Annotated in this window: 50 protein-coding genes, 1 tRNA gene and 2 pseudogenes (1 of these 53 only partly in view); 41 read left to right on the forward strand and 12 right to left on the reverse strand. The window is 68.3% G+C overall.

What is annotated here, in order from left to right; genetic code table 11:
* Positions 1-619: 619 nt before the first annotated feature.
* Positions 620-1,132, reverse strand: coding sequence for a peroxiredoxin (locus tag KM176_RS20260; protein WP_202398029.1), 513 nt, complete (start codon positions 1,130-1,132; stop codon positions 620-622).
* Positions 1,133-1,531: 399 nt separating this feature from the next.
* On the opposite strand from KM176_RS20260, the pseudogene KM176_RS25375 reads away from it, so the two are divergent.
* The 3 genes and pseudogenes from KM176_RS25375 to KM176_RS20270 form a co-directional block, all read left to right on the forward strand.
* Positions 1,532-1,588, forward strand: a pseudogene (locus KM176_RS25375) (SEC-C metal-binding domain-containing protein); the annotation flags it as partial.
* A gap of 207 nt (positions 1,589-1,795) precedes the next feature.
* Positions 1,796-2,632 (forward strand): hypothetical protein, encoded by an 837-nt coding sequence (locus KM176_RS20265; protein ID WP_236045400.1) that lies wholly within the window; start codon positions 1,796-1,798, stop codon positions 2,630-2,632.
* Positions 2,633-2,854: 222 nt separating this feature from the next.
* Positions 2,855-3,055, forward strand: a pseudogene (locus tag KM176_RS20270) (GNAT family N-acetyltransferase); the annotation flags it as partial.
* A gap of 170 nt (positions 3,056-3,225) precedes the next feature.
* Here KM176_RS20270 and KM176_RS20275 read toward each other — a convergent pair.
* Entirely contained in the window at positions 3,226-4,113 is an 888-nt protein-coding gene (locus tag KM176_RS20275; protein ID WP_160896394.1) for an SDR family oxidoreductase, read from the reverse strand.
* A gap of 97 nt (positions 4,114-4,210) precedes the next feature.
* On the opposite strand from KM176_RS20275, the gene KM176_RS20280 reads away from it, so the two are divergent.
* Complete coding sequence (locus tag KM176_RS20280; protein ID WP_160896395.1) at positions 4,211-5,032, forward strand: helix-turn-helix transcriptional regulator; 822 nt, start codon at positions 4,211-4,213, stop codon at positions 5,030-5,032.
* Between the two features lie 189 nt (positions 5,033-5,221).
* Positions 5,222-6,850: a Na/Pi cotransporter family protein gene (locus KM176_RS20285; RefSeq protein ID WP_160896396.1), complete on the forward strand. Its 1,629-nt coding sequence runs from the start codon at positions 5,222-5,224 to the stop codon at positions 6,848-6,850.
* An 81-nt stretch (positions 6,851-6,931) separates the two neighbouring features.
* Here KM176_RS20285 and KM176_RS20290 read toward each other — a convergent pair whose 3' ends face one another.
* Complete coding sequence (locus KM176_RS20290) at positions 6,932-7,504, reverse strand: DoxX family protein (RefSeq protein WP_160896397.1); 573 nt, start codon at positions 7,502-7,504, stop codon at positions 6,932-6,934.
* A gap of 355 nt (positions 7,505-7,859) precedes the next feature.
* Here KM176_RS20290 and KM176_RS20295 point away from each other — a divergent pair, with 355 nt between their 5' ends.
* Positions 7,860-9,245, forward strand: coding sequence for a GntP family permease (locus tag KM176_RS20295; protein WP_160896398.1), 1,386 nt, complete (start codon positions 7,860-7,862; stop codon positions 9,243-9,245).
* Positions 9,246-9,407: 162 nt separating this feature from the next.
* Positions 9,408-10,916 carry a patatin-like phospholipase domain-containing protein gene (locus tag KM176_RS20300; RefSeq protein ID WP_160896399.1) on the forward strand — a complete coding sequence of 503 codons (1,509 nt, stop codon included), beginning with the start codon at positions 9,408-9,410 and terminating at the stop codon, positions 10,914-10,916.
* A gap of 178 nt (positions 10,917-11,094) precedes the next feature.
* On the opposite strand, the gene KM176_RS20305 is transcribed toward KM176_RS20300, so the two are convergent.
* On the reverse strand, positions 11,095-12,048 hold the full coding sequence (locus KM176_RS20305) for a LysR family transcriptional regulator (protein ID WP_160896400.1): 954 nt from the start codon (positions 12,046-12,048) through the stop codon (positions 11,095-11,097).
* 83 nt (positions 12,049-12,131) lie between these two features.
* Between KM176_RS20305 and KM176_RS20310 the strand changes: the two genes are divergently transcribed.
* From KM176_RS20310 to KM176_RS20445, 28 genes are all read left to right on the forward strand, one after another.
* Positions 12,132-12,563, forward strand: coding sequence for a DMT family transporter (locus KM176_RS20310; protein ID WP_160896401.1), 432 nt, complete (start codon positions 12,132-12,134; stop codon positions 12,561-12,563).
* A 12-nt stretch (positions 12,564-12,575) separates the two neighbouring features.
* Entirely contained in the window at positions 12,576-13,034 is a 459-nt protein-coding gene (locus KM176_RS20315; RefSeq protein WP_202398031.1) for a DMT family transporter, read from the forward strand.
* Positions 13,035-13,153: 119 nt separating this feature from the next.
* Positions 13,154-14,419, forward strand: a complete 1,266-nt coding sequence (locus tag KM176_RS20320; protein WP_160896403.1) for an MFS transporter — start codon at positions 13,154-13,156, stop codon at positions 14,417-14,419.
* Positions 14,420-15,491: 1,072 nt separating this feature from the next.
* Positions 15,492-16,451, forward strand: coding sequence for a 3-oxoacyl-[acyl-carrier-protein] synthase III C-terminal domain-containing protein (locus KM176_RS20325; protein WP_160896404.1), 960 nt, complete (start codon positions 15,492-15,494; stop codon positions 16,449-16,451).
* Complete coding sequence (locus KM176_RS20330; RefSeq protein WP_160896405.1) at positions 16,448-16,720, forward strand: acyl carrier protein; 273 nt, start codon at positions 16,448-16,450, stop codon at positions 16,718-16,720. The genes KM176_RS20325 and KM176_RS20330 overlap by 4 nt, the downstream gene beginning before the upstream one ends.
* The gene (locus KM176_RS20335; protein ID WP_160896406.1) at positions 16,713-17,357 is read left to right on the forward strand and encodes a hypothetical protein; all 645 of its coding nucleotides are present in this window, start codon (positions 16,713-16,715) and stop codon (positions 17,355-17,357) included. Before KM176_RS20330 ends, KM176_RS20335 begins: the two co-directional genes overlap by 8 nt.
* Positions 17,354-17,944: a hypothetical protein gene (locus KM176_RS20340; RefSeq protein WP_160896407.1), complete on the forward strand. Its 591-nt coding sequence runs from the start codon at positions 17,354-17,356 to the stop codon at positions 17,942-17,944. Before KM176_RS20335 ends, KM176_RS20340 begins: the two co-directional genes overlap by 4 nt.
* On the forward strand, positions 17,944-19,308 hold the full coding sequence (locus KM176_RS20345; protein WP_160896408.1) for a hypothetical protein: 1,365 nt from the start codon (positions 17,944-17,946) through the stop codon (positions 19,306-19,308). Before KM176_RS20340 ends, KM176_RS20345 begins: the two co-directional genes overlap by 1 nt.
* Before the next feature lie 42 nt (positions 19,309-19,350).
* On the forward strand, positions 19,351-20,292 hold the full coding sequence (locus tag KM176_RS20350; RefSeq protein WP_160896409.1) for a 3-oxoacyl-[acyl-carrier-protein] synthase III C-terminal domain-containing protein: 942 nt from the start codon (positions 19,351-19,353) through the stop codon (positions 20,290-20,292).
* A gap of 35 nt (positions 20,293-20,327) precedes the next feature.
* Positions 20,328-20,609 (forward strand): hypothetical protein, encoded by a 282-nt coding sequence (locus KM176_RS20355; RefSeq protein ID WP_160896410.1) that lies wholly within the window; start codon positions 20,328-20,330, stop codon positions 20,607-20,609.
* Between the two features lie 2 nt (positions 20,610-20,611).
* Entirely contained in the window at positions 20,612-23,056 is a 2,445-nt protein-coding gene (locus KM176_RS20360) for an alanine racemase (protein ID WP_236045401.1), read from the forward strand.
* The gene (locus tag KM176_RS20365; RefSeq protein ID WP_160896411.1) at positions 23,053-23,910 is read left to right on the forward strand and encodes a hypothetical protein; all 858 of its coding nucleotides are present in this window, start codon (positions 23,053-23,055) and stop codon (positions 23,908-23,910) included. Before KM176_RS20360 ends, KM176_RS20365 begins: the two co-directional genes overlap by 4 nt.
* Complete coding sequence (locus KM176_RS20370) at positions 23,907-24,923, forward strand: beta-ketoacyl-[acyl-carrier-protein] synthase family protein (protein ID WP_160896412.1); 1,017 nt, start codon at positions 23,907-23,909, stop codon at positions 24,921-24,923. Before KM176_RS20365 ends, KM176_RS20370 begins: the two co-directional genes overlap by 4 nt.
* The gene (locus KM176_RS20375; RefSeq protein WP_160896413.1) at positions 24,899-26,410 is read left to right on the forward strand and encodes a class I adenylate-forming enzyme family protein; all 1,512 of its coding nucleotides are present in this window, start codon (positions 24,899-24,901) and stop codon (positions 26,408-26,410) included. Before KM176_RS20370 ends, KM176_RS20375 begins: the two co-directional genes overlap by 25 nt.
* A gap of 28 nt (positions 26,411-26,438) precedes the next feature.
* On the forward strand, positions 26,439-26,753 hold the full coding sequence (locus KM176_RS20380) for an acyl carrier protein (RefSeq protein ID WP_160896414.1): 315 nt from the start codon (positions 26,439-26,441) through the stop codon (positions 26,751-26,753).
* Complete coding sequence (locus KM176_RS20385; protein WP_160896415.1) at positions 26,750-28,285, forward strand: AMP-binding protein; 1,536 nt, start codon at positions 26,750-26,752, stop codon at positions 28,283-28,285. Before KM176_RS20380 ends, KM176_RS20385 begins: the two co-directional genes overlap by 4 nt.
* 44 nt (positions 28,286-28,329) lie before the next feature.
* On the forward strand, positions 28,330-29,679 hold the full coding sequence (locus tag KM176_RS20390; protein ID WP_160896416.1) for a cytochrome P450: 1,350 nt from the start codon (positions 28,330-28,332) through the stop codon (positions 29,677-29,679).
* Complete coding sequence (locus KM176_RS20395) at positions 29,676-31,211, forward strand: AMP-binding protein (protein WP_160896417.1); 1,536 nt, start codon at positions 29,676-29,678, stop codon at positions 31,209-31,211. Before KM176_RS20390 ends, KM176_RS20395 begins: the two co-directional genes overlap by 4 nt.
* Before the next feature lie 205 nt (positions 31,212-31,416).
* Complete coding sequence (locus tag KM176_RS20400) at positions 31,417-32,535, forward strand: efflux RND transporter periplasmic adaptor subunit (protein WP_160896418.1); 1,119 nt, start codon at positions 31,417-31,419, stop codon at positions 32,533-32,535.
* A gap of 4 nt (positions 32,536-32,539) precedes the next feature.
* Positions 32,540-33,247, forward strand: coding sequence for an ABC transporter ATP-binding protein (locus KM176_RS20405; RefSeq protein WP_160896419.1), 708 nt, complete (start codon positions 32,540-32,542; stop codon positions 33,245-33,247).
* The gene (locus KM176_RS20410; RefSeq protein WP_160896420.1) at positions 33,238-34,398 is read left to right on the forward strand and encodes an ABC transporter permease; all 1,161 of its coding nucleotides are present in this window, start codon (positions 33,238-33,240) and stop codon (positions 34,396-34,398) included. Before KM176_RS20405 ends, KM176_RS20410 begins: the two co-directional genes overlap by 10 nt.
* A 4-nt stretch (positions 34,399-34,402) precedes the next feature.
* Complete coding sequence (locus KM176_RS20415; RefSeq protein WP_160896421.1) at positions 34,403-35,608, forward strand: ABC transporter permease; 1,206 nt, start codon at positions 34,403-34,405, stop codon at positions 35,606-35,608.
* A 3-nt stretch (positions 35,609-35,611) separates the two neighbouring features.
* On the forward strand, positions 35,612-36,958 hold the full coding sequence (locus KM176_RS25215; protein ID WP_160896422.1) for an FAD-dependent oxidoreductase: 1,347 nt from the start codon (positions 35,612-35,614) through the stop codon (positions 36,956-36,958).
* 15 nt (positions 36,959-36,973) lie between these two features.
* Positions 36,974-37,996 (forward strand): LLM class flavin-dependent oxidoreductase, encoded by a 1,023-nt coding sequence (locus KM176_RS20425; protein WP_160896423.1) that lies wholly within the window; start codon positions 36,974-36,976, stop codon positions 37,994-37,996.
* Between the two features lie 10 nt (positions 37,997-38,006).
* Entirely contained in the window at positions 38,007-39,143 is a 1,137-nt protein-coding gene (locus KM176_RS20430; protein ID WP_160896424.1) for an acyl-CoA dehydrogenase family protein, read from the forward strand.
* A complete protein-coding gene (locus KM176_RS25320) occupies positions 39,140-39,928 on the forward strand; it encodes a 4'-phosphopantetheinyl transferase family protein (RefSeq protein ID WP_160896425.1) in 789 nt (262 codons plus the stop codon). Before KM176_RS20430 ends, KM176_RS25320 begins: the two co-directional genes overlap by 4 nt.
* Positions 39,929-40,043: 115 nt before the next feature.
* A complete protein-coding gene (locus KM176_RS25325; protein WP_160896426.1) occupies positions 40,044-41,210 on the forward strand; it encodes a helix-turn-helix domain-containing protein in 1,167 nt (388 codons plus the stop codon).
* Positions 41,211-41,346: 136 nt separating this feature from the next.
* Complete coding sequence (locus tag KM176_RS20445; RefSeq protein WP_160896427.1) at positions 41,347-41,913, forward strand: hypothetical protein; 567 nt, start codon at positions 41,347-41,349, stop codon at positions 41,911-41,913.
* A gap of 52 nt (positions 41,914-41,965) precedes the next feature.
* Here KM176_RS20445 and KM176_RS20450 read toward each other — a convergent pair whose 3' ends face one another.
* Together KM176_RS20450 and KM176_RS20455 are read right to left on the reverse strand one after the other, a co-directional pair.
* Positions 41,966-42,448: a DUF3237 family protein gene (locus KM176_RS20450; protein WP_160896428.1), complete on the reverse strand. Its 483-nt coding sequence runs from the start codon at positions 42,446-42,448 to the stop codon at positions 41,966-41,968.
* Positions 42,445-43,395: a LysR family transcriptional regulator gene (locus tag KM176_RS20455; RefSeq protein WP_160896429.1), complete on the reverse strand. Its 951-nt coding sequence runs from the start codon at positions 43,393-43,395 to the stop codon at positions 42,445-42,447. Before KM176_RS20455 ends, KM176_RS20450 begins: the two co-directional genes overlap by 4 nt.
* A gap of 114 nt (positions 43,396-43,509) precedes the next feature.
* Here KM176_RS20455 and KM176_RS20460 point away from each other — a divergent pair, with 114 nt between their 5' ends.
* The 5 genes from KM176_RS20460 (at position 43,510) to KM176_RS20480 (ending at position 48,499) form a co-directional block, all read left to right on the forward strand.
* Positions 43,510-44,505, forward strand: coding sequence for a Bug family tripartite tricarboxylate transporter substrate binding protein (locus tag KM176_RS20460; RefSeq protein WP_160896430.1), 996 nt, complete (start codon positions 43,510-43,512; stop codon positions 44,503-44,505).
* 62 nt (positions 44,506-44,567) lie between these two features.
* On the forward strand, positions 44,568-45,482 hold the full coding sequence (locus tag KM176_RS20465) for an alpha/beta hydrolase (protein WP_160896431.1): 915 nt from the start codon (positions 44,568-44,570) through the stop codon (positions 45,480-45,482).
* A gap of 36 nt (positions 45,483-45,518) precedes the next feature.
* Positions 45,519-46,475 carry a tripartite tricarboxylate transporter substrate binding protein gene (locus KM176_RS20470; protein WP_160896432.1) on the forward strand — a complete coding sequence of 319 codons (957 nt, stop codon included), beginning with the start codon at positions 45,519-45,521 and terminating at the stop codon, positions 46,473-46,475.
* 76 nt (positions 46,476-46,551) lie between these two features.
* The gene (locus tag KM176_RS20475) at positions 46,552-47,007 is read left to right on the forward strand and encodes a tripartite tricarboxylate transporter TctB family protein (protein WP_160896433.1); all 456 of its coding nucleotides are present in this window, start codon (positions 46,552-46,554) and stop codon (positions 47,005-47,007) included.
* A gap of 7 nt (positions 47,008-47,014) precedes the next feature.
* Positions 47,015-48,499 (forward strand): tripartite tricarboxylate transporter permease, encoded by a 1,485-nt coding sequence (locus KM176_RS20480; RefSeq protein WP_160896434.1) that lies wholly within the window; start codon positions 47,015-47,017, stop codon positions 48,497-48,499.
* Positions 48,500-48,545: 46 nt separating this feature from the next.
* Here KM176_RS20480 and KM176_RS20485 read toward each other — a convergent pair whose 3' ends face one another.
* Positions 48,546-48,977: a glyoxalase superfamily protein gene (locus KM176_RS20485; RefSeq protein WP_160896435.1), complete on the reverse strand. Its 432-nt coding sequence runs from the start codon at positions 48,975-48,977 to the stop codon at positions 48,546-48,548.
* Between the two features lie 330 nt (positions 48,978-49,307).
* Positions 49,308-49,395, reverse strand: a tRNA-Ser gene (locus KM176_RS20490).
* A gap of 232 nt (positions 49,396-49,627) precedes the next feature.
* On the opposite strand from KM176_RS20490, the gene KM176_RS20495 reads away from it, so the two are divergent.
* Positions 49,628-51,106, forward strand: coding sequence for an FAD-dependent oxidoreductase (locus tag KM176_RS20495; protein ID WP_160896436.1), 1,479 nt, complete (start codon positions 49,628-49,630; stop codon positions 51,104-51,106).
* Between the two features lie 68 nt (positions 51,107-51,174).
* Here KM176_RS20495 and KM176_RS20500 read toward each other — a convergent pair whose 3' ends face one another.
* The 4 genes in view from KM176_RS20500 to KM176_RS20515 are tightly spaced (each overlapping or abutting the next) and all read right to left on the reverse strand, a layout consistent with a single transcriptional unit that may run on beyond the window.
* The gene (locus tag KM176_RS20500) at positions 51,175-52,911 is read right to left on the reverse strand and encodes a nickel-dependent hydrogenase large subunit (RefSeq protein WP_160896437.1); all 1,737 of its coding nucleotides are present in this window, start codon (positions 52,909-52,911) and stop codon (positions 51,175-51,177) included.
* A complete protein-coding gene (locus KM176_RS20505) occupies positions 52,908-54,272 on the reverse strand; it encodes a (Fe-S)-binding protein (protein ID WP_160896438.1) in 1,365 nt (454 codons plus the stop codon). The genes KM176_RS20500 and KM176_RS20505 overlap by 4 nt, the downstream gene beginning before the upstream one ends.
* A complete protein-coding gene (locus KM176_RS20510; protein WP_160896439.1) occupies positions 54,269-54,928 on the reverse strand; it encodes a nitrate reductase in 660 nt (219 codons plus the stop codon). The genes KM176_RS20505 and KM176_RS20510 overlap by 4 nt, the downstream gene beginning before the upstream one ends.
* Positions 54,925-55,884, reverse strand: the 3' portion of a protein-coding gene (locus KM176_RS20515) for a hydrogenase small subunit (protein ID WP_160896440.1). The gene runs 132 nt beyond the window's last position; the window shows 960 of its 1,092 coding nt (coding positions 133-1,092); the start codon falls outside the window, past its right edge — the gene reads right to left on this strand; its stop codon occupies positions 54,925-54,927. The genes KM176_RS20510 and KM176_RS20515 overlap by 4 nt, the downstream gene beginning before the upstream one ends.

Below are 55,884 nucleotides of genomic sequence, written 5' to 3' on the forward strand. Positions count from 1 at the left end.
TCCTCCAGACGATCAGGGAAAAGCGTGACCTGGTCCCGGTCGATACCATTGATGAAACCCGCCATCCCTGTCTCCTGCCGCCTTGCGAAAGCTTACCACGGAACAGCGTTTCCACACAGCCTCGGCCCGAAGCCGACTTTCGTGGGCAGAAGAACTGCTACGGCGCGGCCCGACGTTGCCGCCGTTCGTTCATGGTGCAGCATTCCAAGTGTGCTAGCCTCCACTGCGGCACAAGCTAACCTCGAATCAAAGAGCATCCGAATGGCCACCTATCAGAGAATCCAAGAACAGACGAAAGCTCGCTTTGGCTTCACTCCCAAGACTTGCTGGATCGCCGACATAAAGGCAGAGTTCGGTCTGACGCGTGGATCCGCTCCCAATAGGCTTGACCAGGGCTCCCGTAAGCATCCGTGCCCTTCGCATCGCAGAGACGAGTTGACCACGATCATGACTGAACTCGGGGTACTCCCTGGGCGCACTAATCCCTCATAGAACGGCCCTCTCCCGACCTTCGCGAGGTTCGGCCTCGCTGCGGCGCAGCTTCCCCAAACCGGCCATCGGTCGCATCGTGCAGCATGTTCTGGCACGCCAAGGTCAGCTGAGCGGACGGAGCGGACCTTCAGTTCCCGCCAGGTGCCTGCGTTTTAAGATAAGCAAGAACATCTTCAGCGTTCTTTGCAGGTTCAGAAACCGGTGACATGACATGAACGATCACGCCGTCCTTCAAGATCATGGTCATTCGTTGCAGCAATGTCATGCCTCCCGCTTCAAACGTAGACGCGCCGATGGCCTTCGCGAGCTGTAGATGCGCATCTGACAAGAGCGGGAACGGGAGGTGAAGGCGCGCAGCCGCCTCGGCCTGATAAGCTGTGTCCTGAGTGGACAGTCCAAAGAGGAAGGTTCCTCCAGCTTGTTTCAATTCGGCATAGTGATCGCGGAACGCGCACGATTGAGGGGTGCAGCCCCGAGCGCCTGGTATGAGATCCCAGCCCTCGATGGGGGCCGCATCTGGCGGGCTTGTCCTGGGATAGGCGTAGACCACCCCGATACCCGCGAGATTCGACAGATCAACATCTGTCCCATCAGTAGCGGGGAGTAGGATGGAAGGAAGGCGAGTGCCGGGAGAGATCATGACGTATCCTTTTAAACGTAAGGATAACACCCCGCTAAGCATTCGAGTGCAAAGCACCGCAGGTTCCTCGCCCAAGCGAGCCGGGTCCGAGGAGCGTGGACGGCCCGTATCGAACATTTCTGAGGCGTGGAGTGGGCGCTGGCGGCCGGAGCTTGACGACCGATGGATTGGCTGCCTTACTCTACTACGTTCTATCGTCCAACCTTCAGCTTCAATCCCTTGCATCTTCCCCCGTAGGATCTGCATGGTTGAAGGTTTACTCAATTCCCGCGGATTCGATAGAAAAATAGTGATGCCTCGGGCCTACATAGAATAATCGGCGGAAATACAATGAACCACGCATCGCTCGTCGCGCCACGGCTTTCTCTCTTCCACCGCAGACTATCTCCTCTGGAGAAGATGGGGAGGAATGAGCGATGCTGGTGCCGATCCGGCAAAAAGTTCAAGCACTGTCACCTTGTTCGCGAGGCACTTGAACCAATAAATGTATTTGAACAGGAGCAGCGGATGTTTGCAGAGCTTCGAAACGGCTATTGCTCACTTCCTGCAGCTGACCCTTGCAGTTCGGAAATTATAAAGGCCCATACGATCCAAAGGAGGGGCGGGCTCGCTGCGATCTCTGATAGTAATCATGTTCTAACCGTAAAGCCACGAATGAGAGACATGATACAGTCGAGCGGGAAGCCGCAACCCCGGAAAATTGGGCTCAAAGATGCATCAGTTTTTCCCGGATTCTGCAGCAAACACGACTCCGAAACTTTTAAACCTATAGAGGGTAAGACGCTCAATTTCGAATTGAGCTCAGCGTTTCTCTTCTCGTATCGCGCTATATCCTACGAACGTTACTCTAAGGAGGCAGAGGGGCGCTTCAACGCGATGATGCGAGAAGTCGCTGATCGCGGACAGCCATTTAGGAAACAGGCTGCGATGCAGTCTTTTCTATACGATGTATCGGTTGGTATAGAAATGGGAAAAAGAGATATGGAGCGAGCGAAAGGCAACTTCGACAATTTGTTTTTGACTGGCGGCTACGATGGCTTCCATTATTGCGGTGTTCGCTTCGACCGCGTCCTTCCAATTGTTGCATGTTGCGCCTTCCACCCTGAATTTGATCTTTCTGGAACTCGCTTGCAGCAGTTAGGTCAAAATAAGGTTGAGCTGGATACCGTGACACTGACTGTTACAGCCTTTGAGGGCAATACAGTTGCGATTTTTGGCTGGATTGGGCCGGATGATGGGCCGGCTCGGTCCCTATCGGACTCCCTACTGGCCATCGCAAGCGATCGCCAAGCCGATGCCCTGATACGCCTTCTATTCATACACACGGACAACCTATTTCTGAACCCGACTTGGTGGGACGGCCTTCCTAATAAACACAAAGTTGCGCTCAATAATATGACACGCAGTGGAACAACGATGCGCGAAAGGACGGCGGCTGAGTATAGCAACGCCACCTTGGATCTTTTCCCAGCGGAGGCCATGGAAAAAGTAGCGGAATAGGACCGTTTAATCTACCGAGTCGCTCTTAACCTTGTCGAATAAGGCGGTCGATCGTGTGCATTGTCTCAAGCAATTGCGGACATTCATGCATTGAGCAGCTACAGTCTGTTGTCCGCCGTCCTGGTCTTTTTTTTGGCAGCGCTCCTCCGGAATGAGCGGATGACGGCTTTGGCTTAATGCTGCAGCTGTCACGCGGCAGCGCCGCAAGTCTGCTATCCGCCCAACCTGAGCCTCATGTTGCAGGACAGGCGCGCCGGGATCTTCCTGGCCGAGGTGGAGGGGCAGATTGCGGGCCTGGCCTCTGGAAGCCTGACCTGCGATGTCGAATTTGGCTGGGCTTGCGAACTGGAGGACCTCTATGTCCGCCCCGCTTTCCGGGGACGCGGCCTGGCACGCCGGCTGGCCGAAACCGTTCTGGCCTGAGCCGCAGCGCAGGGCGCGCAAGAGGTCTGCCTTGTGATCACACCCGAGGCCGAAGCCGGCCAGGGCCTGACCGCCTTCTATCGCAAGCTGGGGTTTGCCGACAGTCGCCGGATCACGATGTATCGAAGCGCCCACCGTGATCCGGGCCGAGGCCCCGCGCAGGACCGGACTCAGGCGTAGGCCTGCGCCTTCAGATCCTCCAGCAGCGACGGGCCCCGGGGCACCCAGCCCAGCTCGGCCCGCGTCCAGGCGCTGCTGGCGGGCATGTCGAGCCCGGCAAAGCCGGCAAGCCAGCCCAGCCGGGCCGCCAGCGCCTCCGCGTCCAGGGAGACCAACGGCAGGTCGAGCCCCTCGGCCAGCACTTCGGCCACGGAGCGCATCGGCACGCCTTCCTCTGCCACGGCATGGAAGCGCGTGCCGGCGGGTCCCTTGTCGAAGGCCATGGCATAAAGGGCGGCGACATCGCCGACATGGGCGGCGGGCCAGCGGTTCCTGCCCTCGCCCAGGATCGCCACAGCGCCGATCTGGCGCGAGATCTCGATATAGGGGCTGATCAGGCCCTGGCGCCGGGTGTCATGGACCTGCGGCAAGCGCATCACCCGGGCATTCACGCCCTGCTCCAGCAACGGTCGCAGCGCGAGCTCCGTCGCGATGCGGGGATTGGGATGGTCGGTGTCGAAATTCGCCTCCTGGGCCAGCTGCCCGGGCCCGGCATCACCCATGCCTGTGCCCGAGGTCACCATCAGCGGTCGGTCGGACCCCTTCAGCTCGGTCCCCATGGCGGCAATCACCCGGGCGTCCTTTTCGCAATTGGCCAGGAAATTGGCAAAGTTGTGGTCGAAGGCAGTGTGGATCACCGCATCGCATTGCGCGGCGCCACGGGCCAGGGTTTCGGGCGCTTCGAGGCTGGCCATCCAGGGGGTGGCCCCTGCCGCACGAAGACTCTCCGCGCCGGCCTCGGACCGGGTCATGCCCAGAACCTCGTGGCCGCGCGCCAGCAGCTCGGGCAGGATGCGGGCACCGATGAAGCCGGTGGCGCCTGTCAGGAAAACACGCATGTCGAACGCTCCTTGGTTGTTCGACGCAAGATATCGGCCTAGAGTTTATCCTGTTAAATACGTGACTTTATACTGTTATAAATTCCAACAGGATGCCATGCCGCAAGATGACAATGCCCTGGGCCGGTTCCTGCGCGACCGGCGCACCCGGCTGGACCCCGCCAGTTTCGGCTTTGACACCGGGCGGCGACGCACACCGGGCCTGCGCCGCGAGGAGGTGGCGCAGCGCGCCAACATCAGCCCGACCTGGTACACCTGGCTGGAACAGGGCCGCGGCGGCGCGCCTTCGACCGATGTGATCGAGCGCATCGCCCGTGGCCTGATGCTGACGGAACCCGAGCGGGAACATCTGCACGTTCTGGCCTTCGGACACCCGCCAGAGGCCAGCTACCGCGCCGAGGATCACGTCACCCCCCGGCTGCAAAGGGTGCTGGACGGCATTCCCCAGGGGCCCGCCATCATCATCAATGCGACCTGGGACGTGCTGGCCTGGAACCGGGCCGCCGCCCGCCTGCTGACCGATTACGCCGCCCTGCCGAAACCGCAGCGCAACGTGCTGCGGCTGGTGTTTTCGCGCGCGGGACAGCAGAGCAACACCAGCGACTGGTTGTCGGTCTGCCGTTACCTGGTCGGCACGTTCCGCGCCAGCGTCGCGCGTGCCGGGGCCAGCCAGGACGTCACCCAGCTGGTCGAGGAACTGTCCGCGCTCAGCCCGGTGTTCCGCGATCTCTGGGCGGAAAACGCCGTCACTGCCCATGGGGACGGGATCAAGCGGCTGCATCACGCGGTGCTGGGCCTGATCGAGATGGAGTTCTCGACCTTCACGGTCGAGGGGCGCGCGGACCTGACCCTGCTGGTCTACAGCCCCGCCACCCCCGAAACCGCCGCCCGCATCCGCGATCATCTGGCCCGGGATTGAACGGACCGGCCCCACCCGGGCCCCCTCTGGCGCGCAGAGCTTGGGCGATTTCCGCCCTGGCGCGTGCCCAAACACCTGCCCCGCCCCGCCCGACCCCGGGAGGCAATTGAAATTCTTCGAAAAACGCGGATCATGGGGAAAAGAACTTTCCCGGAAGACCTGCCGGGGCAACAGACGGCAGAGCAGAGCATGGCATCCCTACTAGTCATCTTCCAGATCGGTGGCGCGGTGGCGCTGCTTCTTTTCGGCCTCGGGCTGGTGCGCGACGGCGTGACCGTCGCCTTCGGCATCCGGCTTAAGACCGCGCTTGGCCTGGGCACCCGCACCGGCCCAAGGGCCTTTCTGGCCGGGCTGGTGGCGACGCTGGGGCTGCAATCCTCGACCTCGACCGCGCTGCTGACGGCCTCTTTCCTGGAACGTCAGCTGATCGCCGACAGGATGGCGCAGATCGTGCTTCTGGGGGCCAATGTCGGCACGGCGCTGACCGCCCTGGTGATCTCTCTGGGCCTGGATGCCATTGCGCCGGTGCTGCTGCTGGGCGGGTTCGTGGCCAGCCGGCGGACCTCGCCTCTGGCTACCGGCAGCGGGCGGGCCCTGATCGGCCTCGGCCTCATGCTGCTGTCGCTGTCGCTGCTGGAGGCGGCCACCGCGCCGCTGCGCAGCTCGGCCGAGATGCAGGCCTTCCTGCACATGCTGGACGGCGCCTGGCCGGTGGCGCTGATCTTTGCCGCCGGGCTGGCGGCGGTCTGCTCTTCCTCGCTCGCGGCGGTCATGCTGGTGGCCTCGCTCGATCTGCCCTCGGGGCTGTGCGTCGTGCTGGTGCTGGGCGCCAACCTGGGCGGGGCGATCCCGCCCGTGCTGGTCAGCGCCAAGTCGGCCATCGCGGCGCGGCGACTGACCTTGGGAAATCTCTGCGTCCGGGCCGCCGGATGCCTCTGCCTGCTGCCCTTCGCCGGTCCCTTCGGCCAGCTGCTGCAGGCGCTGCCCCTGCCCTTCACCGGCCTCGCCGTCGAGGCGCACCTGGTCTTCAACATCCTGCTGGCGCTGTGCATCGCGCCCTTCACCGGCCCGCTGACCCGGGGGCTGGAGCGGCTGCTGCCGCCCCCCGAACCTCAGGGCGACACGCCGCCGCAATGGCTGGACGAGGCGGCGCTGGAACAGCCGCTGCTGGCGCTGGCGGGTGCCGGGCGCCAGGCCTTGGCCATCGGGGATGACATCGCACGGATGCTGGACCTGACGCGGCTGGCCTTCTCAAAGAACGATACCACCCCCCTGACCGAGGTCGCGGCCCTGGAAAACCGCGTCGACCTGCGCCAGCAGCAGGTCAAGACCTACCTGTCTCGCCTCGGCCAGAGCGCCGATGAAAGCGAGCGCCGCCGCGCCATCACCATCCTCGACTACGTGATCAACCTCGAACATGTGGGCGACATCATCGAAAAGGGCCTGGCCGCCAATGTCCGCAAGAAGGTCGGCCTGCAGCTGCGCTTTTCCGATGCCGGCTACCAGGAGCTGGACGGGATGTTCCTGATGACGACCGAGACCCTGCGCCTGGCCCAGACCATCTTCATGACCCGCGACATGGAGCTGGCCCAGCAGCTGGTCCAGCAGAAGGTCGAGATCCGCAACCGCGAGCGCCAGTCGGCTCAGCGGCACCTGGTGCGTCTGCGAGAGGGCCAGCGCAATGCGCAGGAAACCTCCTCCCTGCACCTCGATCTGCTGCGGGACCTGAAGCGGATCACCGCGCATCTGGTCGCCGTTGCCCATCCGATCCTCGACGAGGAAGGCCTGCTGATCGAAAGCCGGTTGCGCAATCACTAGGGCCAAGGGACGGGACGTCCGGACAGGAGTTCGGAGGCAGGTTGTCCTGCCTCCGCGCGTGCTTTGCAAAGATCGGCGGGCTCAGAATTCCTTGCCGAGCCTGCGATCGAGAGAGAAGTATCCGCCCCCGAAGGCCGCGATCAGAGCGGCACCGGCAGCCCAGAACAGCGAGGCATAGATTGCCTTTTCCTGGATCCGGGCCCCGAAGGCGGCCCCGGCATCCTTCAGGAAGGCCGCCTGCGCGCCGGGCGTCAGAAGGTCGGGGTTCTGGCTCAGGTAGGCCAGGCCGTCCGGGGTCAGGAAGGTCTCCGGGTAGGGATGCGAGATGTGGAACCACAGGGTGATCAGCAGCATCACCGCATTGGCCAGCGCTACCGGGCGGGTCAGCAGGCCGACGGCGATCATCATGCCGCCGAAGAACTGCATGGCCGCCAGCAGCGGCGACCAGAACCAGCCCGGGTACATGCCCAGAGATTCCACGAAGCCCGACTGCGCCAGAGGGGCGATGATCTTGGGCCAGCCCGCGATGATCAGGCTGATGCCGATGGCCAGCCGGAAGCCCAGCCAGCCGACGGGTTCGGCGAAGCGTGAATAGACCGGGGACAGGAAGGGAATGATCATCCTGTCACGCGGCGGAAGGAAGATATTGGCCATGCGTCTTCTCCTCGGTTGGAGTGAAGTCCCTTGGACAGGACCTGAAGCCTCGACGGCGCGTCGGGTCCGGTCCTGGCAACAGGTCTGCGCCCAAACGCCCCTGGGCAGAATGATTCAGATCAAATTCTCCTTCCGGTGCGCCACCCTCACGACTCCGTGATTCCCGCGGGTCGTTCCGCGGCACAACCCATGGCGTCGCCCTTTGCGGCACCTCCCTCGGGGATTGCAAAAATGTACAGGCGCCCATGCCCCGGTCCGCGGCCGGAAGGGGGGTTCTGGCCTCCTCTCACAGCCCGTAGCATCCGGTTCGGGCCGGAGGAGAACATGGCCCGCCACAGCCGTGAGGAGGAGCTGCATGGGTCTTTTCGGGATCATTCTGTCATTGTGCCTGCTGATGTACCTGGCCTACCGGGGCATCAACGTCCTGATCCTGGCGCCGCTTCTGGCGCTGCTGGCGGTGCTGCTGGCCGGGGGCGTGCCGGTGCTGGGCACCTATACCCAGGTCTTCATGAAAAGCCTGGGCGGCTACATCATCACCTATTTCCCGCTGTTCCTGCTGGGGGCAATCTTCGGCAAGGTCATGGCCGACGGGGGCGCCGCCCGCGCCATCGCCGAGCGCATCGTCGACTGGACCGGCAAGAGCCGCGCCATCCTGGCCGTGGTGCTGGCCTGCGGGGTGCTGACCTACGGCGGCGTGTCGCTGTTCGTGGTGGCCTTCGCGATCTACCCGATTGCCAATGCCCTGTTCCGCCGCAGCGACATCCCGAAACGCCTGCTGCCCGCCGCCATCGCACTTGGCTCCTTCACCTTCACGATGACGGCCTTCCCGGGCACGCCGGCCATCCAGAACGCCATTCCGATGCCCTATTTCGGCACCAACGTCTTTGCCGCGCCGGTGCTGGGGACGCTGGCGGGCCTGGTGATGCTGGCCGGGGGCACCTACTGGCTGCACCGCCGCGCCGTGGCCGCCAATGCCCGCGGTGAGGGCTACGGGGATCACGGCGCCACCTCGGCCGACAGCACCCTGCCCGAGGATGCCAAGCTGCCGGGCTTTGCCGCCGCCATCACCCCCGTCGTCGCGGTGATCGTGCTGAACGCGATCTTCACCTACCTGATCATCCCGAACATGAGCGCCGCCTACCTGGCCGAGCCGCGCTACGGCGCGACTTCCCTGACCAAGGTAGCGGGGATCTGGGCGATCATCGTGTCGCTGAGCGTGGCAATCCTGCTGGCCATCGCGCTGAACTGGAACCGCTTCGCCGACGTGAAAGAGACGATCAATGCCGGCACCATGGGCTCGCTCCTGCCGGTGTTCAACACCGCCTCCGAAGTGGGCTATGGCGCCGTCATCGCCTCGCTTCCCGCCTTCACGCTGATCCGCGACGGGGTGCTGGGCCTCTTCCCGCACAATCCGGTCGCCTCGCTTGCCGTGGCGGTGAACGTGCTGGCGGGGATCACCGGATCGGCCTCGGGCGGGATGTCGATCGCGCTGGCCGCGCTTGGGGACCAGTTCGCCCAGATGGGGCAGGCCCAGGGCATCAGCATGGGGCTTCTGCACCGGGTCACCGCGCTCAGCTCGGGCGGGTTCGACGCGCTGCCCCACAACGGTGCCGTCATCACGCTGCTGGCGATCACCGGGCTGACCCACAAGAAAAGCTACGGCGACATCTTCGTCGTCGCGGTGGCGATCCCGGTCCTTGCGACCATCATGGTCATCGTGCTGGGCTCCCTGGGGCTCTGAGGGGCCGCGGGGCATGGCCGGTGCCCCGCCCGTGCCCGGGCGGGGCCATTTCTGCCAGCGGATTGACCACGCGGACCCAAAGGGAAGCGCCCTATGCGGGAATCCCTGACATATGGCGCAACTCAGCGTTACCCTGATCCTGTTCCGATAAGAGGATCCGATATGCCCGAGACTCCGATCAAGGTTGCCATTGCCTGCCAGGGCGGCGGCGCGCAGACCGCCTTCACCGCCGGCGCCCTTTCCCATCTTCTTGCCCGCCAGCAGGAGGCCGACTGTCCTTTCGAGGTCGTCGCGCTCAGCGGCACCTCGGGAGGAGCGCTCTGTGCCGCGTTGGCCTGGCACGACCTGATCACCGGCCTGCCCGAGAACGGCCCCCCGATGGTCGAACGCTACTGGACCACGGCCTATCCCGCCGGCAATGCCGCCCCCGACTGGCCCCGCGCGGCAGAGCTTGACCTGCAGGATCTGGCACGGGGACGGGTTCCGGGACAGCACCTGGCGGCCTGGGCCCGCAACCGGGCCGGTCGTCAGAGCGCCGAGTTTCTTGAGGCCGCGACCCGGGCCACGCCGTTCCATGTCTCGCTCGGCCTGCGGCCCGACTACTGGCACCGCCTGTTCCAGGAAATCGACCGCAGCCTGCCCGGGGTGACGGCCACAGCCATGGTGCCGATGGCCCGTCGGGCCCTGTCACTCTGGGCCGCCAACCCCTGGCTGCCCGGCGCCCCGGTGACGGCGCAGCTGGCCGCAGGATGGATGGACCTTTCTCCCTGGCATCGGGTCAGCGTGCTGGCGCCCGAGGCGCCGCCGCTGGGCCGGCGCGACTACGACATCCAGACCGCCTTCCGGACCGTGGTGGGCCAGTATCTGGACGCATCCGCCCTGACGGCCATCGGCACCGGGCTGGACGCGCTGGAGCAGGCCGGTCAGAGCGCGCCGAAACTGCTGATCGGCGTGACCGACGCCACCACCGCCTTCACCAGTGGCGCCGATGCCCCCGGAGCAAAGATCCCCGAGGATCCGGCGCTGCGGGCCCGCCACAAGGGGATGCGGCTGGAGCCCGACCGGGAACAGCGCGCCGATGCCACCAACATGCATGTGCTGGACGGGGCGACCTATCTGGACCGGCTTCTGGACTGCCTGATGGCCAGCGGCGCCATTCCCGACGTGATGCGCGCGGTCGAGATGACCATAGACGGGCGCCCGTGCCAGCTGTGGGATGGCCTTTATGCCACCAATCCGCCGATCTACCCGCTGCCCGATGTCCATGGCGACACTTCCGACGCCAATCCCGAAGAGATCTGGGTGATCCGGATCAACCCGATGAAGATCGCCCGGCCCCCGACCGATCCGCCCGCCATCGCCGATCGCCAGAACGAGCTGGAGGGCAACCTGTCGATGCTGCAGGAGATCCGGCACGTGATCCGGATGGGCGAGCTTGGGGTGGAAACCGCGGGCAAGCGCTATCGCCCGATCACCTTCGGCTTCATCGACATGGCCGCCGATATCGCAGCCGATCTGGACCGGCTTACCAAGATCGACACGTCGCAGGCCCAGGTGCAGCGCCTGTTCGACCATGGTGCCGAGCAGATGCAGGATTTCCTTGCCCGCTGGAGCCGCGTGACGGCCGAAATGGCGGCGGTGCCCGCAGCCCGGACAGAGGCCGCCGAGTAGAAGCCGCAGGTTTTCTTAACCGAATATCAACTTAAGGTTGCAATGTGAGCGATTCCGATATCTGATATATCCCGAGGCCGGCCATGTTTCCCTTGCCGTTCGCGGCACCTTCGGTACCCGACAGACGTCCGGTCGGCCTCATCCCCCGCCAAAGGTCCCCCGAAAGGCGACAGGGGCCTCATCCCCCGTCCGGATCATCCGCCAGGGCCGCGTCCCAGTAGGGCCGCCGCCCGATGGTCTCCGTCAGGAATTCCAGGAAGGCGGTCACCTTCAGCGCCCGCAGCCGGGTTTCCGGCAGCAGCACGTGGATCGCCCCCTCCTCCTGATCCGAAAGCGCCGTCCAGTCCTGCATCACCGGAACCAGCTGGCCGTCCTGCAAGGGGCCATGCAGCACCCAGGTGGGAAACAGCACCAGCCCCTGCCCGGCCACGGCGGCGGCGATCAGGCTTTCGGCATCGTTGCCGCGCAGGTTGCCCGCCACCGGCTGCGCCAGGAAGGCCCCCGGACCTTGCCGGAACATCCAGGGCCTGGCCCCATGACCTCCCTTGTAGATCAGACAGTTGTGCCCCAGCAGATCCGCAGGCACCCGGGGAGTCCCGTGCTGCGCCAGATACGCCGGCGCGGCGGCCAGCACGTAGGTCTGTGCAGCCAGACGGCGGCTGATCAGGCGCGACTCTTCCAGTACGCCGATCCGCACCACCACATCCGCCCCGTCCGCCACCGGATCGACGAAGGCATCCGTCAGCACCAGCTCGACCTCCAATGCCGGATGGCGGGCCTGGAACGCCGCCAGATGCGGCGCGATGTGGCGGCGCCCAAAAGCCACCGGCGCGTTGACCCGCAGCGTGCCGCGCGCCGTTTGCGCCCCGTCGCGCACCTCCTCGCCGGCCATGTCCAGCAGCAACAGCGCCTCGCGCACAGACTCCAGGTAGCGCGCGCCATGATCGGTCAGCCGCAGCGCCCGCGTGTTGCGCACCAGCAACGTCTGGCCCAACCCGGCCTCAAGCGTGCTGACATGGCGCGAAACGGAAGAGACCGGCAGCCCGGTCCGCCGCGCCACCTCGCTGAAGCTGCCCCGGGTCGCGACCTCGACGAAAAGCCGCAGGGCGGTCAGGTGGATATCCTTGCTCATGATGGAAAGATGTTTTCCGAATTTCCTGAATTGTTGTTCATGATCGACTGAATTAGCAGCCTCCGCAAGTCAACGGAGGCGCAATGAAACAGTTACTGACCCTGGCCGTGGTCCTGGCCGCCGGCATGGGCCTGTCCGTCGAGGCGGGCCTGCTGGGCCCGCTGGGAGAAATGGTGGGCCACATGTCCGCAACCTTCTGCATCTTCCTGGTCGGCAGCCTGCTGCTGTCTCTGGCGCTGATCTTCGCGCCGCGCCGGTCGCTGCCGCAGCTCTTCTCTCAGCCGCGCTGGATGCTGAACGGCGGGGTGCTGGGCCCGGTCTACGTGGTGGTGATCACAACCGCGACGCCGCTTCTTGGCGTCGGCACCACGATGGTGGCCATCCTCTTCGGCCAGGTTGCCACCGGGCTGCTGCTGGATCACTTCGGCGCCTTCGGAGCCGCGCGTCAGAAGGTCGACGGCTACCGGCTGGGCGCGCTGGCGCTGATCGCCGGGGCCCTGGCCCTCATTCATTGAAGGACACGAATGATGAGCTTTCTCCTGATTTTCCTGGCGCTGATGGGCGGCGCGGCGCTGTCGGTGCAATCCTCGGTCAACGGTCGGCTGGGCGGCGCGGTGGGTCTGCTGACCACCGCCTGGCTGACCTTTGTGCTGGGGGCGCTGATCAGCGTGCTGCTGATGCTCTTCGCCCAGCCGCCGCAGGCGATGACGCTGCTTGACGCGCCGCGCTGGCAGCTGACGGGCGCCTTCTTCGGTGTTTTCTACATCGTCGCCATGGTATTTTCCGTGCCCCGCATCGGGATTGCCGCGGCCACCGTCGCGGTGATCACCGGCCAGCTGACCATGAGCCTGCTGATCGACAATTTCGGCTGGCTGGAGAATGCGCGCATCCCGCTTGATCCGCACCGTTGGGCCGCCATTGCTTTGCTGTTCGCGGCAATGGCGCTGATCTATACCGGCAACCGCAAACGCGAAGCCGCCGGCTGATCGGCCCCCAAGCCGCCGTCATGTCGCAAAGCCACGCGCAAATGCCGCCGTTGCCTCAGCTTCGGCGGCATTTGCACGCGACGATTCCGCAGCGTCACCCCCTGCGGAGCCATCGCCTCATGATCACCGTCCTGTCCGGCGTCTGGGCCCTGCTGCTGGGCATCGTGCTCATCATGCTGGGCAACGGGATGCATTTCACCCTGATCGGCCTGCGCGGCGATCTGGAGGGGTTCAGTGCCACCGCGCTGGCCGTCATCACCTCGGGCTATTTCGTGGGCTTCCTGTCGGGGGCCCGCATCACGCCGACGCTGATCCGCCGCGTCGGGCATGTCCGGGTCTTCGCGGCCCTCGGCAGTTTCATGTCCGCCGGCCTGATCGCCTTTCCGCTGCTGACCGAGCCCTGGGCCTGGACCCTGCTGCGGCTGCTGGTGGGCTTTTGCATGTCGGGCGTCTATGTCACCGCGGAAAGCTGGCTCAACCACGCGGCCACCAACGAGACCCGCGGCAAGGTCCTGTCGGCCTACATGATCGCGCAGACCATCGGGATCATCGGCGCCCAGGGCCTTCTGACGCTGGGCGACGCCGGCAATGCCGCGCTCTTCATCGGGGCCTCGATCCTGGTCTCGGTCTCCTTCGCGCCGATCCTGCTGTCGGTGACCCCGGTCCCCACGGTCGAGGTCACCCGCCCGATGCCGCTGGCCAGGCTGTTCCGGGCCGCACCGCTGGGCACGGTGGGGATCTTCCTGCTGGGCGGAGCCTATGCCACCCAGTCGGGCATGAGCGCGGTCTTCGGCGCCCAGATCGGGCTGAGCGCGGCGCAGATCGCCCTGCTGGTGGCCATGCTCTTTACAGGGGCGCTGGTGCTGCAATATCCGATCGGCTGGCTCTCGGACCAGATGGACCGCCGCAAGCTGATCTGCGGCGCCGCCATCGTCGGCGCGGCGGCCTGCGTTCTAGGCTGGTTCACGGGCGGCAGCCTGTGGATGCTGCTGCTGGCCGCCTTCTTCGCCGGCGGCGTGACGACGCCGCTTTACGCGCTTCTGCTGGCCTTCACCAACGACGCGCTGGCGCCCGAGGACATGCCCGCCGCCTCGGGCGGGCTGGTCTTCACCTTCGGGCTTGGCGCGATCGTCGGCCCGCTGGCCGCAGGCTGGACGATGCAGCGGCTGGGCCCGGATGCCTTCTGGCTGGTGCTGACCGTGACCTTTGCGGCCATCGCGCTCTATGCGCTCTACCGCATGACCCAGCGGGCCGCCGCCCCGCCCGAGGACACCGAGAGCTACCTCAACCTGCTGCCAACCAGCAGCGTCGTCGCGGTGGAGGCGGCGGGCAACTGGTCCGCCGACCAGGCCGGAGAGGAGAGCCATCCGGGCCCGACCGGCTAAGCGCCGCGGGCTCTCGCTCGCTGCCAGTCCGCCCGTCAGGTCTGACAGATGGACGGGCCGCGCGCCATCGCGCGCACCGGGGCGGCTTTTACCGACAGTTCCACGGGACGAGGAAATGGCCGCATTTTTCACCAAGCTGCCGCCGATGTAGCTGTGGAACCGGTGTCAGTCGCCGACCTGCTCCGGGAAGGCAAGGCGATGGTCCCGAAGGCTGAACATCACGCCTGCGCCGGGCGCGGCCTCCGGTGAGTCCAGCCGTTTCGCCATCGGCGCCTCCCGTGCTCCCCCCATCCCCGGTCGGCGTTTCACAGCCGCAACGCGCCCATGCCGATCGAGGAAGGCGCGTCCTCAACCTGATCTGTAGCTATGGGCCCGGCGCCGCCGTCCTGTGCCGCCCAGGGCTGGAACGTCGAACAGACCGAGCTGACCCGGGCGAGTTGCCCGCGCCCTGCCGGCATTCCAAAACCTCGGCGCTTTCCGTCCCTGCCAGTGCCTTGCGCAGGTTGTGCGCGGTGGGTCCGTGGCCCTGGCGAATGTGCGGTCGGGCAGCCGCTTCTGCCCGCCCATCAGCCACCGCGCGCCGGATTGCAGGGCTGCGGCCCCTTCCCTTCGGCAGCACGGCCATCGGGTCCCGGACCAGACGCCGCCGGAAGGGAAGCAAGCACCGCGCCGGGGCGCCGGATCGGCGGCAATTGGCCGGTGCAGATCCCTGGCGGCGGGGCAATGCAGGATCCGTGTCCCCGGAGCCTCTCGGGACTGCGCCGGAAAATAGCCCGCCCTGCCGTCCCGGATCCGCAGGGGCACCTTCCCGGGGACCCGGAATGGACAGGGCAGACAGAAACCATCCAAATAACTGATTTATTGACACAATGCAGGATACAGGTCGCCCAGGCGCCCAATGCAGGAAGGCCCGAAACCTGATCGTGGCCGGTCCTGCATCGTGATCCCGTCTGTCCAATTTCATGAATCAGGACGCTGCCACCACCGGCCCCCGGCTATCCGGGTTCAGGGCGGCGAATTCCCGCTGCCGGCCCCGACCAGCTTCTCCCGACCAGCTTCCGCGGACAGGATCATGCCGACACTCAGCCACATCTTCCTGCCCAGCCTGCCCGGCGACCGGGTGCCGCTGGCGGCCCTTGGGGACAGCCACGGTGTCAGCCCCCGTGCCGCTTCGATGTATGGCCGTTTCTTCGGCCTGCAAGAGGTGGCCCTGACCCCCGCCCCGCTTACCGAGATGCTGAGCGACGTGCTGGCCCCGGCCCGGGACCGCGTGCGGGCCCATGGCGCGGGCCCGGGCACGCTGGTCTACTGCAAGACCCAGACCCACAACACCTTCGCCGACCGGAACTGGCTGCGCGGGCTGGCCGATGCCCAGGGGATGCACGACTGGGAGGTCGCCTCCCTCTCGATGACAAGCTGCGCCTCGGCACTGGTGCAGATGCATCTGGCCGCCAGCAGCCGCTCCGGCGGACCGCTGATCGTGATGACCGGAGAGAAGGCCTTCCACCCGTGGGTGAACCGCCTGCCGGTGGGGCTGCTGGCCGAACGTCCGGCCTGTGCGGTCTTCAATGCCGGCCCCGGCGGGTGGCGTGTCTCGGGCACCGCCAGCACCCATCTGGCGCGCTTCCATGTCAATGCCGATGCCATGCCCGCCGCCGAACGTCAGGCCCTTCAGGCCATCTACGCCGAGCGCCTGGGCCAGTTCGTCGAGGACTGCCTGGAGCGCTGGCGCGACCGGATCTCGGGGCGGATGGTCTTTCTGCCCCACAACCTCAACCGTCCGGTGACCGATGCGCTGATCCGGCGCCTGGGCTGGCAGGACAACAGCTTTCACGGCGATCTCGCCCGGACCGGCCATGCCTATTGCTCGGACGGGTTCCTCAACCTCGCGGCCTTCGAGGCCGCCGGCCACACCGCCGACCAGGTGCTGCTGATGGCCGCCGGGACCGGCGTCACCTTCGCCACCTGCCTGCTGGACCGCCTGCCCGCAACCGACCCCGAAGCAACCGAGCCGACAAGGACATTCCCATGAACGAGACCATCTCTGCCGCCATCCGCGACGCCCTGAGCGAAGTGACCGAGCGCCCCGCCGCCGCCCTGACCGCCGAGACGCGCTTTGACCGCGACTACGACCTCGACAGCTACATGTTCGTGCAGTTCCTGCTGACCCTGGAGGACAAGCTGCCCGGGCTGCGCTTTGCCCCCGAAGACATCGGCCAGGCCGATTTCAACACCGCCGGGACCCTGGCCACCCATGTCGAAGCCGCGCTGATCCGGGCCGGGGCACGCGCAGATGCTTGATATCGCACGCGCTTCCTCCCTCGCGGGTGCGGTGCTGGCCATGGCCCGCGCCGCCGGCCCCGCCCCGGCGCTGGAGCTGGCCTGCGAGGGGCTGAGCGGGTGCCCGGGCTACCTTGCTCCGGGGCGTCACGCCCTTCATGCGCTGGATGCGGCGCTGGTGGATCCGGCCTGCCCCGATCAGCCGCCCGCGATCCTGAGGACCGCCACCGACCCCGCGCTGGCCGCCTTCGGGCTGCGCCTGTCGGAACTGGCCCCGTGCCCGCCGCTGGCGCCGCTGCCCGAATGTGCCCAGCTGGCCCTGGCGCTGCGGCTGGGCCTGCTGGCACGGATCCTCGACCTGGCCTTCCGCCATCTGGAAACCCGCGAGATCTTTGGCCAGCGCGCGACCCATCTGCAGCTGATCAAGGCGCGTTTCTCGGCCGGGGGCGCCTTCCTGGCCCGGATGGAAACAGAGCTGTCGCTGGGCCCCGTCGCCGCGCCCGGCCTCCTGCATGACGAGATCGACCGCCACACCATCCAGGCCGCCAAGCTGATGGGCGGGCACGGCTATCTCGAAGGCAGTTTGCACGGGCTGGAATATTGCTCCCAGATGATCCGGGCGGTCTACGGCGCCCCCGTGCCGGAGCATCCCGCATGAGCATCGCCCAGAGGCCCCCGCGCGCGCCCGGTGCCGCCCTGATGGCCGCCGGACGGCTGCCCTTCCGAGCGGACCTGCATCCGGACGAGGCCGCGCCCGAAGCCTGGCGCGCCCTGACCGCCTCCGGCCCGGAGCCCCTTGCGGTGCGTCGTGCGGGCTTTGCCGGACCCGACGGCGGCCTGCTGCCCCATGCCCCCGGGCTGCGCGGGCTCTGGGACCGGCTCCAGGCCGGGCTGGCGCCGCAGGCGCACCGTCCGCTTGGGCTGATCTACCTGCACCGGGGCCACCAGTTCGATACCGCCAGCCCGGTTCTGGCCGATCTTCTGCGGCTGATCGGCCATCGCGGCGCCGCCTGGGCGCTGCGGGCCGAAACCCCCGCGGCCCTGGCCGACGCGCTGGATCTGGCCCGCCAGATCGCCACCCTGCGCGGCCCCCTGCTGGTGCTCAGCGATCCGACACGGCGGCTGCCGGACCCCGCGCGCCCCTGCCCGGCCCTGCGTTTCCTGCTGCTGGGCCTGCCCGAAGACCATCGCCCCGCCGCCCGCCTGCCTTCCCCCTCCCGTTCCCTCGTGCAGGAGACTGCCTGATGTCCTCCGTCGACGCCCCGACCCTGACGCCGGCCAAGATGCCCTCGATCCCCGGGGTCCTCGGGCAGATCTTCGCCCTGGCCATTCCCTTTGCCCTGGGCGCCGCCATCACCTCGGCGCTGAACCTCGGCAAGATCGCCCTGCTGGCGCGGGCCCCCGACACCGGCGCGCTGCAGGTTCTGTCGCTGCTGCAACCCGCCTTCATCCTGATCCTGGCCATGATGGAGGCCCTGGCCATCACCAACCAGGTGTTCAGCGCCCGGTCGCGCCATGCCTGGCCGCGCCGGGGCGTGAGGCGCGCCACGCTGCGGCTGGGCGGCACCGGGATCGTGATCTTCCTGGGCGTCGCCGCCGCCGGGCAGGCGCTGGCCCTGCTCTGGCCGACGACGGACCCGACCCTGCGCACCATGCTCGACCATGCCGCGCCCTTCGTGCTTTCGATGATCCCCTTCGTACTGTTCGACATCTGCTACGGCGCGCTGCGCGGCCAGGGCAAGGTGCTGGCCGGCCTGCTGCCCTTCGCCGCGCTGGTGGCGGTCGACCTGGCCGTCACCTGGACCCTGGTCAGCCGCTTCGGCTGGGGCTTCGAGGCGGTGCTGGCCGGCAATGTCACCGGCGCCCTGCTGATGCTGCCGGTGATCGCGCTGCTGCTCTGGCGCGCGACCCGCCATGCGGACCCGGTCCCGGACCAGCCCTTCCGGATCCGCCTGAAGCAGCTCCAGATCGGCGTCGGCCTGCCGGTTTTCAGCTCTCTCGTGGTCGGTTTCGTCAGCTCTTCGGTGATCTTCCCGCTGCTGTCGCACCTAGGTCAGGAGGGCGCCTCGGCCTTCCTCGTGGTGCTGCGCTACCGCATCGCCTTCATGATCCCCGCCATCGCCATCGGCTCGGCCATCGCGATCCTGGTCAACCAGCAGGCCGAGGCGGGCCCGCAGGCCCACCCCCGCACCGCCACCCGCTACCTTTGCTGGGGGATCGGTGCCATGCTGATCCTCTATGCCGGGGCGACGGCCCTGCTGCCGCTGTGGCCGGCCCCGCTGGACCTGCTGGTGCCGGCGCGCTCGCAAACCCTGCATGCCGCGACCGAGGGGATGTTCCGCCAGCTTCTGGTCACCTTCTTCCTGGTTGCCGCCTCGGCGATGTTCCAGGTCATCCTCGAACAGCTGGGCCGGGGTGTTCAGGTCCTGATCATCGCCATCGTGACCGAGCTTGGCACCTGCGCCGCGCTGCTCTGGGCGATGACGCGGGGCGCCGATCAGACGGCGGTGATCGCGGTGATGATCGGCTTTGCCGCCCTGGGCTTCGTGCTGCTGGCGGGCCAGGTCGTGGTGCTGATGCGCCGCATGGGAGGCCCCGATGCGGTCTGAGCGCACCCGCCGCCCCCCGGTCCGCCCCCCGGAGGCCGGACCATGCTGAGGATCCTCGATATGGCCCTGGCCTATCCCGCCCGCGAACAGCGCCTCTCCGAGCTGGAGACAGAGCTGGCGCTGTCGCGCAATCAGATGCGCATGTACGACCGCTTCTTCGGCTTCGACCGCTTTCGCTGCGACCCCGGCGAACCCCTGGCCCGTCTGACCGACCGGGCCGCCCGCGAGGTCCTGGCACGCAACCCCGGTCAGGATGACCGCCTGTCGCATGTCCTGCATTGCCACACGCTGATGAACACCGCCGTCGCGGGGGGCGAAACCTCGGACGTGCTGGGCGGGTTCCGCGACCGCGGCCTCGAGGTGTTCAGCGCCACGATGAACCACTGCGCCACCGGCGTTTCCATGCTGGGGATGCTCTCGCACCTGCTGGATGAGGGCCAGGCGGCCCTGATCCTGATCGGCGAAAAGGCCTTCCACCCGGCGATCCGGGTGATCGAGAACACCACCATCATGGGAGAGGCCGCCGCCGCGATCCTTGTGGCCCAGGAACCTGCCCGACCGGCCCGCGGCAGCTACGAGGTGCTGGGCACCCATGTGCTGCATGAAACCAGCTTCTGGAAGAACACCGGCCTGCGCGGAGAGCCCTATCTGGAGGGGTTCGACACGATCTACCAGGATTTTGCCTGCGCCGGCATCGCCCGGGCGCTGCAACGTTTCGGACGCGAGGCCGGGCAGATCCGCATGGTCATGCCGCACAATGTCAACCTGCCGTCGTGGTTCCACATCGCCAGCGCCACCGGTCTGAGCCGCGCGCAGATCCAGCTTTCGACGATTGCGCGCTACGGCCACTGCTTCGGCGCCGATCCCTTCATCAACCTTGCCGAGACAGCCGCCAGCGGCGCGCTCGATCCCGGCGACCAGGTCCTGCTGTACAGCATCGGGCTGGGGGCCACGGCCTCCTGTGCGCTGCTGCAGGTGAACTGACCGCCCGACCCCGCCCAATCCCCAGGAGACCGACCATGCCCCCCGACATTTCCCCCATTCTGGACAGCCTGCGCGACATCGGGCTTGGCCCGCAACGACTGGAGCGCGCCCGTCAGGACTGCGTGCTTTTCGGCCCCGGCGGGCTGCTGAACTCCATCGAGCTGGTGCAGTTCATCGCCAGCCTGAGCGAGCAGAGCGGCATCGACGCCTTCGAGTTCATGGAAGGGTTCCAGCCGGGCACCGAGGGGATCCTCAGTTCCGTGGGCCGGCTGCAGGCCTTCCTGGCCGAACGCGCGCCGCAGGCAAGGGCAAGCTGACCATGGATGGCACCTTCGATCTCGCGGCGCAGCAGCCGGACCTGGCCGGGCGGATGGCCCGGGCCGCCGGGCTTTTCGGCACGCCCTTCTACCTTTACGACGGCGATGCGCTGCGCGCCCGCGTCGCGCAGCTCCGCACGGCCCTGCCCGGGGTGGCGTTCTTCTATTCCCTCAAGGCCAATCCCAACCTCTCTGTCGTGTCCCGCCTGATCGCCGCCGGGGCCGGCGCCGAGGTCTGCTCAAGGCTGGAACTGGAAACCGCGCTGGCTGCCGGGGCCCCGCCGGACCGCATCCTGATGGTCGGCCCGGCCAAGTCTGCGGACGAACTGGCCCGCGCGGTCGATCTGGGCATCGCCGCCATCGTGGCGGATTCCCTTGATGAACTGGAAGAGATCGACGCCCTGGCCCGGGCGCGCGGCACCGTCCAGCCCGTCGCCCTGCGGATCAATCCCGATTTCAGCGCGACGGGCGCCCGCCTGTCGATGGGCGGGCGGGCCACCCAGTTCGGGCTGGACCAGCCGCTGCTGCCCGATACCCTGACCGCCCTGCGGGCGCTGCCGGGCCTGCGCCTTGCGGGGCTGCATGTCTACATGGGCACCCGGATCCTGTCGCCCGAGGTGATCGCCGCCAATACCCGCCAGATCCTTGCGCTGGCCGATGAGATGCTGGCGGACGGGCCGCTCGATTTCGTCGATGTCGGCGGCGGTTTCGGCGTGGCCTATCACGAGGGCGAGGTGCCGCTGGATCTGGCAGCCGTGGCGGGGGCGCTGAACCCGATGATCCGGGCCTTCCGGGCGCGCCATCCCGGCACCCGCGTCGCCATCGAGCTGGGCCGCTACATGGTGGCCGAGGCCGGTATCTTCGTCACCCGCATCCGCCGCAACAAGCGGACCAAGGGCGAGCAGTTCGCGATCTGCGACGGCGGCTCGAACCTTCATGCGGCGGCGGCCGGCCAGGGCTTCATGCGCCGGAACTTCCCCATCAGCCTGCATGATGCGGAGGGCCAGCCGCGCGCCGGCACCCCCGAACGCTGGAGCGCCACCGGCCCGCTTTGCACCCCGATGGATGTCATCGCCTCGGGGATCGAGCTGCCCGCGCCGCGCCCCGATGACCTGCTGTGCCTGCACCATTCGGGCGCTTACGGGCCCAGTGCCTCTCCCACGGACTTCCTGGGTTTCGGCGCCCCCGCCGAGGTCATTGCCGATGGCGACCGGCTGAGCCTGGCCAGCCCGGCCCCGCGCTGGCAGGAGCGGCTTTCGCGACAGCAGCCCCTTTCCGCGCCGCCTTCCGCCGCGCCCCTTGTGCTGCCCGCGCCCTTCGATCACCCGGCGCTGGCGCGGCTGGACGGGCTGCGGGCGCTGTTCGAGCGCACCGGAGCCCGGCTGGAGGAGGATCCCGCGGCCTGCGCGGACCTCTGGCAAGAGCCGCTGGTCCGGGCGCTGACCACGATCGGCGTGCCCGAGGCCTTCAACGGTTTCCCGCTGTCGCAGACGCCCCTCGGGCTGAGCGAGTGCCCCTATCCGCTTCATGTGGCGATGATCGAGCGGCTGGCGCGGATGGACGCAAGTTGCATCCTGGCGCTTCAGGGCCCCTCGCTTTCCGGCGGGGCCGTGCTGGCCATGGGCACCCCCGACCAGCAGGCGCGCTTCTTCGCCCCCTGGCGCGACGGGCCGCAGGGCACCTTCTTCGCCGTCACCGAGCCCGAGGTGGGCTCCGATGCCTCGGCCGGGCGCACCCGCATCGACACCGACTCCGAGGGCCGCATGTGGCTGAGCGGAGAGAAGATGCTGGTGGGCAACATCGCCCGGTCCTCGGTCGGGCTGGTCTTTGCCCATCATGCCGGTTCGCGCCGGGCGGCGCTGGTCCTGCTGGAGATGGACCGCCTGGCGCGGGAGATCCAGAACGGCCAGCTCGGGATCGCGCGCCTGCCCACCAACGGGCTGCGCGGCGCCGATTTGGCGCGGATCACCATGGAACGCCTGCCGATCGATCCCGGGATGATCCTGGGCGATGGCAGTACCGCCACGCTGCGCGACGGCTTCATGGCGATCAACGGCGTGTTCGAGCGCAACCGCCCGGTGGTGGCGGCACTCGCGCTTGGCAACGGTCGGGGCATTCTGGACCGGCTGGCCATCGCCGGGGCCACCGGCTTTGCCGATCTGGAACGGCGTCACCTGGCGCTGCTGCACCGGCTGGCCGGGGTGCTGGAGGATTATGCCGAAGGCCGCCCCCGTGCCCATCGCATCAGCCAGATCAAGCTGCAGGCGGTCGCCTTCTCGGATGCGCTGGCCGCGCGCATTCCCGCCCGGGCGCCGCAGGCGCTGCTGGCGGATCCGCTGCTGCGCCGCAAAATGCGCGATGCCCGGGCCTTCGAATACATGGAGGGAACCTCAAGCATCCACCTACTGAACGCCTTCCGGGCCTTTGCCGCGCAGGTGCCGGCATGAACATCACCCTCGATCCCGCAACCCTGGTGGCCCGGGACTTCGGTTGCCTCGAACCGGCCCAGCCCGAATGGCTGGACCAGCGCGCCTACTGGGAGGATTTCAATGCCCGTTTCTTCCGCTCGAACGGGCGCAGCTATGCCCCCGAGCGCGACAGCAACGTGCTGAACTGGCTCAGCGCGCCGGACCGCGCGCCCTTCTCGGCGATGACCGGAGAGCTGCTGGCGACGCTGGAACAGCGCGCGGACCTGTCCGACATCGACATCGTGATCCTGGCGCACTGGCTGCCCGACCTGCACCTGGGCACCTCGGTCACCAATTTCGCCCTTCACCGTCTGGGGCTGGAGGACGGCTTTGGCTTTGCCATCTCCGACCGGGGTCTCTCGGCGCCGCTCTTCAGTCTGGATTGCGCGGCGCGCTACCTGCGCGACGGGCGTCGCAAGGCGCTGCTGCTGGTGATGGACCAGCGCCACCTGCTTTACCGCTCCGAGGTGGTCGACCGGCTCAACCCGGTGAATTCCGCCGCCGCCTTCCTGCTGGAGGAAAACGGCACGGGCCTGCGCTACGAAGGCTACGCCCGCCGCCCCGGAACACCGGCTGCGGATGTGCCGGGGGCGGTGGCCGACCTCTGCGTCCGGCACGGGCTGGCACGGGCCGATGTGGCCGTGATCGCACCGCCCGCGCTTTGCCCGGCGCTGGCCGGGGATGGCCCGGTCACGGCCAGCCGGCCCGAACGGCTCTGCGCCGCGCCCTTCGCCGCACTGGCGGGCGTGGGCGGCCAGGACGTGATCCTGCTGTCCCACGAGGGCGAGACCCTGACCAGCCTGGTGCTGCGCGCCGGGACCCGCCCGGCATGAGGATGCGACTGAGCGCCCTTGCCAGCCACGTGCCCGCCGGGCGCCTGTCCTGCGAGGAGATCATCGCCGATGCCGGTGGCAGCCGCGCCGAGGCCCGGGTGTTCCGGCGGCTGTTCGGCATCGACCAGGTGGCGGCGCTGACGGAGACCGAGAGCCTGGACGCGGGCTTTCTTCAGGTCCTCGACCTGCTGGAAGCCCGGGCCCCCGGGCTGCGGCCCGAGGTGCTGATCCTCTCCCATGGCCAGCCGCTACTTTTCGCGCCGGGCAGCGCCCCCGCGCGGCGGCTGGCCGCGCTGCATCCGCTGCTGAGCGGCGTGCGTCGCTGCCACGAGGTGGACCAGCACAATTGCAGCGGCCTGTTCTGGGCGCTCGACCTGGCACAGGTCATCCTGAAGGCGGGCCTGGCAGGCTCCGTGCTGCTGCTGGGCGGCGATGGCCATCCCGGGCTGCGTCCCGGGGCGCGCTACGTGCCGGGCTGCACGCTGATGGGCGATGCCTTCTGCGGCATGATCGTGACGCGCGACGGCGACGGGCCGCAGATCAGCCCGCCGGTGCTGCGCACGCATCCGGAATTCTCGGCCGGGCGGGCGGGCAGCAGCAGGGAAATGGGCGTCTTCTTCGCCGCCCATGGCGGCATCGTTGCCGGGGCCCTGGCGGCGGCGGGTTTCGATCCCGACGGACCGGGCCGGCTGCTGCCGCACAATGTCAACCGGCTGGCCTGGCAGGGCTACTGCAGCGACCACGGGCTGGACCCTGCGCGCGTCGACCTCGGGCTGCTGCCCGATATCGGCCATTGCTACGTCTGCGATCCCTTCCTGCTGCTCGACCGGCTGCCGGTGGCCGCGCGCAGCGCCCCCGCGCCCCTGACCCTCCTGTCGGTGGGGATGGGCGGCTATGTCGGCGCCTGCCGCCTGGGCAGTGCCCGGGCGCTGGCCACCCCTCCGAAACGCTCCACCGTCCCGGTCCCTTCCGAAAAGGATCCCGTGCCATGCCCGCATTCCCAACCCTGCTGACCAGCTTCCTGCCCGAGGCCGCCCGCCAAAGCCCCGACGCTGCGGCGATCATGGATCCGCACGCCGCGCTCAGCTATGCGGACCTTGCCCGTGCCGCCGCGCGCATCGCCGTGGCACTGGAAGCGCGCGGCGTGCGTCGCGGCGACCGGGTGATCCTGAGCCTGCCGAACTCGGTCGGATTCTGCGCCGGGTTCTGGGGCATCCTTCATGCCGGGGCGGTGGCGGTGCCGCTGCATCCCGAAACCCCGGTCGGCAAGTTGCGCTTCATCCTGGACAACTGCACGCCCACGGCGATCCTGGCTGCGGGCCCGGGCGCCGAGGCCGCGCGCGCCGCCCTGAACGATGCGCCGGCCCTGCCGCTGATCGACCCTGCCGCCTTCCTGACCGAGGGACCGGCCCCCCTGCTGGCCCAGCCCCCGCTGCTGGATCGGGACCTGGCCGCGATCCTCTATACCTCGGGGTCCACCGGAGAGCCCAAGGGGGTGATGCTGTCGCATCTCAACATGACCAGCGCCGCCCGATCCGTGGCGCACTACCTGGGCTACCGCGCCACCGACCGGATCTTCACCGCCGTCCCGATGACCTTCGACTACGGGCTGCACCAGCTGACCATGGCCGCGCTCACCGGCGCCTCCGTGGTGGCCGAGGCCTCTTTTGCGCAGCCCTTCTTCAGCCTCAAGCGACTGGCCGACAGCGCGGCCACGGTGCTGCCGCTGGTGCCCTCCATGGTGCCGATGATCGCCCCCCTGGCCGAGCGGTTCGACCTGTCGAAGCTGCGGCTGGTCTCTTCCACCGCCGCAGCGCTGCATGTCGGGCTGATCGACCAGCTGGAACGCTTGCTGCCCGCCGCCACGATCTTTTCCATGTACGGGCTGACCGAATGCCACCGCTGCACGTATCTGCCGCCCGAAGAGCTGGAGCAGCGGCGCGGATCCGTCGGCGTCGCCATTCCCAACACCGAGCTCTGGGTGATCGACGCGGAGGGGCAGCCGCAGCGCCGCGGTGCCACCGGAGAGCTGGTGATCCGTGGCAGCACCGTCATGCAGGGCTACTGGAAGAACCCCGAGGCCACCGCCCGGCGGCTGAAGCCCGGCCCCTTCCCCGGAGAGCAGGTGCTGCACACCGGCGACATCTGCCGCCTGGACGAGGACGGCTTCCTGCATTTCGTCAGCCGCTCTGACGATGTGCTGAAGATCCGGGGCGAAAAGGTGGTGCCCGCCGAGGTCGAGGCGGTGCTGGCCGCCCATCCCGAGGTCTCTGCCGTCTGCGTGCTGGGGGAAAGCCACCCGGTGCACGGCGCGCTCTGCATCGCCCATGTCGCCGCCCCGCCCGACAGCCGCGATCGCCTGCTGGCCTGGTGCCGCGCGCGGCTCGATCCCCATGCGGTGCCAGGCCGGATCACCCTGCACGACGCGCTGCCGCGCAACCAGAACGGCAAGATCGACCGTGCCGCCCTGCGTACCCCGGCCCTTCAGGCCGCCGAATGACCCACCCCGCACAGCAAAGGACATCCTGATGGAAACCGCCGTTCACCCCGCCCTGCCCGCCACCGCCACGCCCCGGATCGCCCGGATGCAATCCCTCGTCATCGCCGCCCTGGTCGAGCTGCTCGACATGGAGGACGACAGCCAGGTCGGGCCCGACACCCGCCTGGAAGAGGACCTTGGCATCGACAGCGGCCTGCTGCTGGAACTGTTCATGATGATCGAGGAGCAGCAGCCCGAGATCCGCATCGACCCGGCCAACCTGCGCCCCGAGCATTTCACCAATGTCGCCAGCTTCGCCGCCATGATCGCCGGAACGCTGCAACCGGAACAGGCCCGCGCATGAGCGCCCCGGGCCTGACGGCGGCGCGGCTGATCGCCGAAACCCACCAGGGCTTTGCCGCAAGGCCCGGCCTGGCCTGCCGCACCCGCAGCGGCGATCTGAGTTTTGCCGCCCTGCACGCGGCCTCGGCGGCGCTGGCCGGGCAGCTGGCCAGCCTGCCCGGGGCCACCGCGCGGCGCCCGGTGCTGATCTGGGGCCACAAGGACCTGCGCTATCCCATCGCCTGGTGGGCCTGCCTGCTGGCCGGCATGGCGCTGGTCCCGGTCGAACGCGACACCCCCGAAGCCCGGATCCGCCAGATCGCCCGCACCTGCGGCGCCGGGGCCTGCCTGGTGGCCGATGCCGCCCCCGGGGCCGCCGCCCGGCTGCGCGCCCTGCTGGATCTGCCGGTGCTGGAGGTCGATCCCGCCGCCACCCCCGCCACGGCGCTGCCGCCCTGTCCGGCCCGGCCCGAAGATGTGGCCTACATCATGTTCTCCTCCGGCACGCTGGGACAGCCCAAGGGCATCCGGATCAACCATGCCAACCTGGCGGATTTCGTGCTCTGGCTCGATGATCTTCTGCCCGAGCCCGTCGCGGGCGTCAGCGGCACGATCCGGCACTGCTTCGATGTCTCGCTGTTCGAACTCTGGACGGGCTGGCGCCGTGGCGTGCCGCTGAGCGCGCTCGATCACGGGGATTTCGCGGATTCCACCGGCTACATCGCGCGTCTGGCCACCGATCGCACCGGGCTCTGGGTGTCCACCCCCTCGATCATCCGGCTGATGCTGAAGAACCGCCGCTTCACGGCCGCGACCCTGCCGGCGCTGCGCACCTTCCTGTTCTGCGGAGAGCCGCTGACCCGGCAGATCGTCGCCACGCTGTTCGAACGTTTCCCCGGGGCCCGGGTGATCAACACCTACGGCCCCACCGAATGCACCGTCGCCGTGACCTCGGTCGACATCACGCCCGCCCACCTGGCCGATGGGCAGGCCCTGCCCATCGGTCGGGCCCGTCCGGGCACCACCCTGACCACCCCCGACGGGGCGGCGCAGGGCGAGATCATGATCGCGGGACGTTCGGTCGGTCCGGGCTACCTGGGCCAGCCCGACCGGCAGGCCCGCGCCTTTCCCGCCCCCGGGCATTACCGCTCGGGCGACCAGGGCCGCTGCGATGCCGATGGTACCTGGCACTTCCTGGGCCGTCAGGACCGCGAGGTGAAGATCCAGGGGATGCGCATCGACCTGAACGAGGTCGAGGCCCATATCCGCGCTCAGCCCGGGGTCGAGGACGTCATCGTCGAACCCCACATGCTGCGCGGCGAGGCCCGCGCCCTCAATGCCTATGTGCTGGGGGCCGGTCGGCCCGACCTGCCCGCCCTGGCCGCCACCCTGGCACGCGATCTGCCGCCCTGGCTGGTGCCGCGCTTCTGGTATGCGGGCTTCGATGCCGGGCTCAATGCCAATTCGAAGCTTGACCGCAGGCAGCTGGCCCGGGCGGCGGATGACGCGACCTGGAAACATGTCCATGTCGCCGCCCCCCAGCCGCTCTCCTGATCCCGTTCCCTTCCGCCGAACCCGCGCCCCCGGAGGTCCCGACCATGCCCGAACCAACCATCCCCGTCTTCGATGCCAGTTCCGAGGTCCACCAGAACCTCGGCCTGCTGAAGGTCGCCGCCATGGCCACCCGCCAGCATGGCGATGTCGTCACCATCCGTGCCAGCGACCAGCGCGCCATGACCCTGCTGGGCGGCACCGCCGCGATCCGCTACTGGAAGGCGCATCAGGGCCATTTCCTGAAGGAGATGGGGGATGTCGCCAGCAATGCGCGGATCACCCGGATCCTGCTGGGTGACCGGCTGGAACAGCCCGACATGCTGCCGGTCTGGGACCGGGTGCGCTGTGCCCTGGCCAGCGCCGGGCAGCACTGGGACGGCTGGGCCGAGGCCGCGCTTTCAGGGGCCAATGACCGCCTGTGCACCCAGATCGCGCAGGCCGAAGGGGCGCTCGACCTGCGGCCACTCTGCGGCCTTTGGGCGCTGCGCAGCCTGGCCCCCGCCGTGCTGGGCGACAGCCTGCCCGAGGCCGAGCTGCTCCAGGGCCTTGCCGATGTCGAGCGGTTCTACTTCTCCATGAGCACCCGCGACGCCGAAGAGACCGCCCACCCCGAGCAGCTGGAAGAGTTCCGCACAGCGCGCGGTTTCCTCGACCGTGCCATTGCCGCCGGGCTGGAAACGATGAAGCCCGGCGACGACAGCGTGCTGGCCACCGCCGCCGCCGCCCTGCCCGAGGATATGGACGCGGCCACGCGGATCGCCTGCCTGCGCCCCGGCATCGGACGGATGCTGCTGGAAAAGCTGAACATCGAGGGGCTGGGCCTGCTCTGGGCGCTGGTGCACCTGGCACAGGATCCCGCCCTGGCCGAGGCGCTGACGCAGGAGAACGCGCAGAGCGATCCCGATGCCCCCGATGCCGCGACACCGCTGACGTTGTCGGTGGTGCGCGAGGCCCAGCGGATGTATCCCGAACTGCCCTTCATCTACCGCGTCACCACCTGTGCCGTGTCGCTGGCCGGCCATGAGATTCCGGCGGGCACGACCGTGCTTTTCGCCCCCTGGCTGACGCATCGCGATCCCCGCTACTGGAGCACGCCCGAGCGCTTCGACGGGCGCCGCTTCCTGGTCGCCCCGGAGGAAAAGAGCAGCTTCCTGCCCTTCGGCACCGGCCCCCGGGTGCGGGCCCGCGATGCTTTCCTGACCCGCCAGATGGTGCTGGCCCTGCGCCGCATCGCCCGCGATTTCCGCCTGACCCTCGCGCCGGAGTGCAAGCGCGGCAGCCTGCGGCCGATCCTGCGCTCGACTCTGGCGCCGCGTGGCCCGGTGCCTGTGCGCTTCGCCGCCGCCGGGACAGCCTCCGCCCAGTTCGTTTCCGTGCTGGAGGACCTGCAATGACCGGTTTCCTCGACCGCATCGCGCAGGCGATCCGAAGCACCCCTGCGGCACCGGCGCTGGTTACCGGCGGGCAGATCGTCAGCTTCGCAGCCCTGGGGCGGCGGATGCAGGCCATCCGCACCGCGCTGGCACGGGATCCCGGCCTGCCGGGGCCGGTTCTGGTCAGCGGGCACAAGGAAGCCGATGCGGTCGCGGCGATGCTGGCCTGCATGTTCGCAGCCCGCCCCTTCGTCTTCGTCGACCGTGCCAATCCGCCCGAACGCGCCGCCCTGCTGGCCCGGCTTTCGGGCGCCGGGGTGGTCGTGGCCGCCGGGGCGCCGAACACCCTGCCGGATCTGCCCCGGATCCGCGCCGATGCCCTTCCCGATGTCGCCGCCGAAGCCCCCGTGCCCCGCGACCCCGGGGCGGCCCTTTACGTCATCTTCACCTCCGGCAGCACCGGAACCCCGAAAGGCGTGCCGATCAGCTTGGCCAATTACCAGGCTTTCGATGCCTGGTACGGCCCGCTCCTTCAGGCCACGCCCGAAGCGCCGGCCCCGGGCGTCGCCGGCGCCCATGTCAACCACGCGAGCCTCGCCTTCGACATGGGCATGCTCGACCTGTGGTCGACGCTGGCGCTTGGCCGACCGGTGATCCTGCTGGATCATGCCGACAACATCCTGCCCCGCCGCAACATCGCCGCGCTGACCGCCCATCCCGGGGTGCAGGCGCGCAGCTGGTTCAGCACCCCGTCCATGCTTCAGATCCTGTGCACGGACCCGGCCTTCGGCGCCCGGACGCTGCCGGGGCTGCGCTGCTTCTTCACCGGAGGCGAGATGGTGCCGCGCAGCCTGGTGCGCAGCCTCTGGACCCGCTTCCCCGAAGCGCAGATCCGGCACGCCTACGGCCCGTCCGAAGCCACCTGCATGACCCATGTCCGCACCCTGTCGGAGCGCGATCTGGAGGGCGAAGGCGTGCTGCCGCTGGGCCCCGCCCTGGGCAAGACGCGGCTGCGCATCCTCGATCCCGACGGTCGGCCCCTGCCCACAGGTACCACCGGGGAGATCGAGCTTTGCGGCCCGCAGGTCGTCGCCGGCTACAGCCCGCCCGACCATCCGGCCAACCGCGCCTTTTCCGGCACGATGCCGGAGCGGCGCTACCGCACGGGGGACCTGGGCCACCTTGATCCCGAAGGCGGGCTGATGCTGGCCGGGCGGGCCGACCGGCAGGTGAAGTGGAACGGCAACCGGATTGAGCTGGACGAGATCGAACATGCGGCCCACCAGCTTGAGGCCGTTCATCGTGCCGCCTGCCTGGCCCAGACCTCCGACGGTCGGGTCAGCGGCATCGTGCTGTTCATCGAACCCGCCCCCGGGCAGCATCCCAGCCCCGAAAGCCTGGCGCTGGACCTGGGCCACCGGCTGACCCAGACGATGATCCCCCGCGACATCCGCCTTGTCTCGGACTGGCCGATGACGGTGAACGGCAAGCTCGACACCGGGGCGCTGGCACGGCGGGCCGCGGGCGAGGCGCCGCTTTCCGAACCGGCCTGAGCGGATCGCAAGAAAGGGCCTGTCCGGCCCGCGATGCATCGCCAGAGGGTGCACCGAAGCGACGTCCAATATCCTGCATCCCCCTGAAAGAACGTGGTTTCACAATGTAGGACGCCCAAGATCACGCATTGGGTCGCAGATGGGCCAAGCCCCGGGACACAGTGCCTTCAGCCCGGGCAGCCCAGGCCCAGCAAAGGGAATCGCCATGACACAGGCCTCTGACATACCGACCGGCAGCCGTTCTGCCACCAGCCTCGAAGCGCGGCTGCGCTCCCTCGCCATCGACCGCGACGCCCCGCAAGGCGCCCCTGTCCGGCGCAGCGGCTGGCTCTGGGCCGGCCTGGTTCTGTGCTGCGGTGGCGCCGCCGTGCTGGCCCTGCCGGAACTGCGCCAGACCCTGAGCGCAGGCCCGGCGGCCCCCGCCGAAACCCCTGCCGTCGCCGCCCCGGCCCTTGCCCTGCCGGTCCAGGCCCCACCCGCCGCTACCGTCCCGGCCATCGTCGGATCGGGCCGGGTGGTGGCGCCGCGCAGCGTGATCGTGCAGCCCGCCGTCGGCGGCACGGTCCTTTCCGTTGCGGTGCAGCCCGGAGCCCGGGTTCGCCAGGGCCAGGTGCTGCTGCGGCTCGACGATGCCAGCGCCCAGCTTTCGCTGCGTCTGGCCCAGGCCGCCGCCCGACAGGCCCGCGCCGAAGAGGCGCTGGCCCGGGCCAAGCTCTCGGCGGCGCAGGGCCCTCTGACGCGGTACGAGGCACTGGCCGCCCGCGGCGCCGGCACCCAGGCCGACCTGGAGGATGCCCGCGCCGAGGTGGCCGAGATGCAGCGCGCGCTCGAGGTTGCGCAGCGCGAGGCCGACAGTGCCGATCTGGAGGTCGACCAGGCCCGGGACACGCTGGCCCGTTACACGGTCCGCGCGCCCTTCGATGCCATCGTCACCGCGCTTCCGGCGGCCCCCGGCATGGTGCTGCCCGCAGGTTCCAGCGGCGGGGCGCTTGATGACGGGCTGATGACCCTTGTCGATGCCCGCCACCGCTTTGTCGATGTCGATGTGGCCGAGCGCAGCATCGCGGGAATTTCCCCCGGCATGACGGCACATCTCAGCCTTGATGCCCTGCCCGAGCGCAGCATCGCCGCCCGCGTGACCGCCATCGCGCCCATCGCCTCTCCGGAGAAGGGGACCGTCACCGTGCGGGTGGAACCGGTCGGGGACGCCGGCACCGACATGCCGCTCCTGCGGCCGGGCATGACCGCCCGGGTCAGCTTCGACGCCGCCCCCACCGCCTCCGATCTCGAATCCTCCGCCCCGGACACAACTTGGAGCAACTGAGCCCATGGACACCATCCACACCGATATCGAGCTTGCCTCGGTCAGCAAGAGCTATCCCCTGGGCCGCAGCCGCGTGCCGATCTTCGAGGATCTGACCCTGCACATTCCCACCGGCGATTTCCTGGCCATCATGGGGCCCTCGGGGTCGGGCAAGTCGACGATCCTGAACCTGATCGGCGGCATCGATCAGGCCGATGCCGGAACCATCTCCATCGGCGGCACCGCCCTTGGGCGGATGGGAGAGCGCGCGCTGACCCGCTGGCGCGCCCGCAACATCGGCTTCGTCTTCCAGTTCTACAACCTGATGCCCCGCCTGAGTGCGGCCGAGAATGTCGAGCTGCCGCTGCTGCTGACCCCGCTGTCGGCCCGGGAGCGGCGGGAACGGGTGCTCACGATCCTCGACATCGTCGGGCTGTCGGACCGCGCCCGCCACCTGCCATCGGAGCTTTCGGGCGGCCAGCAGCAGCGCATCGGCATCGCCCGCGCCGTCGCCAGCGATCCCCGCATCCTGCTTTGCGACGAGCCCACGGGCGATCTGGACCGCAAATCCGCGAACGAGATCCTGGACCTGCTTCAGATGCTCAACCGCGAGCTTGGCAAGACCATCGTGATGGTCACCCATGACGACAGCGCCACCCGCGTCGCCCGGCGCACGCTGCTGCTCGACAAGGGGCGTTTCGTCGCCCGGCAGGAGATGCCGGCATGCGCCTGACCCCCTCCATGCTGCTGCGCCAGAACCTGACGCGCAACCTGACGCGCTCGGTCCTGATGATCCTGTGCATCGGCACGGCCTTCTTCCTTTTCGGGCTGCTGTCGAGCTTCCGCGCCGGTTTCGAGGGCAGCGAGGCGCGGGCCGACCGGCTGGTCGTCAGTTCCAAGGTGGGTGGCAACGAAACGCTGCCGCTGGCCTATCTTCAGGATCTCAAGGCGATGCCCGGCGTGGCGGCGGTGACCCATATCACCCGGCTGCGCGCCTATCGCAGCGCCGATCCGCGCGACATCCTTGGCGCCAATGCGGTCGATCCCGAAAGCTATGCCCGCGTCTATGCCGACACCTACCGCTTCACCCCGGCGCTGATGCAGGCGCTGGCCGACAACCGTACCGGCGTTCTGGTGGGCCGCTCCCTGGCCGAGCGCGAGGGCTGGAAGACCGGCGATCGCATCTCGCTCACCAGTTTCGTGCATCCGAATGCCCAGGGCATGAGCTGGGGCTTTTCGGTGGCCGGCATCTTCGACGGCGCGGAGCCCACGGTGGACACCAATTTCCTGCTGCTGCGTTCGGACTATTTCAACACCGCCCTGGTGCGCGGCAAGGACCAGGTGAACCTGTTCGGCATCCTGCCCGCCCCCGGCACCGATCCCGATGCGCTGATCCAGCGGATCGACCAGCGCTTTGCCAATTCCTCGGCCCAGACCCGCACCCAGAGCGAGACCGCCTACATGGGCGCCTTCCTCGAGCAGTTCGCCGATATCTCGACCATCGTGCAGCTGGTCTCGGCGGTGGCCTTCGCGACGATCCTGCTGATCACCGCCAACACGATGATCTTCGCGATCCGCGAACGCACGCGAGAGATCGGCGTGCTGAAGGTTCTGGGCTTTGCCGGGCCCGCCGTCATGGGGCTGGTGCTGGCCGAGACGCTGGTACTGTTCTTGCTCGGGCTCGCGCTTGGGCTGGGGGCCACCGCCGCGGTGCTGCCACTGCTGGGCGGGGCGCTCTCCAGCATCGTGCCCGAGCTTTACCTGACACCGCGCGCGGTCGCCTCTGCCGTGGTCATCGCCGCCGTTCTGGCCCTGCTGACCGCCGCCGGGCCCGCCCTCAAAGCCCTGCGCCTGCCCGTCGCTTCCGCCCTGAAACAGAGGTGAGATCATGCCCCTCCCGATGACCAGCTTCCTTCGCCAGACCCTGGCCCTGACCCGCTCCAACCTGCGCTCACTGCCCCGGCGCACCGGCATCGCCGCCTCCATGGTGCTGTCGGTGGCACTGGTGGTGATCGTTCTGCTGGCCTTCCTGTCGATGGCCCAGGGCTTTCGCAGGACGCTGCAATCCACCGGCGCGCAGGACATCGCGGTGGTCACCAGCCGGGGGGCCTTCTCGGAAAGCACCAGCCGGCTGTCCACCCGCCAGATCCACATGCTGGAGGCCGCCCCCGGCCTGGCCCGCAAGGCCGATGGCCGCGCGCTGACCTCGGAGGAATTGCTGGTGCCGGTCGATGCGATCCGTACCAGTGACGGCCAGACCGCCACCCTGTCGATGCGCGGCGTGGCCCCGGGCGGCATGGCGCTGCACGAGGGGCTGACGCTTTCGCAGGGGCACATGTTCACCCCCGGCAGCGCCGAGATCATCGTCGGCGACCGGCTTGCGGGGCGTTACCGCGATCTCGGCATCGGCCAGCACATCTCGTTCGGGCATTCGACCTGGACGGTGGTCGGGCATTTCAGCGCCGGTGGCAGCGCCTTCGAGTCCGAGATCATGGCCGATGCGGGCACCGTGCAGGCCATGTTCGACCGCCCCGGAGATATCCAGAGCATGCGCGCCAAGCTGACCTCGGCCGCCGCCTTCCCCGCCTTCCGCGACTATGTGGAAACCACCCTCGACATGGGCCTTTCGGCCCGGACCGAGAAGGACTTCTTCGCCGCACAGGCCGGAAATGTCAGCCGGATCATCCTGTTCCTTGGCTGGCCGCTGGCGGTAATCATGGCCTTCGGCGCCGCCGTCGGCGCGATGACCACGATGCTGAGCTCGGTCTCGGACCGGCTGACCGAGATCGCCACGGTGCGCGCCCTGGGCTATGCGCGCGGTCCGGTCTTCCTGGCGACGCTGGCGGAATCGCTGATGCTGACGCTGGTCGGCTGCGCTCTGGGCAGCGCGCTGGCCTGGGCCTGCCTGAACGGCTTCGGCGCCAGCACCCGCGGCGCCGGCAACACCCAGCTGGCCTTCCAGCTGACCTTCTCGGGGATGATCGTGGGTCAGGCCGTGGTGCTGGCGCTGCTGATCGGCGTTGCCGGCGGCGGGCTGCCGGCGCTGCGTGCCACCCGCATCCCGCTGCGCATCGCCATGTCGGGCCGGGGCTGAGCGGTGGCCGGGCGCCTCATCCCCCATCGCGACGCCGCCGCGCCGAAGCCGCAGGCCCTGCGCCATGCCATCGTCATCGGCGCGGGCATTGCCGGGTTGACGGCGGCCCGTGCCCTGGCGCGGCACATGGACCGGGTGACGCTGATCGAGACCGACCGCCTGGGCAGCGGCGCCGAACCGCGCCGCCGGGTGCCCCAGGCCGGCCATGTGCACGCGCTGCTTGATGCCGGACGCCAGGCGCTGGAAGCACTGTTCCCCGGCCTGGAGGAGACCGCGCAGGAGCAGGGCGCCGTGCTGCTGCCGGTCCGTTCGCGCTGGCGCAGCCATGACGGCCACGACTGGAGCGCCCCGCAGGACACCGGGCCCAAGGTGTTGTCGCAAAGCCGTCCGGCGCTGGAAGCGCTGCTGCGGGCGCGGGTACGGGCCCTGCCGGGCCTCGTGCTGCAGGAGGGCCGCGTTGAGGGTCTGGTCGCCGGGACCTGCCCGCCCGGCCATGCCCCCCGGATCACCGGCGTCCGGCTGAGTGGCGGCGCCCGGATCGCGGCCGATCTGGTCATCGATGCCACCGGGCGGGCCGGTCGCGGTGCCGACTGGCTGGCTGCCGCCGGCTTCGACCGGCCCCCCGAAACCCGAAGCGCCCCCCGGGTACGCTATGCCAGCACCCTTTTCACCCGCGCGGACAGGCTGCCCTCGGCCTGGCTGAAACTGGCCAGCCCGCCGCAGACCCGCGGCGCCGTGCTGGCCCCGATCGAGGGCGGGCGCTGGATCTTCACCCTGACCGACCGGTTCGGCGCTGCCATGCCCGGGGACGAAGCCGGCCTGCGGGCCGCCATCCTGGCGCTTGGCGACGGGCGCATCGCGGCGCTGCTCTCGTCCGAACGCCTGCTGGCGCCGATCCGGCATTTCCACATCGACACCGTGCGGCTGCGTGGCTTCGACAGCTGCCCGCCGCCATCGGGCTTCCTGCCCCTGGGCGATGCCATCGCAACCTACAATCCCCTGCACGCCCAGGGCATGACCGCCGCGATCCTGCAGGCCAGCGCACTGGAGGAGGCCCTGGCAGGCGATGCGCGCGATGCCATGACCCTGCGGGAGCGCTACCTGCCCCGTGCCATGGGCATCGCCCGCGCCGCCTGGCGCATCGGCCTGGCGATGGACCTGACCTGGCCGCAGTTCTCGGGTCCCGCCGATCCCCAGGCCGAGGCGCTGGCCCGCAGCCTGCGCGCCGCCTTCGCCGCCTCGCTCCTGCGACCGCAACTCTGCCCCCCGATCGACCGCCTGCTGCATCTCAACGACCTGGAGCTTGCCCCGGAGTTGCACTCCGGTCTCAGGCCCCCGGCGCTTTCCTGACCCCCGGAGACCGCGATGAACCTCTACACCACCGCCCCCGCCTCGACCCGCTTCCAGCCCGGCAGCTACCTGGGCGCGGTCCGCGACCTGGCCCGCTGGAGCGAGGCCGCAGGGCTCGACGGTATGCTCATCTACACCGACAACAGCCTGGCCGATCCCTGGTGCGTGGCCCAGACGGTCCTGGAAGGCACCCGGAATTTCCGACCGCTGATCGCGGTGCAGCCGCTCTACATGTCGCCCCTCGCCGCCGCGCGCAAAATCTCGAGCCTGGCGTTCCTTTACGGGCGCCGGGTCGCGCTCAACATGGTGTCGGGGGGCTTTTCCCGCGATCTTGAGCAGCTGGGCGACACGGCGGATCACGACACCCGTTACGACCGTCTGGTGGAATATACCCAGCTTCTGCAGGCGCTGCTGCGCGGCGGGCCCGTGACCTTCCAGGGCCGCTGGTACGCGGTGACGAACCTGACCCTGTCGCCGGCCCTACCCGAGGCGCTGATGCCGGAAATCTTCGTCTCGGGCGCTTCCGAGGCCTGTCAGGCGGCGGCCGTCAGCCTTGGCGCCACCCGGTTCAGCTATACCAGCCCCCCCGCCGATCTGGCGCGCCGGGCCCCGCTGCCCGGCGCCGGACGGCTGGGCCTGCGCGCCGGCATCATTGCCCGGGAGGACAGCCGCAGCGCCTGGACAGCGGCGCTGACCCGTTTTCCCGAAGACAAGCGCGGCCAGATGGCCCACCGCCTGGCCCGGCTGAAAAGCCAGTCCCGCTGGCATCGCGACATCTCGGAGCTGGCCGAGGCCCTGCCCGAAGCCCGTGACGGCGCCTACTGGCTGAACCCGATCCGCAATTACCGGACCTTCTGTCCCTATTTCGTCGGCAGCCATGGCGAAGTGGCCGATCTGATCTGCGGCTACGACCAGCTGGGCTACACCACGCTGATCCTCGACGTGCCCGAAAGCCGCGCCGACCTGGAAGAGGCGGTGCGCGCCGTCCGCCTGGCCCGGACCCTTCCCACCGGGCGCCTTGCCCTGCCCCAGGCCTGAAAGAACCGCGATGTTCCACACCACACTCTTCACCCCCGCCCACGAGGCCCTCAGGGAAGAGGTCTCGGCCTTCCTCGAGGCCGAGATCCTGCCCCACCATGCGGCGTGGGCCGCCGCCGGCGCCATCCCCCGGGAGGCCTGGCACATGGCCGGGCGCGCCGGGCTGCTGTGCCGAACCCTGCCGCGCGAGATGGGCGGCCACGGTGGCAGCTTCCTCGAGTCCGTCGTCATCATCGAAGAGCTGGCGCGGTTGCGCATCTCGGGCCTGCTGACCTGCCTGCAAAGCGATATCGTCGCCCCCTTCCTGCACCGGCTCGGCACCCGCGCCCAGCAGCAGGCCTGGCTGCCGGGCTTTGCCTCCGGCGCGGTGCTGGGGGCTGTCGCGCTGAGCGAACCCCAGGGCGGCAGCGACCTGGCCGGCCTCCGGACCACCGCCACCCGCCACGGCGAGGGTCTGGTGCTGGACGGGCGCAAGGCCCATATCTCCAACGGCTCGCAGGCCGACCTGATGATCGTCGCCGCCCGCCGCCCCGGCGCGGGAGGCGAAAAGGCCATCAGCCTGGTCCTGGTCGAGGCCGAGCGCCCCGGTGTGACCCGCCGCGCGATCCCCAAATCCGCCATGCCGGCGCTGAACACCGCCGAGATCGACCTGGACGGCTGCCTGGTGCCTGCCGCAAACCTGTTGGGCGCCGAGGGCACGGGATTTCTCTACCTGATGACCTTCCTCGGCATGGAGCGGCTGGTGCTGGCGATCTATGCCCAGGCCTCGAGCGAGCGGATCCTGCGCGAGCTGATCGGCGATTGCGACGCCCGCGCCCTGCTGGAACACCAGAATACCCGTTTCTCGCTGGCGGATCTCTATGCCGACTGTGCGGTCAACCGCGCCTATCTGGACGGCTGCATCCGCGCCGCCGATGCCGGGCGCCCCGATCCCAAGGCCGCCTGCGTGGCCAAGCTGAGGACCACAAACACCCTGCGCCAGGCCGCCGCCCTGGGGGTGCAGTTCCGCGGCGCCGCCGGGATCAGCGGGGCGAGCGGGCAGCGGGCCACGCAGGACATGCTCGACAGTGCGGTGCAGTCGATCTGGGGCGGCACCAGCGAGGTGATGCGCGACGTCATTGGCCGCAGCCTGGGCAGCGTGCTGTGACCGGAGCCGCCACCCCGCCTGTCGATGTGGAGATCTGGGGGGCCGAGGCGCCGGAACGGCCCTGTGCCCTGAGCGATCGGCCCGGTCTGCTGTCAGCGGAGGAAGAGGCCCGCGCCGCCGCCCTGTCGGGCCGGGCCGCCCAGTGCTTTCGCCGCACCCGGGGCCTGCTGCGGCACGCCCTGGCCCGGCGCCTGGCCGAGCTGCTGCCCGCGGACTTCCCTCCGGGCTTCCCGCCGGGCCGGATTCCCTTCGCCACCGGGCCCCATGGGCGCCCCGAACTGGCCGGCCCCGCCCGCCGCTCGGGGCTGCACTTCAACCTCAGCCATTCCGGCGACCGGGGCGTCATCGCGCTCTGTACCGGGGCCGAGCCCGGCATCGACCTGGAACAGCTGCGCCCCCGCGCCGGGGCCCGCGCCGTGCTGCGCCGGCTGATGGCCCCGCAAGAGGCCGCGCATCTGCTGCCCCAGGACGGCCCCGCCTTCGAGGAGGGCTTTCACCGGCTCTGGGTCTGCAAGGAGGCGGTGATCAAGGCCACCGGAGAGGGGCTGAGCCGGTCGCTGGCCTCTTTCGTCGTCGATCCGGACCTGCCACGCCTGTTGCACGCCCCGCCGGGCCACTGGCACCTGGCCTGGCTGCCCGCCCCCCGGGGTTATCGCTGCGCCCTCGCGCTGCGCCGGGAACACCCCTTTGCGCCGGCCGGGATACGCATCCGTTTCCCCAGTGCGACAAAGGTCCAAGCGATTGAGACAAAAGACCTCCTAAATGGAACAGAATGTTGTGTATAGTGAAGGTGCCGTCTGACTCGGCGCTTTTCCGCCCGGGCAATTCCTGCGGGGTCCGCCCCCTCCGTTGCGCCCCGGGCCCCCTGTATTTCGAAGGCTCCCAATTCCGGAGGCACACGTGCTTTTATTCCCCCTGCCATTCCTGACCGGCTTCTTTCTAATCCTGGTCATGATCCGGCTGGCCCTGTCGATCGGGCGCAGCGTGCCGCCCCTGGTGCTGATCACCGCCGGCTTCTATGCGCTGCAATCCATCCTGCTGGGCATTCACTGGGGGTTCCATTCCCTGCCGCCGATCCTGCTGGCCTCGTTCTCCAACGTGCTGCCGATGCTGACCTGGCTGACCCTGAACGAACTTTCCGGGCGCTCCGGGCGTGGTCAGCAACTGGCGGTGCTGGCCGCCATCGTACTGGTGGTGGGGGCCGTGATCACCTGTTTCCAGGCCGATCTGTCCCATGCCGTCGATGTCATCGAAATCTCGGTCTACGCCCTGTGCGGCGCGCATCTGCTGTGGCTGGGCTGGGCGCGCAAGCTGGAATGGAACGAGATGCGCCCCCTCGATCTGGCGCTGCCGACGCAGCGCGCCTTCTTCCTGGCCGGGATGCTGCTACTGCTTTCGGCGGGGGTGGACGTGATGGTGGCCGTCGACATCAGGATCAATGACAGCCGCATGTCCTCGGCGGTGGTGGGCTATGCCAACCTGGCGCTGCTGATCATCCTGATCACCCTGTTCTTCCGCTTCGACGGCGCCGGACGCGATCCGGCGGGGGATCCGGCCCCCCTGCGCGCATCCCTGCCGTCCCATGGCCAGGCGACCATGCAGCAGGTCGCAACCCGCCCCGCGCCGCCGCCCGTCCCGCCCTCGGCAGACCTTGGCCCCTCCCCGGAAGAGATCCTCGACCGGCTTGATGCCGCCATGCGCGAAGATCACCTCTATCGCAACGAAAGCCTCTCGCTCAGCCAGATTGCCCGGCACATCAAGGTGCCCTCGCGCCAGGTTTCCGGCGCGGTCAATTCCCTGCGGGCGATGAACGTGCCGCAATATGTCAACACCTTCCGTATCCACGACGCCTGCCGGATGCTGGAAGAGACCGAGACCCCGGTCACCGAGATCGTCTTTGCCGTGGGCTTTACCACCAAGTCCAACTTCAACCGGGAATTCCAGCGGGTGACCGGCCTCAATCCCAGCGGCTGGCGGGCCCGGTCGCGCTCGGCCCCGGCACCCAGCCCGGGCGGCGGACGTGGCGCGGCGTTATTGCAGGCCGCCCCGGCCGACCACGGCGCCTGAGCGCGACCGGGCCGCGGCACCGCCCGATCAGGGGGCCAAACGTGATCCGGGACGTCCGCAAACGCGTTTCGGGTCGCGCGGCATCGGCCCGAAGGCGCATCTGGAGGCAAGTCGCAACCTTTCAGGAGCCTTCAAGATGCGCTTCCACATCCGCCTTTCCCCCCGCCCGCTTCTGGCCCTGGCGCTGACCCTGGCCAGCCTTCAGCCCGCCCTGGCCGGCACCACCCGCCAGACGACCACCCTTCCGGACACGATCCGCAAGGTGCGGCTGGCCGGTGACGGCACCGCGCTGGCGCTCAGCACCGGCAGCGGGCGCGCCCTTGACGTCTCGGCCGAGGACAGCTTCGGCTGCCAGTTGACCGCCAGCCTCCGGCAGGAGGGCGACACGCTGGAGATCACCGTCAGCAAGGGCGGCCTGCGCCTGGGCTTCTGGTGCGATCCCGATGTCACTGTGGTCATGCCCGAGAACATGGATCTTGATATCGCGCTGCAAGACCTGGCGGCGGATCTGGGCGGCGATTTCTCGGATGTGAGCATCACCTCCGCGAATTCGGTGGTGAATTTCGACGGCAGCGCCGCGCATTTTTCCCTGAGCGGCAAGCGCGCGGCGGTGAAGCTGAACTTTGCCCCCGACATGGCCCGAGACGCGGTCAAGCTGGACGTGAAATCGCTGCTCTCCCAGGTCAGCTTCAAGGGCGCCTGAGAGGCAGCGCCCCGGGCATGGGGGCGCCCCGGGGACACCTGCGGGCCCGGGGCTACCCCTGCACGCACCAGCCGCGGATGATCACCGCCTGGCGCGCCGGGCGGGCGCTTTGCAGCGTGCCCAGGAACAGGCGCCGGTTCAGCACGTCCCACCGGCCCGCCGGCGCGGTAACCTGGATCCGAGAGAAGGCGTAGCGCCCGCCCTCTGCCGCCTCGTCGATGACGACCCGGTTGCGCAGGGTCAGCACCTCTGCGCTGCCCTCGATCTGCATCTCGTAAAGCGCATCCAGTTCCTTCACCCCGTCGGGGCGCAGGGTCTGGCGGTCCGCGCCGCCCGCAAGCACCTTGCCGCACAGCCCCTCGAAGCCGGGGCCACCGCGAAACTCTCCGCCCAGGATCGGCACGATGAAGCGCTGGCCGGCGGGACCGGCGCCCAGATCCTGCCGGTCGCCCACGTCGATCAGCGCCTCCCAGGCCAGGGTGCAGCTGGGGGGACAGGGCGGAACGCCGTCCAGAAGGGACATCGCATCGGTCATTGGAAACTCCGGTGATCGGTATGGCTGAGGGTGTATTCGACGAAGCTGCGGGTGCCGCTCTGGGCCTCCTTCGGGTTCCAGACCAGCCCGAGCGGATCCAGCGGGACCTCGATCCCGGTGTTCAGCACCACCAGCTGGCCGGTCACGATCCACGGCAGCGCAACGCTGTAGGGCATCATCGTGACCATGGTCCCCTCGCGCAGAAGCATCCACGACAGCAGCATCTGCCGCGACACCACCCGAGCCTGGGGCGCCGAGGCAAAGCCGTAGCTCTCGGCGATTTCCTCGTAGCGGCGGCGGGCCACGGTGGCGATGTGATTGGGCAGCCAGAGCGCCTCTCGAAGGGCCTCGGGGGGCACATGGTCCTGCCCGGCCAGCGGATGGGTGCTGGCGGCCACAACGACCAGGCTGTCGGTCTTGCAGGGCAGGAATTCCCAGCCCTCGGGCAGCACCTCCGAAGCGCGACAGCACAGCAGGTCGACCTCTCCGCTGGCGATCGCGGCCTCCTGGTTCAGGCCGTAAACCTCGCTCAGCTGAAGCTGGATGGTGCGATGCTGGCGGGCGAAATCGGGCAGCACCTCCTGCAGGATCGCGCCGGCCCCGGCGGTGGTGGCGGCCAGGCGGACAAGGGTGCTCTGGTGGTCGCGGCGCAGGATCACCGTCTCGGCGCTTTCCTGCACGGCGGTCAGGATGCGGCGCGCCACCAGCTCCAGGTCGCGGGCCAGCTCGGTCGGTTCGATCCCGCGGTTGTGGCGCAGGAACAGGGGCATGCCCACCAGTTTCTCCAGCTCGGCCACCAGTTGCGACATGCCCGGCTGGGTCATCCCCATCGACTCCGCCGCCCGCGCCATGCTGCGCAGATCGCAAAGCCGCACCAGCGCCTGCATGTGGCGAAACTTGCCCCGTGTCATCAGCCGCTGGATCAGCGCCTGGGTGTCTGTCGCCATGGATCCCCCTTTGATATAAGAAACGCTTTTGGCGTCCCATAATTTTTTATTTTCTGATTATATCACGCCTTCGTAAGCTGGCAATCGGAGGACTTTTCAAGGGAGGAGCAGAGGATGTCTGCAAACGCTTCGCGGATCACGCGGCGCGCCATGCTGGTCGCGTCGCTGGCAACCGGCCTGTCGCTGGGCTTGGGCCCGGCCATGGCGCGGGCCGCTGACTGGCCGAAAGGGCCGGTCCAACTGGTGGTGCCGGCCAAGCCCGGCGGCGGCACCGACAGTGCCGCGCGCATCGTGGCGGCCGCGCTGAAAGAGGTGATCCGGCGCCCGGTCATCGTGGTCAACCAGCCCGCCGGCGGCGGTGCCGTGGCGGCCGAGACGGTGCGCAACGCCAAACCCGACGGGCAGACGCTGCTGTTCTATCACACCGGCCTGCTGTCCACCTACCGCACCGGCGGCTACGACCATTCGCCGGTGACCGATTTCAGCGCGCCGGTGATCATGCCGATGCATGGCAGCTACGCGCTGGTCACCGGCCCGGACAGCGGCATCACCGACGTCAAGGCACTGGTGGCCAGGGCGATCGCCGAACCGGACAGCGTGACGCTGGGCGTGCAGATCCGCGGCGCCACCCATTTCATGGCCGGACTGCTGGAGGGCGATTCCGACGCCAGGTTCCGCATCGTCGACGCCGGAAGCGACAGCGACAAGCTGGTTGCGGTCCAGGGCGGCCAGATCGATGCGGCCTTCGTCAACACCCCCTCGGCGCTGCAGTACCAGCAGGCCGGAAAGGCCCGCATCCTCGGCACGATCTCGGGCGATCCGGGGCGCGATCCGGGTGCACCGGAGCTGCCCTCGGTCGACGAACAGGGCTATCGCGACATGGTGTTCGGCTTCATCTTCTTTGCCCTCGGGCCCAAGGCGCTTCCGGCGCAGACCCAGGCGCAGATCAACACCGCCTTCACCCAGGTCCTGACCGATCCCGGGGTGCTGGCCCAGTTCACCCAGATGAAGATGCCGCTCAGCGTGCTGGGGCCGGAGGCCGGACAGGCGCGGCTGGCCCAGGACGATGCCCGGATCGCCCGGACCGCCCGGGTGCTGGGCTTCGAATGATGCCATTACCTGCCGGCCTCCTCCTCTGACAGCGGGGCCGGCCCTTCCCAAGGAGATCCCACATGACACCCGAAGACCTGAGCCCGCTGGACCGCGCCCAGCTGGCCGAGAAGCTGCGCAGCAACCCGACGCTGACCTTCCGCAACACCCCCGAACAGCAGGCCCTGCTGGACAGGGTCACGGTGACGGAAAAGATGATCCCGACCCGGCATGGCGATTGCCGCACCCTGCTGGTCACCCCACCCGAGGCCGGCGCCAATGCGCCGCTGTTCATCAACTTCCACGGCGGCGGTTTCGTGCGTGGACACGAGCTGCGCGATACGATCTTCAGCGCCGCAATTGCGCTGCGGACCGGCGCCAGGGTGCTGGACGTGGATTACCGCCTGGCGCCCGAACACCGCTTTCCCGTCGCCTTCGAGGAATGCTACGACATGGTCGCCTGGGTCTTTTCCCATGCCGATCAGCTGGGCATCGACCCCGGGCGGATCGCCCTGGGAGGCCATAGCGCAGGCGGCAACCTGACCGCTACGATCACACTTAAAGCCCATCATACCGGTGACTTCCGGCCCGTTCTTCAGGTTCTGGATTACCCGTTCCTGGACGCCGCCACCGACCCCGAGGACAAGACCCCCGGGATCGAGGACGCGGTTCTGCCCTATGAACGGATGCGCAGCTTCAACCGGCTGATCCTGGCGGACCCGGCCGAGGCCCGGAACCCGTATCTTTCGCCCGTGTTCACCGACCCCGCACGCCTGCCGGGCATTGCCCCCGCGCTGGTGCTGGTGGCCGGTCTGGACCCGCTGGCCGGTGAGGCCGAGCGTTATGCCACGATGCTGGTCGCCGCCGGGACAGAGGTGCGCCTGCGCAAGTTCCTCAACAGCCGCCACGGCTTTGTCACCAACGGTCTGGAAGAAGCCGCAGAAGCCCGCGACCTGATGGTCTCGGCGCTGAAAGAGGCCTTCGCGCGTCCGATCTGAACCGGGCCCGATCATCATGTCTTTGGGAGGAGATACATGAAGATGCTCAAGACTCTGGCCGCTGCGGTTCTGGCCCTCGGGCTGGCCACGGCGGCTCAGGCGGCGGACTGGCCCAAGGGGCCGGTCCAGCTGCTGGTACCGGCGAAGGCGGGGGGCGGATCGGACCTGATGGCCCGGATCTTTGCCGATTACCTGCATTCGAAGATCCGCGTGCCGGTCGTGGTGGTGAACCAGCCCGCCGGCGGCGGAACACTGGCCTACGAGACCGTGCGCAATGCCAGGCCGGATGGGCAGACGCTGCTGTTCACCCATACCGGCCTGCTGGTGAATGCCCATACCGGGCGCTACGCCCACCCGGTGTCGGACTTCACCACCATCGCCATCGGGCAAAGCTATCCGCCGCAGGTGCTGGCGGTGGCCCCCGATGCGCCCTGGACGGATCTGAAGGATTTCATCCGGGACGCCCGCGCCCATCCCGACCGCTACAGTTTCGGCGTCTCGCTGGGCGGCACGTCGCATTTCATCGCCGGCCAGATCATGGACGCCGAGGATGTGAAGCTGAAGCTGGTCGAGGCCGCCTCCGAAGTGGACAAGGTCGTGGCGCTTCAGGGCGGCAATATCGACATCGGCAACCTGAGCGCGGGGGCCGCGGCGCAATACGTGCAGGCGGGCAAGCTGAAGGTGCTGGCGATGATCGACAGGGATCCCGACCCGGCCTATCCCGCTTTCGTGCCGGCGGTGCAGCAGGGGGTGAACGTCACATGGCTGGCGCCGCTGGTGCTGTGGGGACCGAAGGGCATGGACCCGGCGCTGGTCACGCGGATCAACGGCATCGTCGCCGGGATGGCCGAGGATCCGGCCACGCGGGAACGGCTGGCGAAGATGTCGAGCCGCTTTGCCCCATTAGACGTGGCGCAGTCGCGCCAGCTGGTCGACGAAGAGGACGCCAAGATCGCCAGGCTGGCCGCAAGACTGGGCCTGGGCCGGGAGTGAGGAAACAGGCGGCGGGCGGATCTCTGCCCGCCGCACGGGGCCCGGACCGTCCGGTCCGGGACGAGGAGGAGAGCACATGCAACGTATCGATCAACTCACCAGCCTGGTGCTGGTGGCGGTCGGGCTGATCGTGATCGCGATGACCAGCCGGATCACCTACACATCCTTTACCGACGACCCGGGGCCGAGGCTGTTTCCCTATCTCGGGGCGGCAGTGCTGATCCTGTCGGGCCTGTCGATCTTCGTGAAAGCCTGTCGCGACAAGCCCGGCAGCGCCATCCCCGTGGACCGCGCCCTGATGCTGCGCGGCGCAATGCTGTTCGCGCTGATGGGGCTTTACGCGCTGGCGATGAAGCTCGTGGGGTTCTACCCGGCGACGCCGGTCGCGGTCTTCGCGCTTTACTGGATGATCGCGGGCGCCAGTCGCCGCCTCTGGCGCGGCATCGTTCTGGGCCTGGCGACGACGCTGTTCATCTATCTTCTTTTCACGCTCGGGCTGCAATCCTACCTGCCCGAAGCCAGCCTGTTCTGAGGCCGCCATGATCCACGCATTCATCGACCTCGTGCATCCGCTGACCTTTGTCATCATCCTGGGCGCCTCGATCCTGGGGGTCATCCTGGGCGCCATTCCGGGCCTGTCGGGGGGGCTGGGCGTGGCCCTGCTGCTGCCCGTCACTTTCGGCATGGAGGCCGCAACCGGGCTGGCCATGCTGGTGGCCATCTGGGTGGGCGGCGTCTCGGGGGCCATGGTGGGGTCCATCCTTCTGGGCATCCCCGGCTCCCCTTCCGCCATCGCCACCTGTTTCGACGGCTATCCGATGACCCGCAAGGGACAGGCCGTGAAGGCGCTTGGCGCGGCGATCACCGCCAGCTTCCTCGGGACCTTCTTCTCGATCCTGATCGCCGCCTGGCTCAGCCCGATCATTGCGGATCTGGCACTGAAGCTGGGGCCATGGGAATATTTCTCGCTCGGGTTCTGCGCCATTGCGCTTGTGGCTTCGCTGTCGCGGGACAATGTGGGCAAGGGCATGGCGGCGGCGGCCCTGGGCCTGCTGGCGGCCTGCGTGGGCTTTGCGCCCATCGACGGCACCGCGCGCTTCTCCTTCGGCAACATGTACCTCTCCAGCGGTTTCGACTTGATCGCCATGATGCTGGGCCTTTTCGCGCTGAAGCAGATCGTCATGGATTTCGCCCGCGGCACCCGCGCCGTGCAGAAGGTGGAGGCCCGAAACATCTCGGGCTTCGGCGTCACCTTGCAGGAATTCCGCGACAATGCCTGGAACCTGGTGCGCTCCTTCGGGATCGGCATCTGGATCGGTTTCCTGCCCGGCATGGGCGCCGCGCTGTCGAACATGGTGGCCTATGCCCAGGCCAAGAGCGCCTCCAAACATCCGGAGAAATTCGGCAAGGGCTGCATCGACGGCGTCTTCGCCTCGGAGGTGTCCAACAATGCCAGCGTCGGCGGATCCGTCATCCCGATGATCGCGCTTGGCATTCCGGGCGATGGCACCACGGCGATCCTGCTGGGCGGGCTGATGATCCACGGCATCCAGCCCGGCCCGCTGCTGTTCACCAACAACCCCGAGATCGTCTACACCGTCTTCGCCACGGCGCTGCTTTCTGCGGTGATGGTGCTGGTCGTGCAGTTCTTCGGGATGCGGCTGTTCCCGGCGATCCTGAAGGTGCCCTATCACTACCTTTATCCGCCCATCGTCGTGCTCAGCTTCGTGGGCGTCTTCGTGAATACCGGCGGGGCCTATATCTTTGCCATGCTGCTGGGCTTTGCCGCGCTTGGCATCCTGATGGACCTGGTCAAGCTGCCGATCAGCCCCTTCATCCTGGCCTTCATCCTGGGGCCGATGCTGGAATCGAACCTGCGCAAGGGCTTCACCTATTCCACCGATGGCGCCTGGGCCTTCCTGACGCGGCCGATCTCGGCCGGGTTGCTGGCCATCGCGGTGTTCAGCATCCTGTGGCCCTACCTGAAGCCCCTGCTGATCCGCCGCCGGCTGTCCCACGGCTGAGCGCAGAGAGCCCCCGGTCGCCGGACCGGGGGCCCTGTGGCAGGGCTCAGGACGGGGCCATCCGCACCGTCAGCTGCGCGACCCCGTCCGAGGTGCGCCGCAGGCTACAACCATCCGCGCCGATGGTGCCACGCAGGCGGTGACGCCAGTTCGAGAAGCTTTCGAACCGCACGGTATCTACGGGCTGGTCAAGCGCGATCTCGACCTGGCGGTGCCCCTCGGGGCCCGAAAGGCCCACGATCCGGCCCCTGTAGGCCTGGCCAAGATATTCTCCGCGGACCCGCGCGCCCAGCGACAGCACCGGCGGCGCATTGGCGAGGGCAAGCCGGGCGTGCAGCGTGTTCCAGTCGCGGGCGCCGTGCTGGCGCGCCACGAGTTCAAGGGCCTGGGCATGGCTGACAACCGTGCCCTGCGCCTGCAGGGCCTGCCTGAGCGCACGGGCCTGGGCCTTGACGGCCTCAAGGGTCGGTCGGCTCATGCGGACCTCCCGGCGGGGGCATGGCCCGGGGCAAGGGGTCTGGGGGCACGCAGGATCGCGCGGCGTGCAGGAAGGGGGCTTCGTAAGATTTCGGCGGGTCCGACGGACATCGCTCATTCCTCTGCTGAGGCATTTCGGATCTGGAGGGAGCCTGCATTGCCCACCTGCGAAATGCATCGAGGGTGAGGGATCGTCTGTTCCGGGCTTCACCGTGACTTGCGTCCGCAGGCGGCAGGTGCCCGGCACCTCTGTTCTGCCTAGGCGGAAAGCGCCGCAAAGGCAAGCGCCGCGCAACGCGATGCGCCACGGGATCGAAACGGGGCGGGACAGTGGCGGAGGAGGTGGGATTCGAACCCACGGATGGTTGCCCATCGTCGGTTTTCAAGACCGGTGCAATCGACCACTCTGCCACTCCTCCGACGGGATGTCGTTTAGCCGCCGGTTTCCGATTCTGAAAGGCCCGGCCACGTTGCCGTAACGGCCCGGCCCTGCCCGCGCCCCTGCCCGCCGCAATCCCCGGTCCCGGGCGGGATCTGGCCGACAGGGGTCCGGTCACGCCCCTGTGACACCTTGATTTGTCCTAGATCAAGGGCGGGGGTGATAGGATCACGTAGTACAAAGATACATTTGAAATTCATGGGACTTTCGAGATGACACAAGACAGCCGAACCACAGACGTCCTTGTTCTTGGCGCCGGCGCCGGTGGCCTTGCCGCCGCCCTGACGCTTGCCATTGCCGGCAAGAAGGTCCTCGTCCTCGAGAAGACCCCCGTCACCGGGGGCCGTGCCAACTACGCCGAAGGCGTCTTCGGGGTCGAGACCGAGATGCAGCGCGAGAACTGGGTGAACCTCAAGCGCGATGAAACCTACCGCGAGGAAATGACCGAGACCCGCTGGTCCGCCAATGCCCCGCTGGTGCGCCGCTTCCACAACAAGTCCGCCGAAACCATCGACTGGCTGCAACAGCAGGGCGTCGAGTTCGAGGGCCCCGAGACCATCGAATGGACCGCCAACCGCACCTGGCACATCGCCAAGGGCCATGGCCGGCAGCTCTGCAAGACGCTGTTCGAGCGGCTGGAGACCTATCCCAACGCCGAACTGATCCGCAACATCTCTGCCAAGGAGCTGCTGACGGATGCGGCAGGCCGCGTCACCGGCGCCAAGGCCTACACCGCCGAGGGGGATGAGCTGGTCGTGACCGCCACCGACGGCGTGATCGTCGCCACCGGCGGCTTTGCCAACAACCCCGAGATGATGGCGAAATACACCGAGGCCCCCGATCCGGTGCAATATGCCCCCATCGGTTCCGAAGGCGACGGCATCACCATGGTGCACGGGCTGGGCGCGGATCTGGACTCCATCGGGGCAACGATGCTGCTGCCCGCGCTTGACCAGCACGTTAAAAAGATGGGCTGGGAGCAGATGAACCTCTGCATCCTGGGCTGGCAGCCGCGCGCGATCTGGGTCGACCTGGCCGGGGAACGCTTCACCGCCGAGGACGTGGCCGTCGACTTCATCCATGCCGGCAACGCCGTGCACCGGGTCAAGCATTCCTGGACCATCATGGACGCCGCACAGCGCGACTACCTGATGAGCAAGGGTCTGGATGTCGGCCTGGGTGTGCTGGTCCCCGCCACCACCAAGGTTGCCGATTTCGACAAGTTCGTCGATTACGGCCTGGCCAATTGCGAAGGCGCCGTGGTCGTGGCCGAGGGGCTTGAAGATCTGGCGAAACAGACCGGCCTGCCGCTGGAGACGCTGAAGCAGACGCTGACCACCTACAATTCCGACGTGGAGCACAACAAGGACAGTGGCTTTGCCAAGGATGAACGCTACCTGACCAAGCTGGACACCACGGGCAAGTTCTACGCCTTCCGGATGACCTACGGCATCCTGACCACGGTGGGCGGCATCCGGGTGAACAAGTACCTTCAGCCGGTGCGCCCCGACGCCAGCGTGATCCCCGGCGTCTATGTGATCGGCAATGATGCCGGCGGCATCTCGGCCCGCGACAGCTACACGCTGGGGGCGGCCTCCGGGACCAGCTTCGGCTTTGCCGTCAACGGTGGCCGGATGGCGGCCCAGCAGATCCTGGGCGAGGTCGAAGCCCCCGCCGTCGCCGCGGAATAAGCCCAAAGGAAAGCCCCCCGCCGGGATCTTCGGCGGGGGGCTTTTTCATGTCCGCTCCGAAAGGCCGCTCAGGCGATCTTCACCGAGACGATCTCTTCTCCGCCGCCGCCCAGCACATGCGCCGCGCAGGCCATGCAGGGATCGAAACTGTGGATGGTGCGCAACAGCTCCAGCGGCTGATCGGGGATCGCCAGGGTGTGATCGTCCAGCAGCGCCGCCTCGTAGGGGCCGGGCTGGCCCATCGGGTCGACCGGCCCGGCATTCCAGGTGGTCGGCACCACGGCCTGGTAATTGGTGATCTTGCCGTCCTCGAAGGTGATCCAGTGCGCCAGCGATCCGCGCGGCGCCTCCACATAGCCCACGCCCTGCGCCTTCTTCGGCCATTTCGAGGGGTTCCAGGCGCTGCCGTCGAAGGTCTTGAGATCCCCTTTCGCGATATTGGCCATCAGGCGATCCTGCCAGACCTGCATCCGCTCGCACATGATCTGCGCCTCGATGCCACGCGCCAGGATCCGGCCCATGGTGGAATAGACCGCCTCGAAGGGCAGGCCCAGCCGGCCAAGGATCTGGTCGGTCAGCTGGCCCGAGCGCGCCTCGCCCGCCGCGCGCATCACCACGAGACGCGCCAGCGGCCCGACTTCGATCGGGTGTTCGCGCCAGCGCGGCGATTTCAGCCAGGAATAGCCCCCCGCCTTCGAGAGATTTGCAAAGGGCGGCTGCGGCCCGTCATAGGCCAGCGTCGTCTCGCCCGCGTAGGGATGCAGGCCCTGATCCTTGCCGCCTTCGTAGCTGTACCAGGCATTCGAGATGAATTCGCGGATCTGGTCCTGATCGCCCAGGTCGATGGGCCGGACCGAGGTCAGGTCGCGGTTCAGCACCACGCCACGCGGCACACCGAAGCCGTTGTCCACCGTGCCGCCGAAATCGCCATAGGCCAGGAAGTTGCGCACCCCCTCGCCCCGGGTGAACCAGTCGGAATAGGCGCCCGCGATCAGCTCCAGGTCCGGCAGGTAAACGCGCGAGACGAAGGTATTCATCTGGGTGATCAGCGCCTGCACCTTCTGCAGCATGGTCAGGTTCACCGCCGTACCGTCGCCGCCGCCGGGCAGATCGCCCTCGCCCGCCGCAATGGCGCAGGGCACGCCGCCGACGACAAGGTTCGGATGCGGGTCCTTGCCGCCGAAGATCGCCATGATCTTGCCGACATCGCGCTGCCATTTCAGCCCGTCGAGGTAATGCGACAGGACGATCAGGTTCACCTCCGGCGACAGCCGGTAACCCGGGTGATCCCAGAACCCGCCCCGGAAGATGCCCAGCTGGCCCGAGTCCACCAGCGTCTTCAGCTGCGCCTGCACGGCGGTGAAATGGGACAGAGAGCTTTCGGGATAATCCTGCGCCGCCGCGATCCGCGCGGCCTCCGCCGGGTCGGCCTTCAGCGCCGAAACCGGGTTCACCCAGTCCATCGCCTGAAGGTGATAGAAATGCATGACGTGATCCTGCACCAGCTGGCAGCCCGCCATCAGGTTGCGGATCAACTGGGCATTCTCGGGGATTTCGATCTTCAGCGCATCCTCGACCGCACGCACCGAGGCCAGGCCATGCACCAGCGTGCAGACCCCGCAGATCCGCTGCGCGAAGGCCCAGGCGTCACGGGGATCGCGGCCCTTCAGGATGATCTCGATCCCGCGGACCTGGGTGCCGGAACTGAGTGCCGAGATCACCCTGCCCGTCTCGTCCACGCCCGCCTCGATCCGCAGGTGGCCTTCGATCCGGGTCAGCGGATCGACAACGATGGTCTTGCTCATGAGGTCTTCTCTTTCTCGTCCAGCTGCTCGGCCACGAGGTCCAGCAGGCTGCCGACGCCGGTTTCGGCCCCGGCATCCTTGAAGCCGTGTTCAAAGGTCTGACGGCAGCCGGTGCAGGTCACATAGACCGTGTCGGCGCCGGTTTCCGCGACCTGGCGTTTCTTGATGTCGAAGGCGTGGTTGCGCAGGGTCTTCGCCCGCCCGATCAGCGCGACACCGCCGCCGCCGCCGCAACACCAGCTGTCGGGGCCATGATCGGCCAGCTCGTGCAGATCAAGGCCCAGGGCCTGCATGATCCGGCGCGGCGCATCCGAACGTCCGCTGCGCCGCGACACCTGGCAGGGATCATGGAACGTGACGCCATGGCCCTGCCCGTCCTTCGGCACCGGGCGCAGGTGCAACTGGCCCGCCTCCAGCGCCTCGGCCAGATATTCCGACATGTGCAGCACCCGGAACGGCAGCGCATGGCCCACGGTATTGGCGGCCTCCCACCGCATCTCGGTGTAGGAATGGCCGCATTCGGGCATGATCAGCACCTGCGCGCCGCAATCCGTCGCCGCCGCGACGATGGCCTCGGTGACGATCTTCTGGCCTTCCCGGTCCCCCGCGGTCAGCGAGACGTTGTCGGCATCGAAACCCTTGGTCATGAAGCTCCAGCGGACGCCGATATGGTTCAGCACCTTCGCGGTCGCGGCGATGGAATCGGGATACATCTTGAGGTCGATGGACGAGACCGCCGGGACCACCTCGGCCCGGGGTTCGTCCACATGCATCTCGACCCCGTGCTTTTCGCCGATCTCCAGCAGGCTGTCGCGCATCGCGTTGGGGGCGATGCCGAAGGGGCTGCCGGTCTCGCGCTCCTTGCCGGCCAGCGCGCCCAGATAGTCGGGCGGGACGAGCCCGGCGTCGAACATGCCGTGGCGGGCCTTTTCCACCAGATCGGCAATGTCGATCCCCGCCGGGCAGACCATGGTGCAGCGCCCGCACATGTTGCAGCTGTCATAAAGCAGCTCCTGCCAGTGTTCGAGCTGCCCGAGGGAAACGCTGGGCGTCAGTCCGAACATCCGGAACAGCGGCGCAAAGGGGCCCATCTGGCGGTTGTAGGCCTGCTTGAAGGGCTCGATCTTCCAGATCGGCGTGTATTTCGGATCGCCGGTCTCGACGTAGAACTGGCAGGCCTCGGCGCATTGGCCACAATGCAGGCAGGCTTCCATCCAGGTGGCGGCCTCGGGGCCGAAATCGGTGATGAAGCCGCGCATGGCGGCATCCAGACGGGTCTGGTCCTCCTGGCTGCGGCTTTCGGCGATGCGCCGGGTCGCGGGGGCGATCTTCGGCGCGCGGGACGGGGGCATCGGGCTCATTGCAGGGCTCCTTTCCTGGCCTGCCGGGCGCCAAGCGCGGCGCGTCCGGCAAAGACGAAGACCACATGGGCCAGCTTGCCGAAGGGCAGCCAGATCATCAGCGCCTCGACCGACAGGATGTGCCAGGTCAGCAGGGTTTCGTAGGGCAGCAGGGTTTCCTCGGCCAGCAGGATGCCGGTCAGCACCGGGATCAGGGTCAGCAGGATCGACAGGTAGTCATCGACGTTGGACAGCAGCCGCAGCACCGGATGGGTCAGCCGCCGCAGGATCACCAGCAGCAGCGACACCAGCGTCACGCCGCTGGCGATGGCCACGATCCCCTTCGGCAGCGCCGGCCAGTCCAGCCCGGTGGCCTGGGTGACCAGCAGGATATGCGGCGCGCCCCCCAGCAGGATGACCGCCAGACCGATATGCATCGCATAGCCGATGGTCACCGTCACCATGGTTCGCCCCAGGAAACTGCGGCGCGGGAAGCTGCGGGAGACCACCTGCCAGAGCGCCCCGGAGACCCGCCCCTTCGCATTGGGCCCCGATGCCGCCAGATCGCGGCGGAACGGCAGCAGCGCCACCCCGGTCAGCCGCCAGACCAGCCCGCAGACCATGATCAGCGTCGCGGCATACAGCGCGGGCCCGCGTGCGAAATCCAGAAGAGTCATGCCTCGTCCTCCTGCGCCTTCCATTCCTGCGCCAGCTGCCGCTCGACCGAGGCGCGGGCGCGCCGCGCCGCAAAGGCCGCCGCGCCGCCGATGGCGACACCGCCCGCCGCCGCCCCCGCAACCGCCCCCCAGGGTGGCCCCTCGCCCCCAGAAAGCGAGGTATAGAAGCTGCCCTTGTCCCAGAAATCGGGCTCAGAGCAGCCAAGGCAGCCGTGCCCCGACTGGATCGGGAAAGAGGTTCCGCCGTTCCATTTCAGGCTGGCGCAGGCGTTGTGCGTGGTCGGTCCCTTGCAGCCCAGCTCGAACAGGCACCAGCCTTGGCGCGCGCCCGCGTCATCGAAGCTTTTTGCGAACTTGCCCTGATCGTAATAGGGCCGCCGGTAGCATTGATCGTGGATCGTGGTGCCGAAATAGGCCAGCGGTCGGCCCTGCGCGTCCAGATCCGGCAGCTTGCCGAAGGTCAGGAAGTTCACCAGAACGCCGGTCAGCACCTCGGGGATCGGCGGGCAGCCGGGGATGTTGACCACCGGCTTGCCGCCCACCAGCGCGCCGATGCCCGCAGCGCCCGTGGGGTTGGGCGCGGCCTTGGGGATGCCGCCATAGGCCGCGCAGGTGCCGATCGCCAGCACCGCCGCCGCGCCCTCGGCCAGCTCCGAAAGGATCGCCATGGGGCTGCGCCCGCCGATCATCGAATAGACCCCGTTGTCGGCCACCGGGACCGAACCGTCGACCGCCAGAAGGTAATTGCCGCGGTTCTCCTGCGCGACGGCCTTCAGCACGTCTTCGGCGGCGGTGCCGGCGGCGGCCATCAGCGTCTCCTGATAGTCGAGCGAGACGAAATCGAAGATCAGCCGCTCGATCCCCGGCGCCTCGGAGCGCGTCAGCGCCTCGAGGCAGCCGGTACAGTCCTGGAACGACAGCCAGATCAGCGACTGGCGCCGCGCCTTCGACAGTTC

It is taken from the genome of Pseudooceanicola endophyticus (assembly GCF_018760365.1).
In the GTDB taxonomy this organism is placed as follows: domain Bacteria; phylum Pseudomonadota; class Alphaproteobacteria; order Rhodobacterales; family Rhodobacteraceae; genus Pseudooceanicola; species Pseudooceanicola endophyticus.

What these genes read in the sequence shown, in the direction of transcription:
- KM176_RS20355 (WP_160896410.1), top strand. Translation starts at nt 20,328, where the DNA reads ATGCCCCCCGACATTTCCCCCATTCTGGACAGCCTGCGCGACATCGGG.
- KM176_RS20505 (WP_160896438.1), bottom strand. Translation starts at nt 54,272, where the DNA reads ATGAGCCCGATGCCCCCGTCCCGCGCGCCGAAGATCGCCCCCGCGACC.
- KM176_RS20385 (WP_160896415.1), top strand. Translation starts at nt 26,750, where the DNA reads ATGAGCGCCCCGGGCCTGACGGCGGCGCGGCTGATCGCCGAAACCCAC.
- KM176_RS20370 (WP_160896412.1), top strand. Translation starts at nt 23,907, where the DNA reads ATGAGGATGCGACTGAGCGCCCTTGCCAGCCACGTGCCCGCCGGGCGC.
- KM176_RS20295 (WP_160896398.1), top strand. Translation starts at nt 7,860, where the DNA reads ATGGGTCTTTTCGGGATCATTCTGTCATTGTGCCTGCTGATGTACCTG.
- KM176_RS20375 (WP_160896413.1), top strand. Translation starts at nt 24,899, where the DNA reads ATGCCCGCATTCCCAACCCTGCTGACCAGCTTCCTGCCCGAGGCCGCC.
- KM176_RS20345 (WP_160896408.1), top strand. Translation starts at nt 17,944, where the DNA reads ATGTCCTCCGTCGACGCCCCGACCCTGACGCCGGCCAAGATGCCCTCG.
- KM176_RS20260 (WP_202398029.1), bottom strand. Translation starts at nt 1,132, where the DNA reads ATGATCTCTCCCGGCACTCGCCTTCCTTCCATCCTACTCCCCGCTACT.
- KM176_RS20460 (WP_160896430.1), top strand. Translation starts at nt 43,510, where the DNA reads ATGTCTGCAAACGCTTCGCGGATCACGCGGCGCGCCATGCTGGTCGCG.
- KM176_RS20305 (WP_160896400.1), bottom strand. Translation starts at nt 12,048, where the DNA reads ATGAGCAAGGATATCCACCTGACCGCCCTGCGGCTTTTCGTCGAGGTC.
- KM176_RS20325 (WP_160896404.1), top strand. Translation starts at nt 15,492, where the DNA reads ATGCCGACACTCAGCCACATCTTCCTGCCCAGCCTGCCCGGCGACCGG.
- KM176_RS20455 (WP_160896429.1), bottom strand. Translation starts at nt 43,395, where the DNA reads ATGGCGACAGACACCCAGGCGCTGATCCAGCGGCTGATGACACGGGGC.
- KM176_RS20315 (WP_202398031.1), top strand. Translation starts at nt 12,576, where the DNA reads ATGAGCTTTCTCCTGATTTTCCTGGCGCTGATGGGCGGCGCGGCGCTG.
- KM176_RS20265 (WP_236045400.1), top strand. Translation starts at nt 1,796, where the DNA reads ATGATACAGTCGAGCGGGAAGCCGCAACCCCGGAAAATTGGGCTCAAA.
- KM176_RS20495 (WP_160896436.1), top strand. Translation starts at nt 49,628, where the DNA reads ATGACACAAGACAGCCGAACCACAGACGTCCTTGTTCTTGGCGCCGGC.
- KM176_RS20500 (WP_160896437.1), bottom strand. Translation starts at nt 52,911, where the DNA reads ATGAGCAAGACCATCGTTGTCGATCCGCTGACCCGGATCGAAGGCCAC.
- KM176_RS20290 (WP_160896397.1), bottom strand. Translation starts at nt 7,504, where the DNA reads ATGGCCAATATCTTCCTTCCGCCGCGTGACAGGATGATCATTCCCTTC.
- KM176_RS20365 (WP_160896411.1), top strand. Translation starts at nt 23,053, where the DNA reads ATGAACATCACCCTCGATCCCGCAACCCTGGTGGCCCGGGACTTCGGT.
- KM176_RS20340 (WP_160896407.1), top strand. Translation starts at nt 17,354, where the DNA reads ATGAGCATCGCCCAGAGGCCCCCGCGCGCGCCCGGTGCCGCCCTGATG.
- KM176_RS20360 (WP_236045401.1), top strand. Translation starts at nt 20,612, where the DNA reads ATGGATGGCACCTTCGATCTCGCGGCGCAGCAGCCGGACCTGGCCGGG.
- KM176_RS20285 (WP_160896396.1), top strand. Translation starts at nt 5,222, where the DNA reads ATGGCATCCCTACTAGTCATCTTCCAGATCGGTGGCGCGGTGGCGCTG.
- KM176_RS20510 (WP_160896439.1), bottom strand. Translation starts at nt 54,928, where the DNA reads ATGACTCTTCTGGATTTCGCACGCGGGCCCGCGCTGTATGCCGCGACG.
- KM176_RS20320 (WP_160896403.1), top strand. Translation starts at nt 13,154, where the DNA reads ATGATCACCGTCCTGTCCGGCGTCTGGGCCCTGCTGCTGGGCATCGTG.
- KM176_RS20450 (WP_160896428.1), bottom strand. Translation starts at nt 42,448, where the DNA reads ATGACCGATGCGATGTCCCTTCTGGACGGCGTTCCGCCCTGTCCCCCC.
- KM176_RS20425 (WP_160896423.1), top strand. Translation starts at nt 36,974, where the DNA reads ATGAACCTCTACACCACCGCCCCCGCCTCGACCCGCTTCCAGCCCGGC.
- KM176_RS20390 (WP_160896416.1), top strand. Translation starts at nt 28,330, where the DNA reads ATGCCCGAACCAACCATCCCCGTCTTCGATGCCAGTTCCGAGGTCCAC.
- KM176_RS20400 (WP_160896418.1), top strand. Translation starts at nt 31,417, where the DNA reads ATGACACAGGCCTCTGACATACCGACCGGCAGCCGTTCTGCCACCAGC.
- KM176_RS20465 (WP_160896431.1), top strand. Translation starts at nt 44,568, where the DNA reads ATGACACCCGAAGACCTGAGCCCGCTGGACCGCGCCCAGCTGGCCGAG.
- KM176_RS20405 (WP_160896419.1), top strand. Translation starts at nt 32,540, where the DNA reads ATGGACACCATCCACACCGATATCGAGCTTGCCTCGGTCAGCAAGAGC.
- KM176_RS20280 (WP_160896395.1), top strand. Translation starts at nt 4,211, where the DNA reads ATGCCGCAAGATGACAATGCCCTGGGCCGGTTCCTGCGCGACCGGCGC.
- KM176_RS20430 (WP_160896424.1), top strand. Translation starts at nt 38,007, where the DNA reads ATGTTCCACACCACACTCTTCACCCCCGCCCACGAGGCCCTCAGGGAA.
- KM176_RS20480 (WP_160896434.1), top strand. Translation starts at nt 47,015, where the DNA reads ATGATCCACGCATTCATCGACCTCGTGCATCCGCTGACCTTTGTCATC.
- KM176_RS20275 (WP_160896394.1), bottom strand. Translation starts at nt 4,113, where the DNA reads ATGCGTGTTTTCCTGACAGGCGCCACCGGCTTCATCGGTGCCCGCATC.
- KM176_RS20350 (WP_160896409.1), top strand. Translation starts at nt 19,351, where the DNA reads ATGCTGAGGATCCTCGATATGGCCCTGGCCTATCCCGCCCGCGAACAG.
- KM176_RS20470 (WP_160896432.1), top strand. Translation starts at nt 45,519, where the DNA reads ATGAAGATGCTCAAGACTCTGGCCGCTGCGGTTCTGGCCCTCGGGCTG.
- KM176_RS20335 (WP_160896406.1), top strand. Translation starts at nt 16,713, where the DNA reads ATGCTTGATATCGCACGCGCTTCCTCCCTCGCGGGTGCGGTGCTGGCC.
- KM176_RS20395 (WP_160896417.1), top strand. Translation starts at nt 29,676, where the DNA reads ATGACCGGTTTCCTCGACCGCATCGCGCAGGCGATCCGAAGCACCCCT.
- KM176_RS20380 (WP_160896414.1), top strand. Translation starts at nt 26,439, where the DNA reads ATGGAAACCGCCGTTCACCCCGCCCTGCCCGCCACCGCCACGCCCCGG.
- KM176_RS20330 (WP_160896405.1), top strand. Translation starts at nt 16,448, where the DNA reads ATGAACGAGACCATCTCTGCCGCCATCCGCGACGCCCTGAGCGAAGTG.
- KM176_RS20475 (WP_160896433.1), top strand. Translation starts at nt 46,552, where the DNA reads ATGCAACGTATCGATCAACTCACCAGCCTGGTGCTGGTGGCGGTCGGG.
- KM176_RS20310 (WP_160896401.1), top strand. Translation starts at nt 12,132, where the DNA reads ATGAAACAGTTACTGACCCTGGCCGTGGTCCTGGCCGCCGGCATGGGC.
- KM176_RS20445 (WP_160896427.1), top strand. Translation starts at nt 41,347, where the DNA reads ATGCGCTTCCACATCCGCCTTTCCCCCCGCCCGCTTCTGGCCCTGGCG.
- KM176_RS20300 (WP_160896399.1), top strand. Translation starts at nt 9,408, where the DNA reads ATGCCCGAGACTCCGATCAAGGTTGCCATTGCCTGCCAGGGCGGCGGC.
- KM176_RS20485 (WP_160896435.1), bottom strand. Translation starts at nt 48,977, where the DNA reads ATGAGCCGACCGACCCTTGAGGCCGTCAAGGCCCAGGCCCGTGCGCTC.
- KM176_RS20415 (WP_160896421.1), top strand. Translation starts at nt 34,403, where the DNA reads ATGCCCCTCCCGATGACCAGCTTCCTTCGCCAGACCCTGGCCCTGACC.
- KM176_RS20410 (WP_160896420.1), top strand. Translation starts at nt 33,238, where the DNA reads ATGCGCCTGACCCCCTCCATGCTGCTGCGCCAGAACCTGACGCGCAAC.